This is a genomic window from Sphingopyxis sp. EU05-FHT14B03, assembly GCF_058790875.1.
Window position 1 is genome coordinate 1243799 of record NZ_JBYTDC010000001.1, and the last position, 56473, is coordinate 1300271.

Genomic DNA, 56473 nt, shown 5'->3' on the forward strand with positions numbered 1-56473 from the left:
TGGCTATGGATTCGCGAGCGCGCTCGTTCAGTCGGAGCAGCTCGATCCCTTTCGCGTCCGCCAGGCGTTCGGGCTGCTTCTGCTCCTGAATGGGCTGCTGGCGGCGATCCAGTTCTTCGGCGCCCCGCTCGCCGCGGCCTATTATGGTCAGCCGATCGTCGCCGACCTGTTGCGCGTCCAGGCGCTGATCTTCCTCGCGACCCCGTTCATCGCGCTGCCCGAGGTGATGATGAGCCGCGCGCTCGATTTCCGGAAACAGGCGTTCGTCAATCTCGCCGCCGCGCTGGTCGGCGCCGGCACCGCGCTCGGCTGCGCGCTGTCGGGCTATGGCGTGTGGACCCTGGTCTATGCGCCGATCGCGCTGTTCTGGACCCGCGCGATCGGGCTGACCGCCGCGGCGCGGCTTCTGGTGTGGCCGAGTTTCGACTTTCGCGGCTGCGGGCAGATCATCGCCTTCGGCTCGGCGGTGCTCGCGTCGCACTTCTTCTGGCTGGTCCAGACGCAGGCCGACATCTTCATCGCCGGCCGCCGATTCGATCCGCATGCGCTGGGGCTTTATGCCGAGGCGCTGTTCCTCGCGCAGATCTTCGTCTCGAAGTTCGTGCCGCCGCTCAACGAGGTCGCCTTTCCCGCCTATGCGCGAATCCAGGGCGACAAGAGCGCGGTGCGCTGGAACTTCCTGAAAGCCGTGCGGCTGCTGATGCTCGTGCTCGCCCCCGCCTATGCGGGACTCGCAGTCACCGCCGCGCCGCTGGTCGAAACGGTGTTCGGGCTGAAATGGCTCGGCATGGTGCCCTATGTCCAGATTCTCGCGCTCGCGCTGCTGGTGATGACGGTGCAGATTCTCTTCGCGCCGGTGACCAACGCGCTCGGCCGTCCGGGGATCGCGATGAAGGCGTCGCTGTGCGGCGCGATTCTCTTTCCGGTCGCCTTTCTTGTCGGCGCGCAGTTCGGGCTGATCGGGCTCGCCTGGGCGTGGCTCGTCGCGATGCCGCTGCTGCTGATCGTCACCGCGCGGCTGTCGGCGCCGGTGATCGGGGTGACGCTGGCCGACATCGGCCGCGCGGTGCTGCCGGGTCTCGCGCCCGCGCTGGTGATGGCGGTCGCGGTCGGGCTGATCGAGCGCGCGCTGCCCGCGGGCATGGCCGCACCGCTGCGACTCGCGATTCTCGTCGGGGCGGGCGGGCTGATCTATCCCGCCCTGCTATGGCTGCTGGAGAAAGAGGCGATCGCCGAGATCCGACGCCTCATATTGCGCCGCCCGGCGGTCGCGACTCAGGACGCGATATAGTCCCTCATCGCCGCCGCCTCGGCCTCGATCCGGTCGATGCGATATTTGACGAGGTCGCCGATCGACACGAATCCGACGAGTCGGCCGCCGTCGACCACCGGCAGGTGGCGAATGCGCTTCTGCGTCATCTGCGACAGCGCGCCCATCACCGCGGTGTTCGATTCGCAGGTCACCGGCGATTTGGTCATCACCTCGTCGAGCGTGCGGTCGAGCGCGTCGGTGCCATAAGAGGAAAGCAGGCGAACCAGATCGCGTTCGGAAAAAATGCCGACGATCGCGTCATTTTCCATCACCGGCACCGCGCCGATTCGATTTTGCGCGAGCAGATCGACCACCGCACGCACATTGTCTTCCTTGCGCGCCGAAATCACCGCGCCGGTCCTTCCGTGGAGAATCGCTCCGATCGTCATGCCTTGCCGCTCCCCATGTCGCTCTGTCAGGAAAACGATCTATCATGATTCGCACGCAGGGTGAAACATCCTGCCGCAAGCCATTGCCGCTTGGCCTTGCCGCCGCGCTGGTCCATGGATGCGGCCATGGTCAAACCCTCGCCGCTCGACAATCGCGATACCTCGGCTATCGCCTGGGGGCGCTATCGCCGGCTGATGCTCGGCATGGCGCTGGTCTCGACCCTCGCGGTGATTTGTGCGCTGCTCTACCTGCACGCCACGCTGCCGCACGGGCTGACCATCCACATGATCATCGCCACCACCGCGGGCGTCGGCCTGTCGGTGATGCTCGGCGCGGCGCTGATGGGGCTGGTGTTCCTGTCGAGCGGCAGCGGGCATGACGAGGCGATCGAGGACCCGTTCGAAAATGATCCGGAAATGAAGAATGACAAACCCTGACCGCGACCCGATCCTGCGCGTCGTCCCCGCGCCCGCCGACATCAACAGCAACGGCCATATCTTCGGCGGCTGGGTGCTCAGCCAGATGGACATCGCCGGCGGCATCGTCGCGGCGCGAATCGCCCAGGGACCGACCGCGACCGTCGCGATCGAGGCGATGGAATTCATCGCGCCGATCCTGCTGCGCGACATCATCTCGGTCTACGCGCATCTCGAACGGCGCGGTCGCACGTCGATGGGCATCCGAATCGAAGTGATCGCGTCGCGCGGCCGCGGCGAGGAGCAGGTGAAAGTCACCGAAGGCCTGTTCACTTTTGTGGCGCTCGACGAGAATCACCGGCCGCGCGCGTTGCCGCCAGCCTAAGGCTCCTCGGGCTCTTCCCAATCATCCTGGTTGTCGGCGCCGATTCGCGCCACTTCGCGCACGCGATAGTCGATCGTCCGTTTCCCGTCGGCGGGAACCGTCACCGACCAGATCCGCTTGCCGTCGCGCACCCGTGTCGCACGGCTGATCTTGTCGACGACATAGTCGAGGTCGTTCTCGAAGCTGATCTCAACCGGTTCGTCACTCTCGCCGAAATTCTCGACCGTGATGCGGTACCGCGTCCAGTCGTCGCCCGAATCGATCGTGTCCTGGTCGGTATCGACATCGCTGTCGTCCTGGTCGGGCAGTTGCAGGTCGATCAGTTCGCCGACCGCCTTGTCCTTCACATTCGTCTCGGCGACCAGCATCGGTTCGCCGAGACGGCGCTGGAACAGCGCGACCTGTCCGCCGGGCATCGGTTCGGCGAGCGGCCCGCCCTTCTTGTTGTCGATGCGCAGCACCGGGTCGGTGTAATCGTCGAAATTGTCGCCCCGGACCGCAAAGACATGGAGCATCTGCGCCGCGACCCCGGGCTTTTCGAGGAAGGCGATCTGCTTGCGGCTTTGCGCACCGAGCGTCGTCGGCTGCGGCACGCGATATAATTTATAGTCGCCGATATCCTCGCGCGGCGCGATTCGCGATCCGGTGACGACGATCTCGCCGCAGCCATCGTCCTCGCCGCCGCACCCACCCCCGCCGCCGCCATAGAAAAAGCCGACCGAATATTCGGGCCGGTACGCCGGCAGGTCCTGCGGCCCGAACAGGCGCGGATTATAGGAACCCCCGCCGGTGCTGCCCCGCGGCCAGCAACTGAACCAGACCTCGATATTGTCGGGGTTCCACGGATCCTTCTCCGCTTCCTCCTGCCGCCGTTGCTCCTCTTCCCAGTCCTTCTCGTCGTCGGCGACCGGGGCCTGGCGGAAAAAGGCGATGCGCCCCGCGATCACCGCCATGTCGGCGCCGATGAAGCTCGTCGAATCGCCGCTCGCGACGGTCAGCCAGGCGAAGAGATCGACCGATTCGGCATCGGCACCGATCTCGCCGACATAGTTCGACTGCCAGTCGAAATTATTGGCGAGATAGGTGAGCTCGAGCTTGGTCCGCCCGCCCGGCTGATCGCCGAGCGTCATCGACAGCGTCGGCACCGGGTTCAGCCCCGCCGGCACCGCGTCATAGAGCAAGGTTTCGGAGAGGCCGCTGCATTGCACCGCCTCGAACCCGCCCTTGCGTTCGACGATCAGTTCCTCGGGACCCGAACGGATGCGCACCCGCTCGAAACGCGCCTTGCCGGTCGCACGGTCGGTGGTGCGCAGCAGCACCTGCTGGCCGGTCAGCGCGTCGAGCAGGCCGCGCTGCGACAGCAGGCGCCGGTCGTAATTTTTCTCGCGCGGTTTGCCGCCGCCACGCAACAGCGCCGATTCGGGAAGGATGCTGCTCGACACCCCTTCGAATCGCACCGTCACCGGTCCCGGCGGCAGGTCGACGGTGCGTGTCTCGCGAATCAGCGCGAAGCCGCCGAGCGGTTCTTCCTCGTCGGGCGATGGCAGCCGCGAGTCGGTATCGCGGTTCGGGTCGCGATAGAGGCTGATCGCGACATGGTCGGGCTTCGGCGAGGCGACGACCGGCGGATCGGCGGCACGCGCGGGCGCGGCCGCGAGCACCGCGGCGGCCATCAGCAGCAAGGCGAACGCCCCGCCCCGCATCGCTCAGTTCAGCGAGTCATACTGGACGGTCAGTTCGGTGCGGCCGTTGGCGGGCACCGTCACCAGCCATTTGCGGCTTTCCAGCATCTGGTCCTTTTCGGCGGCGATGCTCTCGAACGGCACCCGGGTGTCGTTGGCATAGCTGTTGAGCCCGTTCTGGGTGAACTCGACCGTCACCGGCTGCGACCGCGCGTTGGTGAAGATATAGCGCATATGGGTGCGCCAATAATTGCGCTTCACGTCGGTCTCGGTGACCGTGACGACACCATTCTTGCGCACACGGGTCGTGCTGCTGCGCGTCCAGTCCTCCTCGGTCAGCTTCTCGCGCTTTTCGAGGATCGGCTGATATTTGACGTCGAAGGCCTTGCCGGTGGCGAGCGACAGCGTCGATCCCGCGGTGGTGTGGCCGATATAGCTCTCGCCGACGAACTGCGCCGCGCCGCGCGCATCCTTGACGTAAAGCCGCACCGACCCGGCCGGCATCGCGTCGCCGACCCCGCCCTTGCCGGTCGAGAAGCGATAGGTCGACAGCGCGCTCTGCGCCTCGTCGATCGTCGTGAAACGATCGGCCGAGGCGGCATAGCCGCGCGTCGCGGGCACCGCCATCGCATCGAGGAAGGCGATCTGTTTCTGCTGCGCGCTCGCGATCGTCGTGCGGTCGGCCATCGGATAGGCGTACATGTCGGCGAGCGCTTCGGCCTTCGCGCTCTCGGTCCCGGCGCTGGTCAGCGCCGCGGGTTCGCCATCATTGCCGCTGCGCGACCCGCGTCGGACCCCGATCTGCTCGCTCGCGACGAGCAGCAATTTGGCGTTGGCGAATCCGGTGCCGCTGTTGTTCTTCAGCGTCACCCAGCCCTGCAGATCCATCGCCTTCGCCGCCTCGTCGTAGAGCGCGACATAATCGGCGCGCCAGCTCAGCCCTTCGGACAGATAGCGCAGGGTCAGCGGGCGGGCGCCCGCGCTCTTGCTGTCGACCGTCACCGACAGCGTCGGGCGCGCACGCAAATTGGTCGGGATGCCGTCGAAGATCACCCGCACCGGCAGATTGTCGTCGCGCAAGATCTCGATGCGTCCGCCGACGTCGAGCACCACCCCGCCGTTGACCGCGAGCACCTTGGCGCGCTCGCGCAGTTCGGCGCCGGTCGCGGGGTTGGTGCGGATCAGCGTGATCTCCTGCCCCACCGCCTTTTGCATCATCGCCGTGGGCGAGAGCAGGTCGAAATCGAAATTCTGCTCGACGATCTCCAGCCCGGTGCCGACGAGGCTCACCGTCTCGGGCCGGATGCGGCTCGACACATCGGGAAATTCGAGCTTCGCTTCGCCCGCGGGCAGATTCGTCTGCCGCGTATCGGTGACCAGCGCGAGTTCGCCGCTATAGATGGTCACCGCGACATCGCCCTGCCCGCCGGTGCTCACCACCTGCTGCGCCGCCGCGGGGCCCGCCATCGCAAGGCCAGCCATCAGCAGACCCCACGTCCTCGACCCACAAGTCCTCGACCCACAAGCCATTGCGACCTCTCCCCCTGTATCTCTGTCGTCAGCGCATCTTCTGCCGGAACGTCTGGACCACGCTGTCGTTCGCGGGCACCCGCACCCGCCACACCCAGCTCGACCCACGCCGTTCCCATGTCGTGGGTTCGGGGTCGATCGCGAAGGGAATCAGGATTTCGAGCTCGGCGTCGAAGGGCCGCGCATTGGTCAGCGTCACCTGCCAGTCCTGATATTCGCCCTTTGGCCCGCGACCGGTGATGACGCTATTATATTGCACCGCCGGGCTGAGCCCGAGTTCATAGTCGACGCGTTCGCCCTTCGCCTTGTCGCCGATCCGCGCCTCGCCGACGAGCAATCGCCGGCCCGCGACCGTCTCGAACACCGAAGCCGCGCCGGCGGGCAAGGCCAGCCCGAGGCCGTCCGACTCGCGATTCTGCACGCGCAGCATCATCGTCAGCGGCTGCACGCGCCCGGCCATCCAGTCATAGAGGATGGTGGTATAGAGCTGCTCGACCGCGACCTTATCCTTGATCAGCAGCGCGACCTGCTTCTGCGACTTCGCCGACACGTCGACGCGGAACGGGATGCGATAGAATTTGAGGTCGCCCAGATCCTCGGCGGGCGGCGGCGGGGGTGGCGGCGGTGCGGGGGGAGGCGGCGGGGGTGGCGCCATGACGGGCATCGCGGTCCGCGCATAGCCGGCGCGATTCGCGGTCACCATCACCTCTTCGGCATAATCGGCCGTCGGCTCGATGATCGGCGGCAGCTCCCAAAAGGGGTGCGTGCTCGTGATATCCATCGGCCAGCATTTGAGCTGCAGCGCCCCCGGCGGGGTGCGCGGCAGCGGCGCGCGATAGCCTTTGTTGAGCCGGCCGGCGATGACGTTCAATTGCGCGTTCGGGAAACTCGTCACCCCGCCGTTGGCGACGGTGATCCAGCCGGTGATCCCCAGCGCCTTGCCGTCGCCGGCGCGGTCGACGACATAGTTCGCCGCCCAGTCGAAGCCTTCGGACAGATAGACGAGCTGCAAAGTCACCGTTCGCGCCCGCGCGCTTTCGACGAGGATCGACAGCGTCGGTTTCGCCGACAGATCCTTGGGCACGCGGCCATAGAGCATGCGCTCGGGCAGCCCCGCACAGCCGAGCGCCTCGAAGCCCGCATCGGTCTGCAGAATCACCCCGCCGGTCGGCCCCGCCTGGATGATCGCCTGCTGCTCGCGGACCTTGCCGGTCTTGCGGTCGGTGCGGCGCAGCGTGACGCTGCGCTTGAGATACGCATCGACCAGCCCGGCGGGCGACAGCAACCGCGCATCGCGATTCTTCTCGCGCACCCCGTCGGGCATGCCCGACACGACGGCGGTTTCGGGCAGCAATCCCTCGGACACCCCCTCGAAGCGCAGCACCGACGACCCGGCGGGCAGCGTCACGATGCGCGTCTCGGTGACCAAAGCGAAACCCTGCGGCCAGTTGGGGTTGATCGGACCGCCGCCGCGTTGGGGGGCGCGATAGACGGTGACCGCGACATCCTTCAGCTGCGACGACACGACGACGGGCGCATCGGGCCGCACCGGCGGCGCGGGCAGGCTCGCCCCCTGCTGCGCCGCCAGCGGCGTCGCGACCAGCGCGGCCAGCAAGGCCGGGATCAGGCGCATCACGCGCACGGCCCGGTCCTCAGTAGCGCGAGTCGAAGGTGGCGGTGACTTCGGTCTTGCCGTTCGCGGGCACCGGCACCGCCCATTCGACGCGGTCGGCCGAGACGCGATTGCTCTTCAGACTTTCGTCGGTGATGCGGACGTCGCCCCACAGCCCCGATTGCGCGAGGTCGACGGTGACCGGTCCCGGCCGCGCATTGGTGACGACATATTTCATCTTGGTCACCCAGCGCGAATCGCTCTTGCGGGTGCGCGACACCACCGTCGACTGGATCTTGACGTCGAACGCGTCGCCGGTGCGCAGGGTCATCGACGATCCCATCGGGGTGTGGCCGATCTGGTTCTCGCCGATGAACTGCGGGTCGCCGCGCGCGTCGCGCATATAGACGCGGATCGTTCCCGCGGGCAGCTGGTCGCCGAGCCCGCCCTTCGCCGAGGTCGAGAATCGCAACACGCTCGCCGCGCTCACCGGCTCGGTGCTGCTGCCCAGCCAGCCGTTGACATATTCATAGGTCGAGCGCGCCGGGGCGCCCTTCACGTCGAGGAAGCTAACCTGCTTCTGCTGCGCATTGGCGATCGTCGTGCGTTCGGCGAGCGGATAGAGATAATAGTCGCCGAGCCGTTCGCGCGTGCTCGTCTCGGTCCCCGCCTCGTCGAGCACGCCGGTGAGCTGTGAAAAACCGCCGCCGCCGCCCGGGCTGCCCGCCACCAGCAGCGTGCGCGCATTGGTAAAGGTCGTGCCGGTCGAATTGGTCAGCGTCACCCACCCCTGCATGTCCATCGCGCCCTTGGCGGCGTCGAACAAGGCGACATAGTCGGCGGTCCAGCCGAGGTTGGGGGTGAGGTAGGACAGCCGCGCGGGCACCGTGCCCGCATTCTCGGCCTGCACCGTCACCGACAGCGTCGGGCGGGCGCGCAAATTGGGGGGCAGCCGGTCGAACACCGCCCGCACCGGCAGGCCGTCGTCGCGCAGCACCTCGATCCGCTCGCCGATCTGCAGCACGATGCCGCCGTTCGCCGCGAGCACCTTGGCGCGTTCGCTGCGTTCGGCGCCGGTGGCGGGATTGGTGCGCACCAGCGTGATCTGCTGGCCGACCGCCTTGTCCATCAACTTGTCGGGGGTGAGCAGGTCGAAGTCGAAATTCTGCTCGACGATCGCCAGCCCGCCGCCCGACAGCGTCACCGTCTCGGGCCGGATGCGCGCCGACACGTCGGGAAATTCGATGCGGTTGCGCCCGGCGGCGACCGCAAGCTGGCGGTCGTCCTGCACCAGCGACTGGCCATTGTTATAGATGGTGACCGCGACATCGCCCTGCGCCGTGGCGCCCGGGTCCTGTTGCGCCGCGGCGGGAAGCGAAAGCCATGGAGCGACGGCGGCTCCCAACAGGCAAGTCTTTGCCAAAGCGCGCATAATCGCTCTCCCCCATATGGTTGTCGGGGCAGAGGCTATGTCAGTTCGTGGCGATTGGCCAGCGCCAAATAGGGGCGCTTGGCACACGCAAAACAGCGTAGCCCCGAGCCTGTCGAAGAGCGCCTCGCGGAGAAGCGCCTTTCGACAGGCTCGGGGCTACGGTTTGGGCGCAATGGCTGCGCTGGTTACTCTGCCGCTTCGACGTCCGAGCTGCGCGCCGCGAGCGTGCGGCGCTTGCGCGGCTTCGGCGCGGCTTCGGCGGCCTCGGCCTCGTCGGCTTCGGGAGCCGGAGCGGGGCGGCCGATCGCGGGCGGCAGCACGGCGCTGTCGATCCCGGCGCCACCCTCGTCCTCGTCGCGCGGGCGGCGCGGGCTGCGGCGCGGGGCGCGCGCGGGCTTGGCTTCCGCCACCACGGCGTCCTCGTCGCGGGCTTCGACTTCGACGCGCTCGCGCTCAGGACGTTCCGGCCGTTCGGAACGCTCGGCGCGCTCGCGCACCGGCTGGCGGTTGCCGCGATTGTCGTCATTCTCGTCACGACGGTTGCCGCGATTCTGGTTGCGGTCGCCACGGTCGTTGCGCTCGCCACGGTCGTTGCGATCATTCCGGTCGCCGCGCTCGCGGTTGTCGCGCTCGCCGCGATTGTCCTCGCGCTCGCCGTCGCTGTCGCCCTGGCCCTCGTCGAGGTCGGTGTCGTCATGCGCGTCGAAATCCTCGACGCCGCGCACTTCGCGATGGCGGTCGTTGCGATCGGGCTGGCCGCCGTTCTTTTCTTCCTGGCGGGCGCGGAAATCGCTGTGCACGCGGAAATAATGATCGGCGAACTGCAGATAATATTCGGTCTGCACCCGGTCGCCCGAAAGCTGGGCGTCGCGGGCGAGATTCTTGAATTTCTCGATCATCTGCGCTGCGTTGCCGCGCGCACGGCTGTCGATGCGATTGGCCTGGTCGGTACCACCACGGCCGCCACCCGATTGCGGGCGATTGTTGTTGTTATTGTTGTTGTTACGGCCGCGACGGCGACCGTTTTGCCGGTTGTTCATGTTCAACTGAGACATCCTGTCGAAAAGCTCTAAGCTATGCCAACCCCTTTTGGCCGACCGCGCATCTTGCGCGTCGTGCCCGCGCTCCCTTGCGCGGCTCTTCCGTGTTACCGCTTGCGCGAGACACCTTGTCCCGCACCAGCATCGTAAATGGGAAGCAGACCCGCCGGACCAGTATCGGTGCGCCGCACCGCCAAAGGGACCCTGATCAGGCCTGTACGCCGCCCCTACCTCGCTTTGGGCACGAAACCAAGCGATTTCTTGGTCGCGCCTCAGCGCGCCAGGGTCAAGATGAGGGCGCGGTCGCGGCCACCGAGGTCCTGGCGGCAAGCGACTGCGAAACCGGCCGCTTCGGCCAGCTTCCCTACGGAGATATGCTGGGTCGCCCCGATTTCAAGGACCGCAAGACCGCCCGGCGCCAGCAGCCGTGGCAGGTCGGGGATGATGCGGCGATAGTCGCCCAGCCCGTCGGCACCCGCGAACAGCGCTTCGGCGGGTTCATGCTCGGCGACATCGGGCATCAGCTTTTCGCCGTCGGCGATATAGGGCGGGTTGCAGAGGATCAGGTCGAACGGGCCATCGACGCCCGCACCCCAGTCGCCCGACCGGAAGGCCGTGCGATCGGCCATGCCCAGCTCCTCGGCATTGTCGCGCGCAAAAGCGAGCGCAAATTCGGACGCATCGACGCCCAGCCCGGTCGCGTGCGGGAACTCGCTCAGCACGGCAAGCAGCAGCGTCCCCGGCCCGGTCCCCAGATCGAGAATCCGCGCGGGTGCGCTCGCCCCGAAATGCGCGACCGCGGCCTCGATCAACGTCTCGCTATCGGGACGCGGGATCAGCACGCCGGGGCCGACCTCGATGCGGATCGTCCAGAAATCGCGATAGCCAAGGATATAGGCGATCGGTTCATGCGCCATCCGCCGCGCGATCAGATGGGCATAAAGTTCGGGGACTTCGTAACGCGCGGGATCGAGCAGCAGCGCGGACCGCTCCACCCCCAGCGCCTGCGCCATCAGCAGTTCGGCATCGAGCCGCGGCGTGTCGCTGATGCCCGTGAGCAGGTTCGTCGCGGTGCGCAGCGACTCCGCGACGCCCGCGAAGGTCGGCGTCTCAGTCACCCAGCCCCGCCAGCCGCTGTGCCTGATCCTCGGCGATCAGCGCGTCGACCAGTTCGTCCATCGCACCTTCCAAAATCTCGGGCAGGCGATGGAGCGTCAGGTTGATGCGGTGATCGGTCACCCGGCCCTGCGGGAAATTATAGGTGCGGATGCGCTCCGACCGGTCGCCCGAGCCGACCATCGACTTGCGCGCCGACGCCTCGGCACTGTGGATCTTCTCGCGCTCGAGATCGTAGAGCCGCGCGCGCAGCACCTGCATCGCCTTGGCGCGGTTCTTGTGCTGGCTGCGCTGGTCCTGCTGGATCACCACGAGCCCCGAGGGAATATGCGTGATGCGGATCGCCGAATCGGTCGTGTTGACATGCTGCCCGCCGGCACCCGACGCACGATAGATATCGACCTTCAGGTCGCTGTCGGCGATCGCGACATCGACCTCTTCGGCCTCGGGCAAAACCGCGACGGTCGCGGCGCTGGTGTGAATGCGCCCGCCGCTTTCGGTCACCGGCACGCGTTGGACGCGGTGGACGCCGCTCTCGAATTTCAGCTTCGCGAACACCCCCTGCCCCGAAACGCTGGCGACGACTTCCTTATAACCGCCGACCTCGGTCTCGTTCGCCGAGATGACCTCGACCTTCCAGCCCTGCCCGTCGGCGTAACGGCTGTACATGCGCAGCAGGTCGCCCGCGAACAAAGCCGCCTCGTCGCCGCCGGTCCCGGCGCGGATTTCAAGCATCGCCGCGCGCTCATCGGCGACGTCCTTGGGCAGCAGCTTGATCGCAAGGTCATGCTCGGCGGCGGGCAAGGCCTCTTCGACCGCCGCGAGTTCCTCGGCCGCCATCGCCTTCATCTCGGGATCGGTCAGCATCTCGCCGAGCGACTCCCGTTCGCCGCGCAGCCGCACCACTTCGCGCGCCGCGCCGGCGACGGGTTCGAGCTCGGCAAACTCCTTCGACGCCGCGACGAAATCGGCGGGCGCCATGTCCCCCGTCGCCATGCGCGCCTGCAAGGCGGCGTGGCGTTCGATGATGGCGTCGATCTGGCGGGCGGAAACGGAGGTCATGAATTCACCCCAACCCCGTCATCCCCGCGAAGGCGGGGATCCAGTGTTCCGACATTGCATGTCCAGCCAGCGTCCAAGCTGGATCCCCGCCTTCGCGGGAATGACGAAACAGGGTCCATCAAACGTTGTCCAGCGCCCGGACCAGCGCCTCGACCGCCTTTGCCCGGTCGCCGTCGCCGCGCACATTGACATGCGGCGCGTCGTCGCGCGTGCCGACCGACACCAATGCGTGCGCCGGAATCTTGGCGGCCTTGTCGAAACGCTTGCGCGGCGACCCGGTCGCGACGATCTCGGCCGAGAAACCGCCATTGCGCAGCGCGGTGAGCGCCTGCATCGCGAGCGCCAGCCGCGCATCATCCTCGACCGCGATCACCGCATCGAGCCGGTTGTCGATGACATCGTCCGCCACCAACATCGCCAGCCGCTCGATCCCCGCGGCCCAACCAACCGCCGGCGTCGGCGGTCCGCCGAGCGCCTCGATCAGCCCGTCGTAGCGCCCGCCGCCGAGCACGGTGCCCTGCGCGCCTAAGCGGTCGGTGACGAATTCGAACGCGGTGTGGCGATAATAGTCGAGGCCGCGCACCAGCCGCGCATTGCGCTCCCACGCGACCCCCGCGGCGTCGAGCCCCGCAGTCACGGCACCGAAGAAATCCTGCGCTTCGCTCGTCAAAAACGCGTCGATATCGGGCGCGCTGTCGGCGATCGGGCGGTCCTTCGGATCCTTGCTGTCGAGGATACGCATCGGATTCTTGTCGAGCCGGGCAAGGCTGTCTTCGGACAGCTCGCCGCGATGCGCCTCGAAATGATCGACCAGCGCTGTCCGCCAGGCATCACGGCTTTCCGCATCGCCCAGCGTGTTAAGCGTCAGCGTCACGCCTTCCGAAATCCCCAATTCCTTGAGCAACTGGTCCGCAAACACCAGCAGCTCGGCGTCGGCGAGCGGGCTGTCGCTGCCGAGCACTTCGGCATCGAGCTGGTGGAACTGGCGATAACGCCCCTTTTGCGGGCGCTCGTAGCGGAACAGCGGCCCGTGCGTCGCGACCTTGAGCGGCGCATACTGCTGCCAGCCGTTGGTGACATAAGCGCGCGCGATGCCGGCGGTGAATTCGGGGCGCAGCGTGATCGACTCGCCGCCGCGATCGTCGAACGAATACATTTCCTTCGACACGACGTCGGTGGTCTCGCCAAGCGAGCGCGCGAACACCGCGGTCGGCTCGATCACCGGCACCTCGATCCGCTTATAGCCATAGAGCCGCCGCACGCGATCGAAGGTGTCGACGACATGCTGAAACCGGTCGGCGAAATCGCCGAGCATGTCCTGCGTGCCGCGCACCGGCTGCGGCGTGGCGATCTTGGCGGATTTGTCCTTGCTCATGGGCGCGGCGTCTAATCTTTTTTGGTCGAAAGGCAAAGGGGACTCCCCTCTCCCCTTGAGGGAGAGGGTTGCAAAGACTTGGCAGCTTGCTGCCTAGTCGAAGCTGGGTGAGGGGTTGCGGTCGCGAGCGACCGCGCGAGCTTCGCTCGCACCCCCTCATCCAACTCCGGCTAGTTCGCTCCGCTCACAAGCCTCCATATCCTTCTCCCTCTAGGGGAGAAGGAATGTGCCGGTCTGGACCTCGCCATCTTTTCGCGGCAAAACGCGGCACCATGAAAAAACACCTGTTCGTCGCAGCCGCCCTGATCGCCCTCACCGCTCCCGCCGCCCATGCCCAGGACGGCAACAGCCGTCCGCAACCGGTGGTGCAGCCGCTTACCATCCCGCTGCCCGCCGACCGCCCCTATCCGGGGACGATGTTGCTCAAGGTCGACGCGACCGACCATGCGCGCGGAATCTTCCATGTCCGCCAGACGATCCCGGTTCCGAAAGCCGGCAAAGTCACCCTGCTCTATCCGCAATGGCTGCCCGGCAAGCATGCGCCGCGCGGCGCGATCGCCGAGGTCGCGGGGTTCAAGCCCACCGCGGGCGGCAAACCGCTCGTCTGGACGCGCCAGCCGACCGACGTCTACGCCTTCGACATCGACGTGCCGCAGGGCGTGAAGAGCATCGACATCGCCTTCGACTTCCTCTCGCCCACCCGCACCAGCGAGGGCCGCGTCGTCGTCACCCCGGCGATGATGAACCTGCAATGGGAACAGGTCAGCCTCTATCCCGCCGGCTATTTCACCCGCCAGATCCCGGTGCAGCTCGAGGTCAGCCTGCCCGAAGGCTGGACCGGCGCCGCCGCGCTCGACGGGTTGCAGGTCTCGAAGAACCGCTACAGCTTCGGCGTCACCAGCTATGAAAATCTGGTCGACAGCCCGATGTTCGCGGGGCGTTATTTTCGCCAATGGGCGCTCGGCAACGGCGTGACGCTCAACGTCGTCGCCGACGAGGAAAAATATCTGGGCGCCAGCCCCGACCATATCGCGCGCCACGCGGCCTTGGTGTCGGAGGCGGTCGCGCTGTTCGGCACCCGCCATTTCGACCGTTATGACTTCCTGCTCGCGCTCAGCGACGAACTCGGCGGCATCGGGCTCGAACATCACCGGTCGAGCGAGAACAGCCGCAACCCCGATTATTTCACCAAATGGGACGAGAATGACAGCGAGCGCGGGCTGCTCCCGCACGAACTGGTCCACAGCTGGAACGGCAAATACCGCCGCCCCGACAAGCTGTGGACCCCCGATTACCGCACGCCGATGCAGGACAATCTGCTCTGGGTCTATGAAGGTCAGACGAGCTATTGGGACCTCGTCCTCGCCGGGCGGTCGGGCATGCAGTCGAAGGAGATGATCCTCGCCGAATGGGCGACCAACGCCGGTTTCTACAGCACCCAGGCGGGCCGCGCCTGGCGCTCGGTCGAAGATACGACGCTCGACCCGATCATCGCGGGGCGCAAGGCGCGCGCCTTCCCCAGCGCGACGCGGACCGAGGATTATTACAACGAAGGCGGGCTGATGTGGCTCGAGGCCGACATGCTGATCCGCACCGCCACGAACAATGCCAAAAGCCTCGACGATTTCGCGCGCGGCTTTTTTGGCGGGCGCGAGGGCGACTGGGGACAGTCGACCTATGATTTCGACGATGTCGTCGCGGCGCTGAACGCGGTCCACCCTTATGACTGGGCGAAATTCCTGCGCGACCGGATGCAGACCCCCGGCCGCCCGGCGCCGACCGCGGGGATCGAAGCGGCGGGCTATCGCCTCGTCTGGCGCGACGCGCCGAACGTCTATGACCGCGACCGCATGGCGCAGGCGAAGAATACCGATCTCACCCACAGCCTCGGCCTGATCATCGACAAGGACGGCGTCGCGGGCAGCATCGCATGGGACGGCCCCGCCTTTCGCGCCGATATCGTCAATGGGACAAAAATCCTCGCGGTCGACGGCGTCACCTACAACCGCGAGCGCATCGAATCGGCGATCCGCGCCGCGACCGACGGCAAGACTCCGGTGAAACTGCTCGTCGAGCGCGGCGGCCGCTATCGCACGGTCGAGATCGATTACCGCGGCGGGCTGCGCTGGCCGCATCTCGAAAAGGTGGGGACGGGGCCGGACTGGTTCGATCAGGTGCTGGCGGCGAAACGGGCGCTTTAAGATCCTCCCTGTGGCGAAGCGATGGGGAGGTGGCAGCCCGCAGGGCTGACGGAGGGGCCGACGCCGTCAGGCGGCGGTGCGGCGCCGCGGCCCCTCCACCCTTCGCTTCGCGAACGGTCCCCCTCCCCATCGCTTCGCGACGGGGAGGATCGGGCGACGCGCCCCCTCTCCCGCCTTCCCTCCCCCGCCCCCAGGGTCTAAGGCGCCCCGCGAATCAAAAACCGAAAAGGACATCTCCCATGCGCATCGACCTGATCCCGGCCGGCGACAGCCCGCCCGACAGCCTGAACGTGCTGATCGAAGTGCCGATCGGCGGCGAGCCGGTGAAATATGAGTTCGACAAGGCATCGGGCGCATTGTTCGTCGACCGCTTCCTGCACACCCCGATGCGCTATCCCGCCAATTACGGCTTCGTCCCCCACACGCTGGGCGAAGACGGCGACCCGCTCGACGCGCTGGTCGTCGCGCGCTCGCCGATCGTCGCGGGCGCGGTGGTCAAGTGCCGCCCGATCGGCGTGCTGTTGATGGAAGACGATGCCGGCGGCGACGAGAAACTGCTCTGCGTGCCCGTCAACAAGACCTTTCCCTATTATGCCGACGTCGCGAGCTACACCGACATGCCGCCGATCGTGCTCCAGCAGATCGAGCATTTCTTCACCCACTATAAGGACCTCGAACCCGGCAAATGGGCCAAGCTCAACGGCTGGGGCGATGTCGACGAGGCCAAGCGCATCATCGTCGAGTGCATCGAACGCGCTAAGACGACGGGGTACTGAAACACCCCGTCATTGCGAGGAGCGAAGCGACGCGGCAATCCAGAGTAGGCGGCAACCGCCCTGGATTGCTTCGCTTCGCTCGCAATGACGCAGTCTATTGCGGCGGAGCTCCGCCCCCATCCGCCAACACCCGCACATCGGTGCGCGGATAGGGAATCCTTATCCCCGCTTCCTTGAAGCGGTCCCAGATCCCCAGAAACACCTCGCCCTGGATATTGCCCAGCCCCGCCTCGGGGTCCGAAATCCAGTAGCGCAGCTCATGCTCGACCGCGCGTTCGCCGAACGCCGTGATCCACACCACCGGTTCGGGGTCGGCCAAAATGCGCGGGTTCGCCTTCGCGGTCTCGACCATGATCGCCTGCGCCGCGCGCAGGTCGCAGTCATAGGCGACCGGCACGCGCATCCGCACCCGCACGTCGCGGCTCGAATAGCTCCAGTTCTCGACCGGCATCGTCATCAAAAGTTCGTTCGGGATCAGATGCTTCTTGCCGTCGCGGGTGACGACGCTGACCGCGCGGACCCCGATCTTGGCGACCCGCCCGACATTCGGCACGCCGTTCAGCGTCGCCGAACTCCCCATGCTCGCGCCGTCGCCGACGACGATCACATCGCCCGGCTTGATCGAGCGGTCCATCAGCAGGATGATTCCCGCGATCAGATTGCCGACCGTCTTTTGCAGCCCGAAGCCGATCGCGAGGCCCGCGGCGCCCGAAAAGACCGCAAGCGCGGTCAGGTCGATGCCGAGCAGGTCGATGCCGAACAGCAGCGCAAAGACGAACAGCGCGATCGCGATCAGCTTCTCGGTCAAGATACGCTGGGTCGCGTCGATATGGGTGTTGCGGCGCAGCACCCATTTGATCGCGCGCATCGCGAGCTTGACCGCGACATAGAGCAAAATCACGACGACGATCGTCGAGAACAGCCCATAGAGCGACAACCGGTACGACCCGACGTCGATGCCGATCACGCGCATCGCGTCGACCGTGCGGCCGATACCGCCCTGCACGTCGGCGGCGATACTCATGCCGCCATCGCCGCGAAACCGCGTTCGAGGTCGGCGATCAGGTCGGCGGGGTCCTCCAGCCCGATCGACAGGCGGAGCAGCGGATCGGGATCGGTCCACACCGTCGCGGTGCGGATGTCGGCCGGGTTGCTCGGCACCACCAGGCTTTCATAGCCGCCCCAGCTGAAACCGATGCCGAAATGCGACAGCGCCTCGATGAAGCGTGTCCGCCCCGCCTCGTCACTGCCTTTCAGCGTGAAGCCGAACAGCCCGCTCGCGCCGGTAAAATCGCGCGACCAGATCGTATGCCCCGGATCGCCCGCCAGCACCGGATGCAGCACCCGCCCGACGTCCGCGCGCGCCGCCAGCCATTCGGCGACCGCCAGCGCGCTCGCCTGATGCCGCGCCATCCGCACGTCGAGCGTGCGCAGCCCGCGCAGCATCAGCGCGCAATCGTCGGGCGAGACCGCCTGGCCAAGCTGGTACGCCGCGCTGCGTAGCCGCGGCCAAACCGCCTTCGTCGCGGTCAGCGATCCCATCATCGCGTCGCTATGCCCGCCGACATATTTGGTCAGGCTCATCATCGTCACGTCGACGCCGTGCGCCAGCGCGGGGAACAGCAGCGGCGTCGCCCAGGTGTTGTCGAGCATCGTCAGCACCCCGCGCGCGCGCGCGACCGCGACGATCGCCGGAATATCCTGCACCTCGAAGGTCAGGCTGCCCGGCGATTCGAGGAAGATCAGCTTCGTCTCGGGCCGGATCACGTCGGCGATCCCCGCCCCCACCAGCGGGTCATAATAGGTCGTATCGACGCCATAGCGTTTGAGTAGCCCGTTGCAGAAAGCGCGCGTCGGTTCATAGGCGCTGTCGACCATCAACAGATGATCGCCCGGCGCGAGCAAGGCCAGCATGCCCGCCGAATTGGCCGCGACCCCCGAGGGATAAAGCAGGGTGCCCTCGGCGCCCGGCTCCATTTCGGTCAGCGCATCGGCGAGCGCCCACACCGTCGGCGTCCCGCGCCGGCCGTAATAGAGCTTGTCATGCGTCGCATGCCCGCGCGCCTTCAGGTCGGCGATGCTGTCGTAAAGGATCGTCGAGGCGCGCCACACCGGCGGATTGACGACGCCGCCGCCCAGCCGCGGGTCGCCGGTCCATTCGGGCCGCCGCCCGCCCTGCACCAGTTTCGTCGCGGGGCGGAGGCTGTCGTCGTCGCTCTTGCTCATGCCTCCCTGTTAGCGGAGCGCCGGACAAAATCCAGCACCCCGCCAAGACGGGTTCAAGCCGCGCCGGTCGCCTTCGGCGTCGCCGGGTCGGCGCCCCATTCGGTCCAGCTGCCGTCGTACACCGCGACATCGTCCTTGCCGAGCAGGTGCGCGCCGAAGGCCACGACGGTCGCGGTCATGCCGCTGCCGCAGGTGGTAACCAGCGGCTTGTCGAGGTCGATCCCGGCGGCATCGAACGCCGCCTTCAGCGCATCGTCGCGCTTCCAGGTGCCGTCGGCGTTGAACAGCTCGCCGAACGGCAGGCTGCGCGAACCCGGGATATGACCCGGCGCGACGCCCGCGCGGGGATCGCGTTCCTCGCCGGTGAAGCGCGCGCCCGAGCGCGCGTCGACGACCTGTTCGGCGCCGCTGTCGACATTCGCCAGAACTTCGTCCTTGGTGCGCACCGCCTTGGCGTCGCGCCACACGGTGAAGTGGCGGTGGCGCAGCGTCTGCTTGCCCATTTCGAGCGGGCGGCCTTCGGCCTTCCACTTGGCAAGGCCGCCGTCGAGCAGCGCGACGTCGTGTGCGCCGAACAATTTGAGCAGCCACCAGCCGCGCGCCGCGCTCTTCAGCGGGCTGTCGTCGTACAGCACGATGCGGCTGCCGTCGCCGAGGCCGAGCGACTGCATGCGGCTCGCGAATTTTTCGGCGGGCGGCGCCATATTGTCGACGTCGCTGTTCGGGTCGGTCAGTTCGGCGAGGTCCATGAACACCGCGCCGGGGATGTGGCCCGCCTCATATTCGGCGCGCGCGTCGCGATCCGCTTCGAGGAATTTCGTCGCATCGACGACCCGCAGGTCCGATGCCCCCAGTTCGCGTTCCAGCCAGTCGGTTGAGACCAAGGCGTCCATGTCATGCTCCTGTTACGACCCGGCGGGGAACCTGTTCCAATCCCTCCGCCAGCCATCCTGCTTTGCTCTTTCCGGGGAAGCACAGCCTATGTCTCCCCCCGCACTTTTTCAAGCACGGTGGCCATCTGCCTCAGCCGATGCTGCGCTGCAACACAAAAGGCGAAACGGCGCCAGAAAGCGCGCCTATTGGCTCCGCCGGATCGCGGTCGAGCGCGAACCGGGCCGGTCTACGGCATAGGAAGCGCGATCGAGTGGCAGCGGCGCGAGCTTGTCGCTGTCGCTGGCCCCCGATTCGCGGCCGAGCACGAAGCTGCCCGCATTCTGGCCAAAGGCGTCGGCGTCGCCGTCCCAATGATAGGTGACGTCGAACGCCATCACCGGCACCAGCATCGGCTTGCCGCCGATCATCAGCGGTTCGACGATATGGCGCGGCAGCATCGCCTCGGTGGTCAGCGCCTCGCCCGCCCCGACCTTCAGGATCATGTCGTCGCGCAGCACGCTGCCGCCCGCCCCGTCGAAGAAGCGCGCGAGCACCGGCTCGGTCATCGCCGACCCCTGGTTGAGCGCGATGCGCACCATCAGCCCGGTCGCGTCGGCCGATCCCTGGTTCATGATATTCAGCGCGAAGGCGACCGCGACATGCTCGGGCGTGAACCGGATCGCCTGCACCTCGAGCGCGATCGCCACCAGCGCGCGACGCTCGGGCGCGGGGCGGGTGACGAGCGGCGACACACGCTGCGCCGCCTCGCCGCCGGAGAGTGTCGGCAGCACCGGCGCCCTGGGCGCGGCAGCGGGGGCGGGGGTCGGAACCGGCGCAGCGCGCGGCGCGGGGGGAGCCAGCGGCGCAGGCGCCGGGCGCGGCGCCTCGGCCGGCGGCGCGCTGCGCTCGACCGGCGCGTCGCTCGCCAGCGCGGGGCGGCGGCGCCAGTACCAGAAACCGGCCGCGCCCGCCGCGACCAATGCGAGCAGCCAGGCCCAGATCGGCGTGCCGCCGCCGTCGGCGGGCGCCGCCGGCGCGGGCGCGATGTCGTCGGCGGGGGCGGCATCGGCGATCGCCGGCGTATCCGAAACGACCGGCGAAAAGCCCGGCGCGGCATCGGTCGCGGCGGGCGGCGAAGACGGAGTCTCGGCGGTCGCATCCCGCGCCGGCGCGGTCGCGGGCGCGGTTTCGGCCGGGGCCGCGCGACGCGTCGGCGCGGGTGCGGCACCGGCTGCCGGCTGCGTCGCCGATTGGGTTGCGGGCTGCGTCGGTGTCACGCGCGGCGGCGTCGGTGTAGGGGCCGGTGCCGGCGTCGGGCGCGGCGCGCCCGGGCCCGAGGGGGCGATGCCATTGTCCGCCGGTCCTTGCACCCCCGGCGCGCGGCCGTCGTCGCCGGGCGGCGGCAGGCGGAAATCGATCGGGCGGCTCGGCGAAGGCGCGGGGGCCGGGGTCTCGCCCTGCTGGGCGATCGCGGGCGCGATAGCGCTCGCCGCCAGCGCGAATGCCAGCACCGCCCGCGCGCTGCCCATGGTCCCGAAATGCCTGTCCGTCATTATACCTGTGCGATCCCGATCGTCTGTTTCGCGCCCGATCCGCTGAATTGGCGCTGAATGACCGCGCCATCGACGGATGACAGCGGCCGCGCGTCCCACTAGAGGGATTTCATGTCCGATTCCACCCCCCCGGCGCTGACGCCCAAGCATCTCGGCCAGTCCAGCGAACTGCCCGCCTCACCCGAGGCCGCGATCCTGGACTATGTCCCCAACCCGCGCGCCGACGAACTTTACCTCGTCCGCTTCGCCGCGCCCGAATTCACCTCGCTGTGCCCGGTGACCGGCCAGCCCGATTTCGCGCATCTGGTGATAGACTATGCCCCCGGCGAAACGATCGTCGAATCAAAGAGCCTCAAGCTCTTTCTTTCCAGCTTTCGCAACCACTCCGGTTTCCACGAGGATTGCACCGTCGGCATCGGCCGCCGCCTGTTCGACGAGATGGCGCCGCGCTGGCTGCGCATCGGTGGATACTGGTATCCGCGCGGCGGCATTCCGATCGATGTCTTCTGGCAATCGGGCGCGCCGCCCGCAGGCCTGTGGCTCCCCGATCAGGGCGTCGCGCCCTATCGCGGGCGGGGCTGAGCGATCATTCTATCGAAATGGTCGGAAATTCATCTTCCCGTCACAGTTTGTTGACATTAGTGTCAACGTTATGACCGCAGCCTCGCTCCCGCACGATCACGCCATCGCCGTCGGCGCCGACCAGATCGATTTCATGGGGCATGTCAACAACGCCCATTATCTCAGCTGGGTGCAGGACGCCGTGCTGGCGCACTGGCGCCATATCGCGCCGCCCGACGCGGTCGCGGCACATCTGTGGGTCGCGCTGAAGCACGAGATCACCTATCGCCGCCCCGCCTTCCTCGACGACCAGGTCATCGCGACCGTGATCCTCGAAAAAGTGCAGGGCGCGCGCGCCTTCTACGACACGATCATCAAGCGCGGCGAGGACGTGCTGGCCGAGGTCAAATCGAGCTGGTGCTGCATCGACGCCGAAACATTGCGCCCCGCGCGCCTCGCGAGCGAGGTCGTCGCGAAATTCTTTCCGGCGGAAAAGGTCTGACGCGCCCGGCTTAGAGGGTGCCGCTTTCGATCATCGCGTCGACCAGCGTTTCTAGGAAGGTGCAGCTCTCGCTGATGTCCTGAACCTGCTTGATCATGTCGGGATCTTCGGGATTCTTGGTGATCCGCGCGAACTTGTCGATCTGGGCATCGAAGTCGGTCTTGATCTGCGCCTCGTCGTCGTCGGCGAGTACGGTCGCGATAGCCAGAAACTTGGTGCCCGATGCGACCATCTTCGGGTCCGCGTCGTCGCCCTTGGTGCCGAGTCCCGCCATGATCCCGAAAAAGGCCATGCACTGGATGCTGTTGTCGTAAAGCTCGCGCTCGTCGGCATCGATCGTCATCGCGGTGGCGGTGGTGGTGGGCGCGGCGGCGGCAAGCAGCAGCGCCGCGGCAAGGATCGGATATTTCATGACTTCCCCCGAATATCGACCCGGAACCGCCTTGGCATGGCGGCGCGGCTTCGCAAAGCTTTAAGTGGCGGCCACCCCGCAGGCCCTGATCGCATCGCGAGCGGCCTCAGCGACCGGATCATGGCCTTCGGCCCAAGCAAGTAGGCTCGCAGCCAGCGTCGGGTCGGCGAGTTCTTCGGCGGCATTCATCACCGCTATATTGCTCTCGTCACGATCGAGTTCGCGGCGAACGAGGGGCAGGGCAACAGCCGGATCGCGCCTCGCCAATCCGCAAAGCGCTTCGCCGCGCACGACCGGGTCCACATCCTCTGCACCCATCCGCAAAGCCGCCCGAATCCTCACATCATCGCGGTCGCTGAGCGCTAACAGCGTGGCCGCCCAGTCCCTGTTCGATACGTCAGCGTCGCCCATCAAGGCGATCAATCGGTCAAGATTGGCCTCGCCCTCGGGGCCGTCGAGCGGAACATCCGCATCGACGAATGACGCCAGGAACGGCGATTTCGGCAAATAGTCGCTCACGCCGCCTCGAACCGGATCGGCAGCCGCTTCAGCCCGCCGACGAACACCGACTGCACCCGTGCCGGATCGCCCGCGAGCTCGAGCTTTTTGATCCGCGGCAACAGTTCCTCCATCATGATCCGCATCTCCATGCGGGCGAGGTGCTGGCCGAGGCACACATGCGCGCCGAAGCCGAAGGCAAGCTGCTGGTTCTTCGGCCGGTCGGGGTCGAAGGCGAACGGGTCGCCGAACACCGCCTCGTCGCGGTTGGCCGAGACATAGTTGAGCATCAGCCAGTCGCCCGCGCGCACCTGCTGCCCGCCGATCTCGACATCTTCCTTGGCGCTGCGCATGAAATGCTGCACCGGGGTCGACCAGCGGATCGCCTCCTCGATCAACCCCGCCTTGTCGCTGTCAGCGGCGCGGAAGCGTTCGAACAGCGCCGGGTTCTTCGCCAGTTCCATGATCGCGCCGGCGGTCGAGGCGCTCGTCGTATCATGGCCCGCGGTCGCGATGATCATATAATAGCCCGCCAGCTCGCGATCGGGGATCTGGCCGCCGTCGATCGTCGCATTGGCGATGACCGTCGCGATGTCCTCGCGCGGATTGGCGCGGCGGTCGGCGGTCAGCGCGCCGAAATATTGCTCGAAATCGGCGATCACATAATGGAGCATCGCGATCGCCTGTTCGGCGCTGGTGATCGCCTCGCGGCTGCGGTTGAGCTCGGGGTCGGTCGATCCGAACAATTGCTGGGTCAGCATCAGCATGCGCGGCTCGTCCTCGGGCGGCACACCCAATATGTCCATGACGACGCGCAGCGGATAATGCGCCGCGACGTCGCGCGCGAAATCGCATTCGGGCCCGGCGGCGAGCATCGTATCGACCGTCTCGCGGGCCAGGCCGCGGATACGCTCTTCGACGATCTTCAGATTCTTGGGCATGAACCAGCTCTGGGTGAGCAGGCGGTATTTCATGTGATCGGGGGCGTCCATCTGGACCAGCGAGCGGATCAGGTGCCCGTCGCCCCCCGGGGTCGCGGCGCGTGCGATCGCCTCGCCGTCGCGGTTGGTCAGCACCGTCGGGCGGATGCCGTTCGCAAAACGCTGCGGGTCCTTGCTGATCGCCATGATGTCGGCGTGGCGGGTGACGAGCCAGAAGGGGTCGACCTCTGCGGTCTCGGCGACCGCGAGCGGCGCATGGGCGCGCGCCCAGCCGAGCTTTTCATGAAGCCCGTCCCATTCCCCATAAGCGACGGGGTCGACGACGGCGGCGGCTACCTCTCCAGGCAATATAGGTTTTGTCATGCAACCAAAGCTGCCCCATCTCGTGTCATCTGTCGAGAGCCATGCTACGCCCGCCGAAAGCGACGCGGGAGTCCGCGAGGCATCGGCGTAGCCGGTGCGGCAAAATCAAGACCGGGGATCGCCATCATGAAAACATCGCACCGTCATCTGCTTGTCGCCGCCGTCTCGTCGCTCGGCCTCGCCGCCTGCGCCGCCCAGCCGGGAATCGCGCCGGTCGCCGCCGCGCCCGCCGCGACACCGCCCGCCTTCACCGGCGCGCCGCTCGCCGCCGACATCCCGAGCCAGCTGCCGCGCAGCGCGCGGCCCCTGCACTACGACATCAGCGTCACCCCCGACGCCAAAGCGCTGACCTTCACCGGCGCGGCGACGATCGACCTCGAACTCTACGAAAGCGCCAATGGTATCGTGATGAACGCGCTCGACCTCGATGTCGTCGATGCCAGCCTGACCCGCGCCGACGGGACCGGCGAGCCGATCCCGCTGATCGCGTCGACCGATACCGAGGCGCAGACGGTAACCTTCATCGCGCCCGTCCCGCTCGACGCCGGCACCTACCGCCTCATCACGCATTACAAGGGCATCATCGGCACCCAGGCGAACGGGCTGTTCGCGCTCGATTATCCCGACAAGGTCAGCGGCGCCGAGGTGCGCGGGCTGTTCACCCAGTTCGAGGCGCCCGACGCGCGGCGCTTCGTCCCCAGCTTCGACGAACCGAGCTATAAGGCGACCTTCACCCTGTCGGCGATCGTTCCGCAGGCCGACCTCGCGGTGAGCAACATGCCCGCGACGAGCGAAACCCCGCTGGCGGGCGGACTCAAGAAGGTGACCTTCGCCACCTCGCCCAAAATGTCCTCCTATCTGCTGTTCTTCGCGACCGGCGATTTCGAGCGGCTCGCGGCAAAGAGCGAAAGCGGCGCCGAAGTCGGCATCGTCTCGCCCAAGGGGTCGGGCGAACAGGCGCGCTTCGCGCTCGACAGCCTCGGCCCGCTGCTCACTTACTACAGCGACTATTTCGGCCAGCCCTATCCTCTCCCCAAGCTCGACAATGTCGCCGGCCCCGGCCAGTCGCAGTTTTTCGGCGCGATGGAAAATTGGGGCGCGATCTTCACCTTCGAACGCATCCTGCTCGACGATCCGACGATCACCAGCGAAGCGACGCGGCAGCAAATCTATTCGACGCAGGCGCATGAGGTCGCGCACCAATGGTTCGGCGACCTCGTCACCATGGCCTGGTGGGACGATTTGTGGCTCAACGAAGGCTTCGCGAGCTGGATGGAGACCAAGGCGAGCGACCATTTCCACCCCGACTGGCAACCGTTGCTCGACCGCGTCGACGGCCGCGAGCGCGCGATGGGGCTCGACGCCTTCGCGACGACGCACCCGGTGGTCCAGAAAATCCGCACCGTCGAGGACACCAACCAGGCGTTCGATGCGATCGCCTACCAAAAGGGCGAAGCCGTCATCACCATGCTCGAATCCTATGCCGGCGAGGATGTGTGGCGCGACGGGCTGCGCACCTATATGGCGCAGCACAAATATGCGAACACGCGCACCGACGATTTGTGGAACGCGGTCGAGGTCGCGGGCGCCAAGGGCCTCACCGCGATCGCGCATGATTTCACCAACCAGCCGGGAATCCCGCTGCTGCGCGTCGGCGGTATGACCTGCGCCGGCGACCGGACGACGGTCCAGCTGACCCAGGGCGAATTTTCGCGCGACCGCAAGGACGGTATCGAGGCCGAGGGCCGCCGCTGGCAGGTGCCGGTGCTCGCCCGCGCGGGGGAAGGCGCGGTCGCGCGGCAGGTGATCGCGGGCGGCGCGGGGACGCTGACGCTGCCCGGCTGCGGCGCGGTGCTGATCAACGCCGGACAGGCGGGCTATTACCGCACCCTCTATTCGCCCGCCGCGCTCGCCGCGCTGCGCGGCCGCTTTGCGTCGCTCGCACCGATCGACCAGCTTGGGCTGCTCGGCGACAATTTCGCGCTCGCGAACGCGGGCTATCAGCCGATGGGCGCCGCGCTCGACCTGCTCGCCGCCACCCCGCAGGGCGCGAGCCAGAAGGTGATCGGCGACGTCGCCGGCCGCTACCAGACGCTCTATACGATGTTCGACGATCAGCCCGCGGTCCAGAAACGCATCGCCGTCCTGGCCGGCGCGGTGCTCGACCCGTCGATGCGGCGGCTCGGCTTCGAACCGCGCGCCGGCGAACCCGCGCTCGACAGCGTGCTGCGCTCGGACCTGCTCGCCGCGCTCGGCGCGATGGGCGATGCCAGGGTGCTCGCCGAGGCCCGGCGCCGCTTCGCGCTGCTCGACGGCAACCCTGCCGCGCTCGACGGCCCGCTCAAGGCGCGCTGGCTCGGCATCGTCGCGACCAACGCGACCGACGCCGACTGGACCCGGTTGCGCGCGCTCGCCAAGGCGTCGAAATCGGCGGTCGAACGCAGCACCTTCTACACCTTGCTCGGCTCGGCCAAGGATGCGGCGCTCGCCCGCCGCGCGCTCGATCTCGCGCTGACCGCCGAACCCGGCGAGACCGTCAGCGCGTCGATCATCGGCGCGGTCGCCGCCAACCATCCCGAATCGGCGGTCGATTTCGTCCAGGCGAATCAGGCGGCGGTCGACCGGCTGATCGACGCGTCGGCGCGCGCGCGTTTCCTCGCTGGACTCGCCGCGGCGTCACACGACCCCGCGATGATCGCCAGGCTTCAGGGAATCGCGGCGGACCTGCCCGCCGACGTCCGCAAACCCTATGACAAGGTGATCGCGACGCTGACCGAACGCAGCGTCAGCCGCCCGCGCATCAAGGGCGAAATCGCCAGCTGGCTCAAGGGCAAATAGGGATAAGTTCCACCCGTCATTCCCGCCTTTACGGGAGCGACGGGTGCTTACTCGGCCAGCTGCGGCGCGCCCGCGGGCATCGCGCTCTTCCACTCGGCGCGCGCCTTGCGGATCATCGCTTTGAGCGCGTCGGCGCTCCGCGTCCATGCCGCGGCACAATCGGCGCTCCATGCACCGCCCGCCGCGGCCCCCAGCTCGGTCACCGTCATGTCGATGAACGCGTCATATTCGGCGATCGGCAAGGCACCATAGCTGCGGTGGGTGAACACCAGCTCGGCGACGAGCGGCCACACCCACGCTTCGCCCGACGCGACCCCGAACATCATCTGCAGCGTCTCGTCGGTCATCCGCCGCGACGCCGCGTCGACCGAGATGAAATCGGCGCGCCGCTCGGGAAAAGCGGCAAAGAAGCGGTCGAACAGCGCGATGCGGATATCGATGCCGGCGTCGGCGACGGCGATCAGGCTCGCCTCCATCGCCGCGGCATCGGTCCGGCTCATTTGAACAGGCTGCCCAAAATGCCGCGCATCAACTGGCCGCCGAATTTGCCCGCGACCTGCCGTCCGATATTGGTCGCCGCCGACCGCGCCGCCGATTCGACCATCTTCTCGGCGAAGCTCGGCTTCGCGGCCTCGCGCGCCGCGACCTTCTCCTGCTGCAGCCGCACCTTCTCCTCGGCGACCTTGCGCTTCGCCTCTTCCTTGGCGGCGATCGCAGCCTGTTTGTCGGCCTCGTCCTGCGCCTTGGCTTCGATCGCGGCGGCCTGCGCCTGGTCGGCCTTGGCGGCGAGCAGTTCCTCGGCGCTCTCGCGGTTGACCGCCGTGTCGTATTTGCCCTCGACCGGCGAGATCGACTTGATGATCGCGCGCTCCTTGGCGTCGAGCGGGCCGGCACGCGAGCAGGGCGGCTTGATCAGCGTGCGCTCGACCGGCGACGGCGCGCCGTCGGCCATCAACAGCGAGACGAGCGCCTCGCCGACCTTCAGTTCGGTGATCTCGCGCGCGACGTCGACCTTGGGATTGGGGCGGAAGGTGTCGGCGGCGGCCTTCACCGCCTTCTGGTCGCGCGGAGTGAAGGCGCGCAGCGCGTGCTGGACGCGATTGCCGAGCTGGCCCGCGACATCCTCGGGAACGTCGATCGGGTTCTGGGTGACGAAATAGACGCCGACGCCCTTGGAACGGATCAGCCGGACCACCTGTTCGATCTTTTCGGCGAGCGCCGGCGGCGCATCGTCGAACAGCAGATGCGCCTCGTCGAAGAAGAAGACGAGCTTCGGCTTGTCGGGGTCGCCGATCTCGGGCAGCGTCTCGAACATCTCGCTGAGTAGCCAGAGCAGGAAGGTCGCATAGAGCTTGGGGCTCGCCATCAACTTGTCGGCGGCGAGGATGTTGACGTAGCCGCGTCCGTTTTCGTCGGTGCGGATCATGTCCTGGATGTCGAGCGCGGGCTCGCCGAAGAAGTTCGCGCCGCCCTGGCTTTCGAGCGTCAGCAACTGCCGCTGGATCGTGCCCACGGTGGCCTTCGACACATTGCCATATTTGACGGTCAGCTCGTCGGCATTCTGCGCGCACCAGGCCAGCATCGCCTGCAAGTCGCCCAAATCGAGCAGCAGCAGATTCTGTTCGTCGGCGACCCGGAAGGCGATCGCGAGTACCCCCTCCTGCACCTCGTTCAGCCCCATCAACCGCGCGAGCAACAGCGGTCCCATTTCAGAAATCGTCGTGCGCACCGGGTGCCCCTGTTCGCCGAACAGGTCCCAGAAGATCACCGGATTGTCGCGATACGCCCATTCGCTGTCGCCGATCTCGGCGGCGCGCGCGGCGAAAATCTCGTGCATCTTCGACGTCGGGCTGCCCGCCATCGCCAGGCCGGCGAGGTCGCCCTTCACATCGGCGACGAACACCGGAACGCCGACCGCCGAAAACCCCTCGGCCAGCCCCTGCAGCGTCACCGTCTTGCCGGTGCCGGTCGCCCCGGCGATCAGCCCGTGCCGGTTGGCGCGCTTGAGCACCAGCGACTGGCGCGGCCCGTCGGGGGCGCCGCCGCCGCCGAGGCCGATATAGATTTCACTCGCCGTGCTGCCGTCGCTCACTCGCTGTCCTCCGCTATCCGAACCTGCCTGCTGGTCTAGAACGCGGGGCGTGGACAGGCAATCGGCAACCGCGCTGCTGTCATCGGCCGGAGAGGACGATCGGCAGCTGTGGCCCTGCCCGTCTCGCGACGTTTCAGGCGGCGGGGCGGTCGAGCAGCATGGCGACCGACCAGCCCGAATTGTTCAGCTCGGTCCGTTCGCCGCCACGGTCCTGCCGGAAACAATGGACGAGCCGTCGTCCCTTGAGTTCGTCATCGCCCTCCTCCCACGGCTGCGCCTTCCTTTCGGCGAAGAGCGCCAACAGACGACGTCGTTGTCCGTCCGTCAGGGACGCGGCAACCTCTTGGGCGTTTATCATGGTCATGGGCCTCGTGCTGGCGAAGCGAGCGGGTCGACGGTTTGGGAAGAGATCGGCCCGTTCGCCGCCGGACATATGTCCGACGGGCGGTTTGTTTGCGCCTGCCGTCAAGCTACCATGACCGGAGACAACAAGCCACCTCCTTGTTTTTACGATATTATTCGTCAGTTGAGCGGGAGGCGCACGGGAACGGTGTCACACCGACCATCTCGCAGCGCCCGTGCGGACCGGAATATCTGGTGGCGCACGCGTGCTTCGATGGCCGGAAATCGTGGAAGCGGCCCGAAGCATCCCTTTCGCGTGGAAAGCTGTCACCCGCTTCCCACCCCGGAACCGCCATCACGCCCGCCAACGCTCGTCCAGCCGGCGTCACGCTACCGCGATCGCCTCGATCTCGATGCGAAAGCCGAAGTGCAGCGGCCCGGTCGGTACCACGCTGCGCGCCGGCCGGTTCGTGCCGAAGACGCGTGCGTAAATTGCATCGACCTCGCCCCAGTCGTCGATATCGCTGAGATAGAGGGTGGTCTTGACCACCTGCGCCAGCCCGGCGCCCGCATCCGCGAGCACGGTTTCCAGGTTGTGCAAGGCCTGCTCGACCTGCGCCGCGAACGGCGCGGACGCCAGCGCGGTGTCGCGTCCGGGCAACAGCGGCAGCTGCCCCGACACGAAGATGAAACCACCCGCGATGACGAAGGGCGAATAATGCGGTCCGCCCGCCGTTCGCCCCGCATCCTGATTCGCCTTGCTTGCCGTCATTCGATCCTCTCCCACGCTGGTGGGAGAGGACTATCACGTCCGGCGGCGGCGGCCCATCATCCCATCACAAAGGCGTTGAGCTTGTTGCCGTCGAGATCGCGAAAATAGCCCGCGTAGAAACCCTCGCCGCGCGGTCCCGGGGGGCCTTCGCAGGTGCCGCCGTTGGCGATCGCGATGTCATAGAGCCGATGCACCTGCTCCTGGTCTTTCGCCTCGAGCGCGACCATCACACCGTTGCCGACGCTCGCGGCATTGCCGTCGAACGGCTTGGTCAGTCCGATCCCCGCACCGCCGCCGGGCTTGCCCCACGCGATGAAGGTCTCGAACTCCATCATCCGCGGCGTCTCCAGTTCCGCCGCGATCGCGTCATAAAACACCGCCGCCTTCGCAAGGTCGTGGGTGCCGAGCGTCACATATCCGATCATCATTCTTCTCCCGACTCGTTGAAGGAACATAATAGGAACATTATCCGGCGCGCGCAAAGAAAAACGAGCGCCGGACCGATGAGGTCGCAACGCCCGCTTTCAAGCCTCTTCCCCTTCGGCGAAGGGGAGAAGATTATTTTTTCAGCCGCAGCGCGACATCCCCCGAAGGACCGCCGCGGCGGAGGATTTCCACCAGCACCGCATCGCGGCCCGCCGCCTTGGTGTCGGCTACGACCTTGGCCAGCGCATCGCTGGTCAGCACCGCGGTGCGCGCGGTGCCCGCGCTCAGGATCACGTCGCCGCGGCGAAGCCCCTTGCGCCCGGCATCGCTGTTCGCCGAGACCGACCCGATCACCAGCCCCTTGGTGCCGGCGTCGACGCCCACCGCGCGCGCGATGTCGGCGGTCAGCGGCAGCACCGCAAGGCCCAGTTCGGTCTGGAGCGCGGTGTCGGCGGCACCCGTCGGATCGTCCGGCGTCGCCTGTTCGTCCTCGGGATCGAAGGTGCTCGGGGCCTGATCCGCCGCGGCCGGCCGCGTGCCGACCACCGCGTTCAGCGTCATCGTCTTGCCGTCGCGGATCACCTCGAGCGGGATGCGCGTGCCGGGTTTGACCCGCGCGACGATGTACGACAGCGTCTGCTGCGGCGAGACCTCTTTGCCATTGACCTTGGTCACCACGTCGCCGCGCTTCAGCCCGGCCTTTTCGCCCGCCTCGCCCGGTTCGATGCGCCCGATGCGCTCGCCGCGGTCCTTGGGCAGGCCCAGCGCCGCCGCCATATCCTCGTCGACCGGGGTGATCCCGATGCCGAGGTAGCCGCGTTCGACCGCCTGGCCGGCCTTCAGCGCGTCGATCACCGGAATCGCGGCGTCGGCGGGGATCGCGAAATTGACGCCGATATTGGCGCCGACCGGCGAGATCAGCATGTTGTTGATGCCGACGACATTGCCCTGCAGATCGAACAAGGGCCCGCCCGAATTGCCGCGGTTGATCGCGGTATCGGTCTGGATATAGCGGTCATAGGCGCCGCCCTGCCCCAGGTTGCGCTGCACCGCCGAGATGATGCCCGCGGTCACCGTCGAGCCGAGCCCGAGCGGGTTGCCGATGGCGACCACCCAGTCGCCGACGCGCGCGTCGCTGCCGGTGGCGAATTTGACGAAGGGCAGGCCCGTCGCGTCGATCTTGAGCAAGGCGAGGTCCGACGCGACGTCGCGGCCGACGATCTTCGCCTTATATTCCTTGCTGTTGGTCAGCGTGACCGTAACCTCGTTCACCGCCTCGCCGCGCGGACCGCCCGAGATGACGTGGTTGTTGGTGACGATATAGCCGTCGGTCGAGATCAGGAAGCCCGATCCGCCGCCCTGCTGTTCCTGGGTGATCGGCTCGCGGGTGCCCGCGAACGGATTGAGCCGGACGCCGAGGGTGACCTCCTGCTTGGTCGCGATATTGACCACCGCGGGCTGCAATTGCTCGACCAGGTCGGCGAAGCTTTCGGGGGCGCCCGACCGCGGCACGACCTTGGCGATTTCGCTCGATTCATTCTGCGCGACCTGCGCGCCGACGGGGGACTGGGTGACCAGCGCCAGCGCCGTGCCACCCGCCAGCAAAGCCGAAGTGATGCCGTAAACATAACGCACGATCGAAATTCCTTCTCTTACGAAAACTCTCTTACCCCGGCGACGGTGGTCTGCTGCCCCTTGGCTGAACGGTGATTGAACATGAACGGCGCTTTACCGTCCCGTTCATCCGCCGTCCGGCTCAGGGTTCAGTTACCCCGAAACCGGCGCAGATATTCATTGTCGGGCGACAGGATGATCGACGTCCCGCCCTGGTTGTTTTCGCCCAGGAAGGTCGAACGATAGCTCTGCATCGCGCGGTAGAAATCATAGAATTCGGGATCCTTGCCAAAGCTTTCGGCATAGATGCGCGCCGCTTCGCCATCGGCGCTGCCGCGGATGATCTGCGCTTCCTTCTGCCCTTCGGCGCGGATCGAGATCGCCTCCTGCTGGCGCGCGGTGCGCATGCGGTTGTACGCCGCCTCGAGCGTCGCGCCCTCGGGCAGGTCGGCGCGCTTGATCCGCACGTCGATGATCTCGGCGCCATATTTCTGCGCCTCGCGGTTCAGCGCGACCTGGATATTGTCCATCACCGCGCCGCGTTCGGGCGACAGCAAGGTCGCAAAGGTCCGCTTGCCAAGTTCGTTGCGCAGCGAAGAGCCGAGGATCGTTGCAAGCTGTGCCTGCAATTTATCCTCGGTGCGGATCGCGGTGTACATACGCACCGGGTTGGTGATGCGGAAGCGCGCGAAGGCGTCGACCTGCAGCCTTTGCTGGTCGGTCGAGAGCACCTGCTGGCGCTCCATGTTCACGCCGAGGATGCGCTTGTCGATATACTGGATGCCGTCGGTGAACGGCACGCGCAGGACGAGACCGGCGCCCGAGCGTCCGAAATCCTCGTTCGGCTTGTACCGGTTCACCGTGCGCTCGATCTCGCCGAAGCGCAGGATCAGCGCCTGCTTGTCTTCGGGCACGATCGCCAGCGACTGCGACAGGATGAGGAGCAGGACGATGATGGCGATCAGCGGCCGCATCGGGCGTTGGAACAGGCTGTCGAACATCACTGGGCTCCCTTCGTCGCGGGCGTGGGCGCGGCAGGGGCCGTCCGTTTCTGTACCTCGTTGAGCGGCAGATAGGGGGTCACCCCGCGCGGCTCGACGATCGTCTTGTCGACGTTCGACAGAACAGCCTCCATCGTTTCATAATAGAGGCGCTGGCGCGTGACCTGCGGCGACAGCTTGTACTGTTCATAGATCTTGTCGAAGGCCGAGGTGTCGCCGCGGGCGCGTTCGAGCACCTGCTGCTGATAGGCGCGCGCGAGGTTGATCGCCGATTCGCGTTCCTGCCGCGCTGCGGTGACCTCCTTGAACGCCTCATCGACCTGGCTCGGCGGGTCGACCTGGCGGATCGCGATGCCCTGAATCAGCACGCCCGACCGATACTGGTTGAGCAAATCCTGCATCCGCTGCTGCACCTGCGACTCGATCTCGACGCGCCCCGGGCCGATCGCCTGGACGAGGTCGAAATTGGCGACCGTCGCGCGCATCGCGCTTTCGGCAACTTCGCGGATCGTGCCGTCGGGATCGGCGAGCTGGAAAAAATACAGCTCGGGGTCGCGCACCGACCAGCGGACCTCATAGGCGAGGTCGACGATGCTCTGGTCGCGGGTCAGCACGAAATTCTCGTCGGTCGCGTTGGGCGAACCGATCGCCATGGTGCGAATGGCGCGGACGTCCTCCAGCTTGATGCGTTCGATCGGCGCCGGCCAGGTGAGTTTGACGCCCGGACCGACGGTCCGCGAATAGCTGCCGAGCCGGGTGACGACGCCCTCTTTTTCGGGCGGCACGATGTGGAACGACGAAAAGATCGCCCAGATCGCGACGACGCCAAGCACGCCCCATTTCCACAGCTTCGCCGAATCGCCGAAGTTGATGTTGCCGCCGCCGCCATTGCCGTCACCGCCACCGCCACCGCCAAAGCTGCCGCGCCCCTTGCGCAGCAGCTCGTCGAGCGCCGAGGGGCCGCGCGGCTTGCGCGCGCGGTTGATATCGACCGGGTCGGGGCTGACCCACGGGTTGCGCGGCCCCGGCTTCTTGTCGCCGCCACCGCCGCTTCCCTTGCCGTCGTCGCCGCCCTTGGGCCCCCACGGGCTGTTCGCCATCGCGGCGATCTGGTGGAAAAATTGCCGCAGACCCCCGGGGGCGCGGCGTCCCATACCGTCACTATTGTCGTTGCTCATGGGGCTTTTATAGGGGGCGCGGGCGCGATTAACAGGGGGTGCGCGCGAAAATGGCTGGCAATCATGTCCGCCATGCCTATCTGCCACCGACATGACCGACACCGCTCCGCTCGCCAGCATCGCCACCGACCTGACCGGGGGGCGCACCTCGGGACTCAAATTCCTCGACGAGGAGGGCACGCTCGCGATCGTCCTCGACGTCACCGGCCTCGACGTGGACGAACGCAAACCGCTCGAGGACAAGCTGCGCGCCGGCCTGCTCGCGCGCCCCGGCGTCACCAGCGTCCGCGTCGCGATGACCGCCGAGCGCAAGGGACTGACCATCATCGCGGTCGGCAGCGGCAAGGGCGGGGTCGGCAAATCGACCCTCGCCGCCAATCTCGCGGTCGCGCTCCGCCGATTGGGCGTCAAGGTCGGCCTCGTCGATGCCGACATCTATGGCCCGTCGCAGCCGCGCCTGATGGACAGCGAGGGCGTCAAGCCCGAAGCGCGCGGACCCAAGCTGATCCCCGTTCCCAACGCCTATGGCGTGCCGATGCTGTCGACCGGACAGATCGCCGCGCCGGGGCAGGCGATCGCCTGGCGCGGTCCGATGGCGGGCAAGGCGCTCGAACAGCTCGTCGACGCGAGCTGGGGAGACATCGACACGCTGATCGTCGACCTGCCGCCGGGCACCGGCGACGTCCAGCTGACGATGATCCAGAAACACAAGCCCGCGGGCGCGGTGATCATCTCGACCCCGCAGGACCTCGCGCTGATGGACGCGACGCGCGCGATCGCCTTCTTCGAACAGGCCGACGTGCCGCTGATCGGGCTGGTCGAGAATATGGCGGGTTACGCCTGCCCGCATTGCGGCGAAGTCAGCGACCCGTTCGGCAGCGGCGGCGCCGAGGCGGCGGCAAAGACGATGGGGCTCGACTTCCTCGGCCGCGTACCGCTGTCGATGGGCATCCGCCTCGCCAGCGACGGCGGGGTGCCGCCGGCGGCCGGAACCGACAAGCTCGGCGAGCCGTTCCACGCGATAGCGGCGAAGGTCGCCGAATGGCTCGACCAGCGAAAGGGCAAATGATGGCGATCAACGACGAAGGCGAAATCCGCGAACTTCTGGGCCAGCCGCGCCGCATCGCGGTCGTCGGCGCCTCGCCCAACCCGGCACGCGATTCGAACCACGTTCTCGCCTTCCTCGTCGCGCAGGGCCATGACGTGATCGCGGTGAATCCCGGCCATGCGGGCAAGACGATCCACGGCGCCCCCGTCGTCGCCACCCTCGCCGACGTCGAACCCCCGGCCGAACTGGTCGACATCTTCCGCAACAGCGCCGACGCTGGCGCCGCGGTCGACGAGGCGATCGTCCATGGCGCGAAAGCGGTGTGGATGCAGCTCGGCGTGATCGACGAAGCCGCGGCGCGGCGCGCCGACACCGCCGGGCTGATGGTCGTGATGGACCGCTGCCCCAAGATCGAGATCCCGCGCCTCGGGCTGCTGAAATGAGGGTCGCCGCGCTGCTGCTCGCCGCATCCGCCCTCGCCGGCTGCGCCGCCACCCCCGCTTCGACCGATCCGCAGGAGCAGTTTTTCGCCGCGCTCACCGCGCGCTGCGGCCAGGCCTATGCCGGCAAGATCGAGACGAACGAGGCCGCCGACGCCGATATGCAGGGCAAGGCGATGGTCATGCACATCCGCCGCTGCACCCCCGACCGCATCGAAATCCCCTTCCATATCGCCGGCCTGGGTCCGGACGGCGGCTGGGACCGCTCGCGCACCTGGATCGTCAGCCGCACCGGAAACGGCCTGCGCCTGAAACACGACCATCGCCACGCCGACGGTTCGAAGGACGAAGTCACGCTATACGGCGGCGACACCGCCACCCCCGGCACCGCGAGCCGGCAGGAGTTTCCGGTCGACGCCGAATCGATCGCGATGTTCGAAGCGACAGGCCGCAGCGTCTCGACGACCAACATCTGGGCGATGGAGACCACCCCGCTCGGCTTCGCCTATGAACTGAAGCGCGCGAACCGCCACTTCCGCGTCGGCTTTTCATGGGACCGCCCGGTGAGTCCGCCGCCGCCGGCGCCGTGGGGCTGGTGAGCTGAAGCATTCCTCCTTGTCGCGAAGCGATGGGGAGGGGGACCACCGAAGGTGGTGGAGGGGCCGCGGCGCCGCACCGCCGCCTGACGGCGTCGGCCCCTCCGTCAGCGCGCCGCGCTGCCACCTCCCCATGCCCACCGGGCACAGGGAGGATAGACGGAAACCAAAAGCCTTTGCCTCCCAGACTCGCGCCGCTTATCAGCATCCCCGATGGCGGGCATTCGCGACAGTATCGACACAAAGAAACGGCGCCTGCCGCACGTCAGCCGCCGGTCGCTGCTCGTCGGCGCGACCGCTGCGGGCGGCCTCGCGCTCGCATGGAGCGTCTGGCCGCGCGATTACGCCCCCAACCTGACCGCCGCCGAGGGCGAGCATATCTTCAACGCCTTTCTCAAGATCGGCGACGACGGGCATGTCAGCGTCATCGTCCCGCAATGCGAGATGGGACAGGGCGTCACCACCCTGCTGCCGCAGATCATCGCCGACGAACTCGGCGCCGACTGGCGCACGATCGCAGTCGAAACCGCGCCGATCAGCCCGCTCTATACCAATACGCTGCTGGTCGACGAGGACAGCGCGACCTTCACCCCGCGCGCGCTCGTACCCGACATGGTCGCCGACGTGCGCAGCTGGGCGCGGCGCGAATGGGCGGTGCGCCACGCGGTGATGCTCACCGCCAACAGCTCGTCGGTACGAATGTTCGAAGGGCCGTGCCGCGACGCTGCGGCGCAGGCGCGCGCGCTGCTGATGATGGCGGCGGCGCGGCGCTGGGATGCGAACTGGGAGGAATGCGACACCGCGAACGGCTTCGTCACGCTGGGCACGAAGAAATTGCGTTTCGCCGAGGTCGCCGCCGCCGCGGCGCTGCTCGAACCGCCCGCCACCCCCGTCTATCGCTCGGCCAGCGCCGATCCGCTCTATGGCAAGGAGGTCATCCGCCTCGACCTGCCCGCCAAGGTCGACGGCTCGGCCAATTATGCCGGCGATATCCGCCTGCCCGACATGGTCTTCGCGTCGATCCGCCAAGGGCCGCTCGGCGCGACGCGGCTCAAGAGCATCGACCGCAAGGCGGGGCTCGCCTCGCCCGGCATGCTCTATGTCGTCGAGCATGAACGCTGGCTCGCTGCGGTCGCACGCAACTGGTGGGCGGCGAACCGCGCGCTCGACGCCTTCGCCCCGGTCTTCGAAACCGCCGGCACGCCGATCTCGTCTACACGCATCGACAAGGCGCTCGCCGCCGCGATCAAGGCCGACCGCCACCGCATCGTCGACAAGGGCGACGTGTCGGCGGCGATGGAGGGCCGCACCAGCATCGGCGCGACCTATATGGTCGCCCCCGCGCTCCACGCCCCGATCGAGACGCGTACCGCAACCGCGGCGCCCGACCGGGACCGGCTGCGCGTCTGGGTCGCGACACAGGCTCCCGCCCAGTGCCGCGCCGCGATCGCCGCTGCCACCGGCCTTGCCGAAAGCGACGTTACCCTTTTCCCGATGATGGCGGGCGGCTCGTTCGACGCCTGCCTCGATCACAGTGTCGCGGTACAGGCGGCGATCATCGCGCGGCAGGTCAAGCGCCCGGTCCAGCTCGCCTGGTCGCGCGCCGAGGAGATCATGCGCGACATTCCCCGCCCCCCGGCGCGCGCGCGCATGGTCGCGACGCTGAACGCCGCGGGCGGCATCGACGCGCTCGTCGCGCGCATCGCGGTCCCCTCGACCACCCACGAGTTTCGCGACCGGCTGTTTTCGAACACATCGCCCGACGTCGCGCAGCGTGCCGCCGCCGGCGCCTCGGATGCCGTTGCGGTCGAGGGTGCGGCCAGCGGCTATGCCATCCCGCACCTCGCGGTCGACCATTGCCCCGCCGACATCGGCCTGCCGACCGGGCGCTGGCGCGGCAATGCCGACAGCTACACCGCCTTCTTCACCGAATGTTTCATCGACGAAATGGCGGCAAAGGCCGAACTCGACGCGCTGTCGTACCGGATGGCGATGCTCGGCGAGCAGCCGTTGCTCGCGCGCTGCCTGCTCACCGCGACGAGCATCGGCGGCTGGGAGGGCATGCTTTCGGGCACCGCGCAGGGCCTCGCCTGCCATAGCATGCGCGGCAGCCATATCGCGCTGATGGCGACCGCGCGGCCGAGCGAAAAGGGGCTGCAGGTCGAACAGCTCGTCGCGGTCGTCGACGCCGGCCGCCTCGTCAATCCGGCGATCGCGCGGCAACAGATCGAGGGCGGGCTGATCTTCGGCCTCGCCGCCGCGGTCGGCGCGACCACCGATTATGAGGGCGGGGTCGCGACCGCGCGCAAGCTCGGCCAGCTCGGCCTGCCGCGCCTGTCGCAGTCGCCCGAGATCATCGTCGAATTCGTCGAGAGCGACCGCGACCCCGGCGGGCTCGGCGAGATCGGCGTCCCCGTCGTCGCCCCCGCGATCGCCAACGCGCTCTACGCCGCGACCGGGCGCCGCGTCCGGCGGATACCGCTGTCCGCGCTGCCGCTATGACCGCGCCGACCGATCATCCGCCGGTCGTGCCGCCGCGCCTCGGCGTGCTGCTGGTCAACCTCGGCACCCCCGACGCCCCCGACGCGCCGTCGGTGCGCCGCTATCTCGCCGAATTCCTCTCCGACCGCCGCGTCGTCGAGATTCCGCAGCTCCTCTGGCAGCCGATCCTGCGCGGCCTCATCCTCACCACCCGGCCCAAAAAATCGGCGCATGCCTATCAACAGGTGTGGACCGACGAAGGCTCGCCGCTCGCCGCGATCACCCGGCGGCAGACACGCGCGCTGCAAGCCGCGCTCGGTGCGGACGTGCTGGTCGAACATGCGATGCGCTACGGCAACCCCGCGATTGCCGCGACGCTCGATGCGATGCTCGCCGCGGGGTGCCGCCGCATCCTGATCGCGCCGCTCTATCCGCAATATTGCGCCGCGACGACCGCGACCGTCGTCGATGCGGTGAACAGCCATCTCGCGACCCTGCGCTGGCAGCCGGCGTTGCGCGTCCTGCCGCCCTATCCCGACGATCCGCTCTATATCGGCGCGCTCAAAACCACGCTCGAGGCCGGCCTCGCCGCGCTCGATTTCGCCCCCGACGTCCTGCTCGCCAGCTTCCACGGCATGCCCGAACGCACGCTGCACCTCGGCGACCCCTATCATTGCCAGTGCCGCAAGACCGCTCGCCTGTTGTCCGAAGCGCTCGGCCGCCCGGTCGAGACCGCCTTCCAGTCACGCTTCGGCCGCGCCAAATGGCTCGAACCCGCGACCGACACCGTGCTCACCCGCCTCGGCCGCGAAGGCAAAAGCGTCGCGATCTTCGCCCCCGGCTTTGCCGCCGACTGCCTCGAAACGCTCGAAGAGCTGGCGATCCGCGGCAAGGAACAGTTCGAAAGCGCAGGCGGCACCCGTTTCGCGTACATCCCCTGCCTCAATGACGGCGCCGCGGGCCTCGCGATGCTCGAAAGCCTCGTCCGCCGCGAACTCGCCGGATGGCTTTGATTTTCTATCGCTTACCTCCTGTTTAGGTCCTTCGTTTAGACCGAAGCTCGGCGCGGCAGAGTCAGAGGCCGCCGCGCGCAATGGAGTGCGCAATGAGTCAGGTCCAATCGGCCCTATTGATGCTGGTGGCGGCAACGCTCCTCTTCGCTGCGATCGTCTACTTCGTCTGGCGCCGCAGCCGGCCCGTCCCCGAACCGCGCGCGCCGAAAACGCCCCGCGAACCCCGCGCGCCGCGCGAACCGGGCGAAAGCCGCCTGCCGCGCCTGCCGCGCCGCGACCGCGAAGTCGAAGCCCCGATCGAAATGTCCGCCGCCCGCCTCGCCCGGATCAGCGCCCGGCCGCCGTTCGAACGGCTGACCGAAGCCGAGGCCGAGGCCGAATATAGAACCGCCCCCGCCGCCGAGGCTCCCGCGCTCGTCGCCGACCGCCCTGACCCCGAAGCGCCCGAACCCGCACCGCCCAGCGAAGCCGACCGCGCCATGGTCGGCCAGATGCTTGAATCGATGGTCGCGCAGGTCGAGCATGAAGCCGATCTGGTCGAACGCGGCGGCAGCGAACCGGTCGCGGTCCGCATCGTACCGCAGATCCCGCCGCGCATGGACGAAATCGCGACGAGCTGGCTCGGCGGCCGCCCGCGGCTCGAACCCGGCATGGCCTGGCCCGAAATCCGCGAGGTCCGCGGCGAGTTCATCGCGCAGATCGCCTGCGCCGACCTGCCCGCCGACATCTGGGACGGCCTCGGCCCGCGCCGCGGCAGCCTCGCGTTCTTCATCCACCCGCGCGACGGCGACGTCGCGGTGGTCCATGTCCATGCCGCAGGCGACCCGGTCGACCCGCCGCACCCCTTCGATCCCGGCGGCAGCTTCTTCGCGCCGAACGGCGGGCTGCGCTTCGGCGACCTGATGCCCTTCACCCGCCACGCCTTTCCCGAATGGCCGGTCGACCTCGTCGCCGTCCGCCCCGGCGACGACGATCCGCGCGCGGACGAAGACGAAGAGGGCGGCGACGAGGAGAGCGTCGGCACGCGCCTCTATCGCAGCGGCTACGACCTTGCCGACCCCGCCTTCCATCCCTTCGACTGGGACAGCATGACCGCGATGGTCGAAATCCTCGCGATGCGCATCGAACGCTTCTGGAAAGACGTCGACGGCCCCTCGCCGATCGACACCCAGCTCGCCAGCGTCGAGCGCCGCCTCGCCAAGCATGACGCGGGCGACAAGGACCCGCTCGGCCGCGAAGGCCTCGTCAATATGCAGGCTTCGCTGCAGGACCTGCACGATGCCGCCGCGGCGGCGCGCGCGGCGAACTATGTCGCGCGCATCCGAGCCGAAGAGATCATCGGCATCGTCCGCGACAGCGCCCCGAAGATGGACTTTTCGGCGAACGACGCCGCCGCCGTCATGGACGCGCTGCACGCGATCCGCTGGACCAAGGTGAACCGCAAGCCCGACCCCGACGGTCGTCCGGGCGCCGAGCGGATCGAAAGCCTGGAGATCCCGCTCACCACCCATCATCCCGACGCACCGCTGTGGGTCCACGACTATCTGACCATCTGGTTCGACCATGCCAAACACGCCTATGCCGCAAACCCCGACACGCTGTCCGATGCCGCGCGCACGGTCTTCGAACCCTGGGCGCGGGATCTCGCGGCGCGCGAGATGCCCAGCATCGGCCACATCCCCTTCCGCTATGTCCACGACTATGACGACGAAACCCACGCGACGCTGCTCGAACTGCCATCGAGCGGGTTGATGAGCTGGATATTCGGCGACGTCGACCATCTGGTGCTGACGCTGCGCAAGGCCGATCTCGCCGCCGGGCGCTGGGACCGGCCGCTGGTTCAGGTCAGCAACTGAAAATGCTGTCCGCTTGACGTAACGGTCAACTTGCGAGCCTCTTCGACGCGCCCTAGTCAGGGTGAAACACACTCTGTGGGAGAGACTTATGTCACGCGTAGCGATCGTCACCGGGGGCAGCCGCGGTATCGGTGAGGCGATCAGCCTCAAGCTCAAAGAACAGGGCGTCACCGTCGTCGCCAACTATGGGGGCGATGACGCAAAAGCGCGCGAGTTCAGCGGCCGCACCGGCATCGCGGCGCGCAAATGGGACGTCGGCGATCATCAGGCGTGCCTCGACAATTGCGCGGCGATCACCGCCGAATTCGGCCCCGTCGACATCGTCGTCAACAATGCCGGCATCACCCGCGACGGCACCCTCGCGCGGATGAGCTACGACGACTGGCACGATGTCATGCGCGTCAATCTCGGCGGCTGTTTCAACATGGCAAAGGCGACCTTTGGCGGCATGGTCGAACGCGGCTGGGGCCGCATCGTTAACATCGGCTCGATCAACGGCCAGGCGGGCCAGTACGGGCAGGTCAATTATGCCGCCGCGAAATCGGGCATCCACGGTTTCACCAAGGCGCTCGCGCAGGAAGGCGCGAAGAAGGGCGTCACCGTCAACGCGATCGCGCCGGGCTATATCGACACCGACATGGTCGCCGCGGTCCCCGCCCCGGTGCTCGAAAAGATCGTCGCCAAGATCCCCGTCGGCCGCCTCGGCCAGGCCGACGAAATCGCGCGCGGCGTCGCCTTCCTGTGCAGCGAGGATGCGGGCTTCGTCACCGGGTCGACAATGTCGATCAACGGCGGGCAGCATATGTATTGACGGTGCCAGGCGCGTAACAAGGCGGTCGCGCAGCGAACGTCGCGTTAGGCGCCGGTGCCGCGCAGCGGCAGCCACCGGCACGGCCAGCGGGGCGGACGGCCCCGTCAGGCCGGCCGAACCCGTCTGACGTCATGGCGGCGGCTTTGCCGTCGCCGCTCGCCCTTCATCAAATGGAAAAAGCCGTTTGTGTCGAGCGAAGTCGAGGCACGCGAAGGTTGGCGCGGACGTGTCTCGACTTCGCTCGACACAAACGGGAAGAGAGGGCGGTTCCGAAGACCGCCCCCATCCCCGTCCCCTACTCCACCGTCACCCCGACCACCCGCCAGGCCCCGCCCTCGCGCACCAGCGACAGCGTCTCGATCGCCCCCGCCTTGTTCGCATAATCGGTGCGGAACTTGACCATCTGATAGCCATAGGGCGGCGCGGGCACCTCCTGCTCGCTGAGCAGCACCCGCGACCGGACCGCACCGAGCGGCCCCTGCACCTGCTGCGCCACCCGGGCCCAAGTCTCGGCGGTGTTGAGCGCCTTGAACGCCTGCCCGGTCGCCTCCCAGCTGCCATTCCAGTCGCCCTTCTCGACCAGCGCGAGCCAGTCGCGCGCCGCGCCGACCGCGGCGCTTTCGGCGGGGGCGGTGGACGGCGCCGCGGCGGGCGCACCGGCGGTGCCGGTCATCGACGAAATGGCGAACAGGGCAAGACCAAGCGACATGAGAAGACCTCCGATGATCCAGCCGAGCGGCCGCACCATGCGGGGCGCCTCGGCTGATGTCGCAACCTCCTCGACCCCGGCGGCGCCCGCACCCCCGAAAGCCTTGTCCCCAAGCGTTTTGGGATCTTCATGCTCGATGTCGCGCAGTTGCCGCGCCGCCTCGCGGCTGCTCGAAACCGCCATCTTGCGCCGCGCGTCGCGCAGCCGTTCGTTGATCGTGTGGACCGAAAGCCCGAGGTGGCTTGCCATCGATTTCGCGTCATAGCCGCTGACCAGCAGGCGCAGCGTCTCCTTTTCCTTTTCGGTGAGGGTCTGAATAGCTGCGGTCATCGGTTGGCCTGCACCCTTTCATCGTCGCCCCCGCGAAGGCGGGGGCCGGTGGCTGCATAGTGCAACACCGATAGCGGCCCCCGCCTTCGCGGGGGCGACGAGTTTGCTATCGGATGTTAGGCCCCGCCCGAATCGCGGTCACCCCCAAATAAATCGTACCCCCCGCCGCGAGCAGGCGATAAGCCATGGCCATGGCGGCGCCCTACCACCCCCCGGTCAAACGCTCGGTGACGATCGCCGGCCACCCGACCTCGATCAGCCTCGAACCCGTCTTCTGGGACGCGCTCGAAGCCGAAGCCGCGCGCCAGGCGCTCCCGATCAACGCGCTGGTCGCGCGGATCGACGTCGAGCGGATGGAGGCGGAGGACCCGCCGAACCTGACGTCGGCGATAAGGCAATGGTTGTGGCGGGAGTGTAATTAATCCTCCCTGTGGCGAAGCCATGGGGAGGGGGACCGCTCGCGAAGCGAGTGGTGGAGGGGCCGGCAACGTCGGCGCCAAAGCCCCTCCGTCAACGGCTCCGCCGCTGCCACCTCCCCATCGCTACGCGACAGGGAGGATCAGGCGGTGATCGCCCCCGCCACTGCTTTCCCGAACGCCGCGCCCTTGTCCTCCGCGAAGTGCAGGAACAGCGACGGCTCGATCAGTTCCAGTTCCATGATGTGCAGCACCCCCGCCGCGTCGCCGACCATATCGACGCGCGCATAGACTGGCGGTGCGGGGGCCGCAGCGAGCGCCGCGGCGGCTAGCGCCTGTGCTTCGTCGTTCGCCTCCCACGCCGTCTCGCGCCCGCCGAACTGTTCCTGCACGCGAAAGTCGCCCGCCGCCGGACGCTTGACGATCGCATGGCTGAACGCACCGTCGAAGAAAAACAGCGAAAACTCGCCGTCGCTCAGTATTCCCGGCATCATCGGCTGCACCAGCCGCCTTTGCCCCAGCGCATCGGCGGGCACGCCCGCGCCGCCCGCGACCCGGTGCGTGCCGTCGGCGCCGCCCGAGACCGCGGGTTTCACCACCACCTCACCGGCACCAAGCCGCGCCCGCGCCTCGGCCAGCCCGGCCTCATCGAGCGCCGCGACCTCGACGGTCGGCACCACCGCGACGCCCTTCGCGGCGAGTTCGGACAGATACGCCTTGTCGCTGTTCCAGCGCAGCACCGCGACCGGATTGAACACCGGCAGGCCCTCGGCCTCCAGCCGGTCGAGCAGCTTGTACCAGCCCGCCACATCGCGCTGATAGCCCCAGGCGAAGAGCGGCAGGATCAGGTCGAAGCCCGACAAATCGCCCGGATCGCCCCACACCCGCTGCTCGACCGCGAGTCCCGCGCCCGCCAGCGCCGCCGCCTTGCGCGCGAAGGCGGGCTGCCATTTCTCATAATAGTCGGGCGCGGGCACGAGGATCGCGACGCGGGGCTGGTAAGGCATGAACTACTTTACCTTGTCAAAACCCGTCATTGCGAGGAGCGAAGCGACGCGGCAATCCAGTAGGCGAAACCGCGCTGGATTGCTTCGCTCCGCTCGCAATGACGAGGTGATGGCACGCGACCTTTACCGCCCCAGCAGCCCGCGCGCCTGCCCGGCGATATGCGACAGCATCGCGCCATTGGGGTTCGGGATCGTCCGCGCGCGGTCGACCGTGGCACGGAACTGCGCGACGCGCGGCGCCTGCTCGGTCAGCCAGCCGGTGACCGCGGCATCGAGGTCACCCGCAGGCAGCCCCGCGAGGAAGGCCAGCCGCATCTGCTGGAAATCGCGCGCGAGGCTGTTGACCAGCAAGCGCTCCCACGGATCGGCGGGGCTCATATGCGCCGCCAGCGTCTGCGCCCAGTCGAGCCCCAGCGCCTCGCCCAAATGGGTGAAGGCATGCGTCACCGCGACCTCGTCGTCGCCGCGCCGCGCGGCGAGGTCGACGATGCCGATCGCGCCGTCGGTCTTGAACAGTCGCACCACCGACAAGGCCAGCGCCTCGGGCGCCCCAGCATCGAGCAATTGCTGGCTCAGCATGTCCCACTGGCGCCGGACCGACGGGCTGAGCAGCCCGTCGACGCGCGCCATCAGGCGGTCGACCCCGGGTTCGAGCCGCGCGACCGTCGGCCCCGGCTGCGCGTTGTTCGCCGACACGCGGAGCAGATCGGCCATTTGCGACGCCATCGCCGAGGCGGCCTGGGTGAACAGCGACAGGCGGATCGCCTCGTCGATCTTCGCGCTGTCGAGCGAAGCCCACAGGTCGTGCATGTCGAGCAGGCGCTCGACCGCGACGAAGGCGGCGGCGACGTCGCCGAGCGAGCAGCCTTCCTCCTCGACCAGTTCGAACGGATGGACGACGCCCATGCGGTTGATGATGCGGTTCGCCAGCTTGGTCGCGATGATCTCGCGGCGCAGCTGGTGATCGGCGATCGCACCGGCGAAATCGCGCTGCATTTCCTCGGGGAAGGCCGCCGCAAGGTCGCTGCCGAGCGCCGGATCGTCGGGCAGGTCGCTGTTCTCGATCGCGTCCTGCAGCGCCAACTTCGACGTCGACAGCAGCACCGCGAGTTCGGGCCGCGTCAGCCCGCGCCCTTCGGCGGCGCGGCGCAGCAGCTCGTCGTTCGCCGCCAGCCCCTCGACCTTGCGGTCGAGCCGGCCCGATGCCTCGAACGTCTCCATGATCCGCACCAGCGACGGCACCGCCGCCGACCCGCCCTTTTCGGCGATCGACAGCGCCAGCGCCTGCAAGCGATTGTCCTCGAGCACCAGCGCCGAGACATTGTCGGTCATCCGCACCAGCAACGCGTCGCGGTCGTCCTGCGCCAATCGTCCTTCGGCCATCTCGCGGTTCAGCGCGATCTTGATATTGACCTCGTTATCCGAGCAGTCGACGCCCGCGCTGTTGTCGATGAAGTCGGTGTTGATCCGCCCGCCATGCGCAGAGAAAGCGATGCGCGCCGCCTGCGTGACGCCCAGGTTCGCGCCCTCGCCCACCGCGCGAACGCGCAGATCCTCGGCATCGACGCGCAGCGCGTCGTTGGCGGGGTCGCCGACCTCGGCATTATTCTGCGCCGCCGCCTTCACATAGGTGCCGATGCCGCCGAACCACAGCAGATCGGCCGGCGCCTTGAGGATCGCCGAGATCAAAGCGCCCGGTTCGATCGGACCCGGCTCGATGCCAAGCGCATAACCAACTTCCGGCGAGACATCGATGATCTTCTGGCTGCGCGGGTAGACTCCGCCGCCATGGCTGATCAGCTTCTTGTCATAATCTTCCCAGCTCGACCGCGGCAGCGCGAACATCCGCTCGCGCTCCTTCCAGCTTTTCGCCGGATCGGGGGTCGGGTCGAGGAAGATATGGCGATGGTCGAACGCCGCGACGAGCTGGATCGCCTTCGACAGCAGCATGCCGTTGCCGAACACGTCGCCCGACATGTCGCCGCAGCCGACGACTCTGATGCTGTCGGTCTGCACGTCGACGCCCATTTCGGCGAAGTGGCGCTGGACCGAAACCCACGCGCCCTTGGCGGTGATCCCCATCGCCTTGTGGTCATAGCCCTTCGACCCGCCGCTCGCGAAGGCATCGCCAAGCCAGAAGTCGCGCTCCATCGCCAGCCCGTTGGCGACGTCGGAGAAGGTCGCGGTGCCCTTGTCGGCGGCGACGACGAAATAGGGGTCCTCGCCGTCATGGATGACGACACCGTCCGGGTGGATCACCTTGCCCGCCACCAGATTGTCGGTGATCGACAGCAGCGAGCGGATGAAGATGCGATAGCATTCGGTCCCCTCGGCGAACCAGGCATCGCGGTCGAGCGCCGCGTCGGGCAGCGCCTTGGGATAGAAGCCGCCCTTCGCGCCGGTCGGCACGATCACGGCGTTCTTGACGCGCTGCGCCTTCATCAGCCCGAGGATTTCGGTGCGGAAGTCGTCGCGGCGGTCGGACCAGCGCAGCCCGCCGCGCGCCACCGGGCCGGCGCGCAGATGGGTGCCCTCGACGCGCGGGCTATACACCCACACCTCGCGCCAGGGCAGCGGCTTGGGCAGCCCGGGAACCAGGCTCGAATCGATCTTGAACGCCAGCGCCTCGGCCGCCGCGGGCGCAAAGGCGTTGGTGCGCAGCGTCGCGCCGATCACCGCATGGAACAGGCGCAGGATGCGGTCGTCGTCGATCGACTTGATCGCGGCGAAGCCGGCCTGGATTTCCTTGTCGAGATAGTCGGCGCGCGCATCGTCGCGCTTCGCCGGATCGTGGAGCGCGCAGAAGCGCTCGACCAGCGCCCCGGTCAGGTCGGGGGCGTGGCGCAGCGCCGCGACCACCGTGTCCATGCCGTAACTCGACCCGCCCTGGCGCATGTAGCGGAACCAGGCACGCAGCCATATGATCGCCTGCGGATCGGTCTGCGTCACCAGCACCAGCTCGTTGAACGCGTCATTTTCCGCATTACCGTCCAGCACCGCCGCGATCGCCTTTTCGATCACCTCGGTATGCGCAATCAGCGCCAGCTCGTCGACCGACGCCGGCAGCTTCAGCGTGAAATCATGGATCACGACGGGGATCTCGTCGTCGCGCTCGGTGCCGGGAATGCGGCTCGCGCCCAGCGTCGTCGGAATCTCCTCGAGCACCTCGAAGCCGAAATGTTCGAGCGCCGGCACGACGTCGGACAGCGCCAGCGGACCGACCGCGCTATAGACTTTCAGCCGCAGCTTGTCGTCACCGTCGAGGCTCTTGCGCGCCAGCCGCACGCTGCGCGGATTCTCGGCGTCGAGGTCGCGCAGCCGCAGGATGTCGCGCGACGCTTCCTCGGGATCATAGAGGTTGCGGTAATTGGGCGGGAAGAGCGGCGCGAAGCGCGACGCCAGCGCCGCGGCGCGGCCGGGATCGCCGCGCTTGGCGAGCGCCGCCTCGACCTCGGGTTGCCAGCCGCGCACCATCTGTTCGAGCTGGGCGTTGAGCGCCTCGGCATCGGGCACCACCCCGCCGCTGCGCAGGTCGAGCGTGTAGCGCAGCAGCGCCGCGCCGCCATCCTCGAGCACCATCGTCCAGCCGATGACGCCGGCCTTGGCCTCGCGCACCAGCAGCGATTCGACCGCCAGCCGGCGCCCGGTCGACACTTCGTCGCGCGGCAGCCAGACAAAGACGAACAGATGCCGCCCCAGCGCGCTGCGCACCATCACCAGCTTCGGCCGCGGCCGGTCGGTGATCGACATCGAGGTCAGGACCAGGTCTTCGAGCGACTGGGCGTCGAACGCGATCAGCAGGTCGTGCGGCAGCGCGGTCAGCGCATGCGCCAGCGCCTTGCCGGCGTGGCCGGTCGGGTCGAAACCGAATTTCGCCATCAGCGCGTCGAGCTGCGCGCGCAGCACCGGCACCTTGTCGGGCCGCGCCGACAGCGCCGCGCTCGTCCACAGCCCGGCGTGGATCGACAATTTTTCGACCGTCTTGCCCTTCATCTCGGGCACGATCACCAGGTCGAGCAGCACGCGGCGGTGGACCGCCGACAGGCGGTTCGACTTGATCAGCAGCGGCGACGCGCCGCCGGCATCGAACCAGGCGAAGGCGGCTTCGAGCGCGGTCGGCGACAGCAGCTGGCTGGTGCCGCTCGCACTGACCCCCAGCGGCTGTTCGACCGCGCCGTCGCGGGTGCGCCATTCATGGCCGAGCTGGGTCATCGCCCCGCCCTCGAACCAGCGCAGCAGTTCGGCGGCCTCGCCGTCGGCGCGCATCGCGGCGTCGGCGAGCATCGCGGCGCGCATCGCCTTCCAGTCGGCGACCGCGGCGCGGACATCGGCCAGCGCGGCTTCGAGGCCGTCGAGCAGGCGGCGGCGGGCGCGGGCGTCGCCGCGCTCCAGTTCCATATAGATCACCGATTCGCGGTTCGCGCAGCCCGGGGTCGCGCTATCGGCACCGGTCAGCCCGCCCTTGGCGTCGCGTGTCGCGGCGACCACCGGATGCAGGATGCGGTGGATCACCAGCCCTTGCGCGCCGACGATCTGCGACACCGAATCGACCAGGAAGGGCATGTCGTCATTGACCACCGCGAGCCGCATCCGCCGGTCGGTGCCGTCGGCGACCATCGGTTCGAGCAGCAGCGACGGGACACCCGGCGCGCGGTCGAGCGAGGCGCGCGCGGCAAATTCGCCCGCCGCCTTCAGCGCCGCGGAGTCGAGGTCGTCGCCCTCGCCGGGCAGCGCGCTGCCGTGCAGCGCGGCCTGATAGGCCTTGGCGATCTTCGCAGGAACAGGAGCGGCCGCCGCGGCCTCATGCTCGGCTTCGGCGGTTTCGGCAATATTCTGGGGCATAGGTTACAGCATCCCGACTGAGGCGGGCCTGTGCCGGGGGGTGGCTGGCCCGTTCGCTGCGTCCCCATATGCGCCCGAGTGACGCGCGGCTCAACCCCCCGCGACGGCTCCGCGCAAATATATTTCAATTTTCGGATTGTCTGTTGCGCGGACCAAAAGATCCTCCCTGTGCCCGAAGGGCATGGGGGACCGTTCGCGAAGCGAATGGTGGAGGGGCCAGCGACCTCGGCGTCATCGCCCCTCCGTCAACCCTGCGGGCTGCCACCTCCCCATGCCCTTCGGACACAGGGAGGAATTGGAGTCACGGCGTGATCACCACCGCCTTGCGCGCCAGCTTCGCCAGCACCGCCTCGTCGTCGGCCGCCTTGGCGACGATCCCTATGTGCCCTCCCGGCATCGCGCGCGCGATCAGCACGACGAATTCGGCGTCGCCGGCATCATGTTCCAGGATCACCGCCGGATGCGCGCTGCGCAGCGTGTCGAGCGCGACGTCGGGCTTCGCTTCGGCAACCCCCGCCGGCTTGCGCTTCGCGCGCTCGTCCCTGACCAGCCCTTTCAGGCCGCCCGGATAATGGTCGAGATAGACCGCGAGTTCGCCCCGGCCAACGCCCTCTTCACGGGCATGGCCCAGCACGCAGGCATATTCGGCGATGCGTGTCTTGTCGTAGGTCGCCCCGAACACCAGCTTGACCAGCGGCGTCATCGGCGCGCGATCCTGCGCCTTCAGCCCGGCATCGTCGAGCAGTTCGGCAAACTCCTGCGGCTCGGCCTCGGCGGCGAGCGCAAAATCCCACGCCTGTCCGACCGCCTGATACAGCGCGCTGCGGCTGCGGCTGTCGGCGGCGAGCGCCTTTTCGGCGGTGGCGCGCGCCAGCGCCAGCCAGTCGGCGAGCCCCGCGTCGTCATCCAGTGCATCCGCGACCACGGCAGGCTCCTCGACCGCCGGCAACGGCAGCGCCGCCTCGGCCTCGCGGAGCGCGCCGAATCCCGGCGCGGGCTCATCGTCGATATGTTCGCTGTCGGGGCCGTCGGCCCACACCGGCACCGGGGCGGTCAGCGGCGGCGCGCTGCGCAGCGCCTGTTCGACCGACAGCTGCAATTCCTCTTCCTGGTCGGCGGGGGCCGCCTCTTTCCAGTTGATCACGCCCATGATGAAATCGATCGTGTCGTCGTCGGACGAAAAGGGCAGCAAGATGCCGCGGTACATGATCGTTGTGCCGCGATCGTTGACGAACTCGGCCTCGAAGCCGATCGGCGCGCGGTTGGCGATGATCTGCAGATAATGGTCGGTCAGCCGCGACAGCAAAGAGCGGCCGGGGACCTCCTTGATATATTGCACATCCTCGTCGATCTGCGACTCGGCGCGCAGCTTGTCGCCAAGGAACGACAGCCCCGGATTGTCGACCCCGGCGGTAAAATCGAGCAGCACCGCATAGGGACCGAAATCGTCGATATTGTCGAGATCGAGGTCCTCGACCGACGGATAAGCGCGGTCGGCGAGCAGCGACGCCCAATAATTATAGGCGCGCACCTGCATCCGCCGTTCGTCGACCCCGACGGAGGGTGGCGAATCGATCGCCCCGTCATCCTGGCCGTGGCTGCCCGAAAGCAGTCCGCGCATGCTGTCCATCATTCATCCCCACTGCCAAATATAGGTAAAGGTGATGCACCAGGACTGGTAAAGGCGGCGTAAACGATGGCGGCGGGGCGCGTTGAACACGACGCGTACGGGAACGGATCAATCCAACGTCACCCCGGGCTTGACCCGGGGCCTGCCTTGCCTTTCGATGCGACGATGGAACGCTATCCCTGCGTCTATATCCTCGCGCGGTCGTCGCACGGCACCCTCTACACCGGCGTCACCTCCAATCTCGTCCAGCGCATCCATCAGCATCGCACCGAGACCTTTGATGGCTACACGAAGGAATATGGGATCAAGCGGCTCGTCTGGTTCGAACGCCATGAGACCATGGACAGTGCGATCCTGCGCGAGAAGCGGATCAAGCGGTGGGTGCGGCCGTGGAAATATGATCTGATCAACGCGATGAACCCGAGCTGGCGCGACCTCGCCGAGGATTTCGGGTTCGAGCCCTTACCGCTGGCGCCAAGGAAAGCGGGTCCCGGGTCAAGCCCGGGATGACGAATGGCGGCCAACGACCGATTGCCTTCAGTCTAAACTCGCGAAGTGTCGGCGAATGATATCGCTGGGATCGCGATCTAGCGAACCCCCTTGTAAAACCACACCGTTGTCGAGAACAACTACCGGGCCATGGCCGACAAGAAAGCCTGACAAGTCAGACATGTCTTGTGACTTCACCCATTCCCTGCCTTGATAACGAAAAGCCCATCCACCCGGGATTTGTTCTATCGCATCCTCAAATACAGCCAGAGGTAAACCGACGCGCTTTTCCATATCAATTAGAAAGGCGTCGAATATCTTCCTTGCAGCCCACCCGTCCATAATAAATGTTCTCCAAGCGCCTCGGCCAATTGGATTGTTGTTATCCGCTTCCTACCCTATTCGGCCATTCGCTACCAAGGCGGATAAGATAGCCGCCAATGGGCGAGGACAGACATCCCTCCCCGTCACCCCGGGCTTGACCCGGGGCCTGCCTTGTCTTTGAACCGGCAGCGAAAGAAGGAAGGCGGGTCCCGGGTCGAGCCCGGGATGACGAATGACGGCTAACGACCGGTTGCGGACATTTTGCGTTTGGTTCAAAATCGCATGCGGAGAATGCGATGCCCAATGTGGAAGTTTACGAGAAGGACGAATTGACCCCTCTCTTTGAAGGCGATTTCATGTTCCTGCCTCGCCTTGGCGAAACCATTTCAAAGGATATGGGCGGATATTTCAACTACTACGATGTGGTTGAGGTTTGGCATCGCGAAGAAGGTGAGACCGGTACTTTTCGTGCCTGCGTCCGCGTAAAAATTGATGACTGAGGAATGACAGTTCCTCACCCCTACCCCGCCAGTTCGCTCAGCCACTGCGCCACCATCCGCCGCCCCGCCGCCACCGCCCCCGGCCCGCAGCGCGCATGCTCCGTCCGCATCGACTCCGCCGAACTGCCGACCTCGGCCAGCGCCTCGGGCCATTGCTCGACCCAATGTTCGAAGCGCGGGTCGAGCCCCATTTCGGCGTGGAACTGCAGCGCCAATATGTTCGGTCCGCGCCGGAACGCCTGGTGCGGATAGGCCGCGCTCGACGCCAGCAATTCGACATCCTCGGGCAGGTCGAAGGTGTCGCCGTGCCAGTGCAACACCGGCACCTCGGCGAGCTGGCCGAGCGGGGATGCCGCGTCGAGAATGGTCAGCGCATCGAAGCCCACCTCCTTCGCCGGCCCCGGATAGACCGGCGCACCCATCGCCGCCGCGATCATCTGCGCCCCGAAACAGACCCCCAGCGTCGGCCGCCCCGCCTCCAGCCGCCGCGCGAGCCGCCGCAGCTGGCACGCGATCCATGGATGCTCGGCCTGCTCATAGACCCCCATCGGCCCGCCCATCATGATCAGCAGGTCGGGTTCGTTCAGGTCGAGCTGCCCGAAACCCGGATCGCTAACGTCGATCCGGTCGAGCGCATAGCCCGCCGCCTCGATCGGGTCGCGAAACCCCGCGATTCCCTCATGCGGGACATGGCGGATGATGAGGCCGGTCTTGGTCATGGGCTTGAACTGACTCGACAAATCTGGCGACGAACGGAGCGTTTGCCGCGCCGTTTCGAACGACTCGCATCTAGCCAGAATCGCCGGCCGCTGTCACTCTACCAAAGCAGTAGAGATACTGTCGCGGCCCGTAGCTGAGCTTTGGCTCCCTCGGCTACGGGCCGCCGCTTGGTCGGCCTGTCGGCCATCAACAACGTCATTGCGAGCGCAGCGAAGCAATGCCGAACCGGTCAGGCGGCAGTCGCGACGACCTGCTTCACCCGCACCGCCTTATACCCCAGCGCCAGTACCGCGATCAGCAGCACCGCCTGCGCGATCAGGAACGGCGGTTCGTTGCCGTTCGGCGCCAGCGCGTTGAGTGCGGGCACTTTCAGGAAGCTCTGCACGACCAGCACGAACAGGTTGAGCCACAGCGCGATCGTCGCGGTCACCGCATAGATGGTCCGCGCGGCCCCCGCGAGCTTGCGGCCGTACCAGGCCCGGAAGCTTGCGACGAGGATCAGCGTCGAGAGGATGCCGACCCCGAGCGCGGGGGTGAAGCTCGCGATCGGGAACAGGAAGCCCGTCAGGCTGGTGAGCAACGTCGTCCACAGGAAGACGCCGGTGGTGCGGGGCAGGATGCGTCCGCGCGCGAAGGCGGGGAGCGCGACCAGCCCGGTGAGGATGCCGACGACGCTGATCGCGACATGGACCAGCGTGAACTGCGATAGGGTGAGACCGAGGATCATGGCACATCTCCTTCGAACAGGCGGGGCGCGGGTCCAATCCCGCGCCCCGCTGCGTATCAGCTGTTGATGAAATCGAGCAGGTCGGCGTTGAACCGGTCCTGGTGGGTGAGCGTCAGGCCATGGTCGGCGCCTTCATAGACCTTGAGCACCGCCTGTTTGACGATCTGGACGGTCGACAGCGCCGCGGCGCCGATCGGCACGATCTGGTCGTCGTCGCCGTGGAGGACGAGGGTCGGCTTGTCGAAGCGCTTCAGATCCTCGTGGAAGTCGCTCTCCGAAAAGGCGCGGATGCTGTCGAGCAGGCCCTTCAGGCCGCCGTTCAGGCCCTGTCGCACGAAATCGTCGCGCACCGCTTCGCTGACCACGGCGCCTTCGCGGTTATAACCGTAGAAGGGCAAAGTCAGGTCCTTGAAGAATTGCGGACGGTTGTCGAACGTGCCCTTGCGGATGCCGTCGAACACCTCGAGCGGCAGCCCGCCCGGATTGGCTTCGGTCTTGAGCATCAGCGGCGGGACCGCGCCGATCAACGCGACCTTGGCGACCCGATCCGTGCCATGGCGGCCGATATAGCGGGTGACTTCGCCGCCGCCGGTCGAGTGGCCGACGAGGATCACGTCGTTGAGGTCCAGCTGTTCGATCAGCTCGCCGAGGTCGTCGGCATATTGGTCCATGGTGTTATTCTCCCAGACCTGGTCCGAGCGGCCATGGCTGCGGCGGTCGTGGGCGATTGTGCGAAAGCCCTGGCCCGCAAAAAACACCATCTGCGCGTCCCAGGCGTCGGCGCTCAGCGGCCAGCCGTGCGAGAAGACGATCGGCTGCCCGTCGCGCGGACCCCAGTCCTTGTAGAAGATGTGCGTGCCGTCCTGTGTGGTGATCGTGGTCATGTCGTGGTTCCTTTCACTTGGGTGGGGCGGAACCCTCCGTCCCTGTGCCACCCATCTACGCGCCTTCCCCCTTGCGCGGGATTGGCGGAAACGACATTATGCGGGCCGAATACGACAAACCGGAGTCACGTCATGCGGCACCTTCGCCAACATCCGCAGAATCTCCCCCCAAAATTGCCGGAAGTCGGCCTGATGCTCTACCCCGACTGCCAGATGGGCATGGTCAGCGGCATCACCGACCTCTTCCACGTCGCCGGCCGCTTCGCCGCCGAGCATGACCGCGCGCCCATCCGCGTCAGCCACTGGCGCCTCCGGGACGGCGGAGGCTTCGCCCGCTGCTTCGACAGCCACCCAGACGAACCCGCGCGCAACGCACCGACGATATTGATCGCGCCGGGCAGCCTTCACAAATTGCTCGAAGCCGAAGAGGCGGTTCCCTACGCCCGCTGGCTGCTCGATCGCCACGCGCAGGGCACGACGCTCGCTTCGACCTGCGGCGGCGCCTTCGCGCTCGCCGCGACCGGGCTGCTCGCCGGGCGGCCTGCCACGACACACTGGTTCTTCGCCGACGAATTCCGCGCCCGCTTCCCCGACGTGCGTCTGGAATCGGATCACATGGTGATCGACGACGGCGACATCATCACCGCGGGCGGGCTGATGGCGTGGACCGACCTCGGGCTGCGCGTCGTCGAGCGCCTGCTCGGCCCGACGGTGATGATGGAGACCGCGCGCTTCTTCCTGATCGACCCCGGCGGCCGCGAGCAGAAGAATTACGCGAGCTTCGCCCCGCGCCTCACCCACGGCGACGAAGCGATATTGAAAGCGCAGCACTGGCTCCAGGCGAAGGAGGGCCGCATGGCGGGGGTCGCCGAACTCGCCGCCGAGGCGGGGCTGGAGGAACGCACCTTCCAGCGCCGATTCAAGGCCGCGACGGGCATGACCCCGATCGAATATTCGCAGCATCTGCGCGTCGGCAAGGCGCGCGAACTGCTCGAATTCACGCGCCGCACCGTCGACCAGATCGCCTGGGCGGTGGGTTACGAGGACGCCGCGGCGTTCCGCAAACTCTTCCACCGCATCACCGGCCTGTCGCCGAACGACTACCGCCAGCGATTCTCGACCGAATCGC

At 67.4% G+C, this 56473-nt stretch carries 51 protein-coding genes and 1 pseudogene (2 of these 52 cut by a window edge); 20 read left to right on the forward strand and 32 right to left on the reverse strand.

Going from position 1 to position 56473, the window contains the following annotated elements:
• Positions 1 to 1291, forward strand: partial view of a lipopolysaccharide biosynthesis protein gene (locus AC3WS4_RS06110; RefSeq protein ID WP_492736620.1) — the 3' portion only. Its footprint begins 155 nt before the window's first position; only the last 1291 of its 1446 coding nucleotides appear in the window; the start codon falls outside the window, past its left edge; the stop codon is at positions 1289 to 1291.
• Here the strand turns inward: AC3WS4_RS06110 and AC3WS4_RS06115 are convergent.
• Entirely contained in the window at positions 1276 to 1701 is a 426-nt protein-coding gene (locus AC3WS4_RS06115; RefSeq protein ID WP_492735716.1) for a CBS domain-containing protein, read from the reverse strand. The two genes, AC3WS4_RS06110 and AC3WS4_RS06115, sit on opposite strands and share 16 nt — an antisense overlap.
• Positions 1702 to 1827: 126 nt before the next feature.
• On the opposite strand from AC3WS4_RS06115, the gene AC3WS4_RS06120 reads away from it, so the two are divergent.
• Both AC3WS4_RS06120 and AC3WS4_RS06125 read left to right on the forward strand, forming a co-directional pair.
• Positions 1828 to 2139, forward strand: coding sequence for a hypothetical protein (locus AC3WS4_RS06120; RefSeq protein ID WP_056344445.1), 312 nt, complete (start codon positions 1828 to 1830; stop codon positions 2137 to 2139).
• Positions 2126 to 2503, forward strand: coding sequence for an acyl-CoA thioesterase (locus tag AC3WS4_RS06125; protein WP_056344449.1), 378 nt, complete (start codon positions 2126 to 2128; stop codon positions 2501 to 2503). Before AC3WS4_RS06120 ends, AC3WS4_RS06125 begins: the two co-directional genes overlap by 14 nt.
• Here the strand turns inward: AC3WS4_RS06125 and AC3WS4_RS06130 are convergent.
• From AC3WS4_RS06130 to hisS, 8 genes are all read right to left on the reverse strand, one after another.
• The gene (locus AC3WS4_RS06130) at positions 2500 to 4206 is read right to left on the reverse strand and encodes a DUF4139 domain-containing protein (RefSeq protein ID WP_492742670.1); all 1707 of its coding nucleotides are present in this window, start codon (positions 4204 to 4206) and stop codon (positions 2500 to 2502) included. The two genes, AC3WS4_RS06125 and AC3WS4_RS06130, sit on opposite strands and share 4 nt — an antisense overlap.
• A 3-nt stretch (positions 4207 to 4209) precedes the next feature.
• Positions 4210 to 5667: a DUF4139 domain-containing protein gene (locus tag AC3WS4_RS06135; protein WP_492735711.1), complete on the reverse strand. Its 1458-nt coding sequence runs from the start codon at positions 5665 to 5667 to the stop codon at positions 4210 to 4212.
• Between the two features lie 76 nt (positions 5668 to 5743).
• Positions 5744 to 7348: a DUF4139 domain-containing protein gene (locus AC3WS4_RS06140; RefSeq protein WP_492736618.1), complete on the reverse strand. Its 1605-nt coding sequence runs from the start codon at positions 7346 to 7348 to the stop codon at positions 5744 to 5746.
• Between the two features lie 19 nt (positions 7349 to 7367).
• The gene (locus tag AC3WS4_RS06145; RefSeq protein ID WP_187142400.1) at positions 7368 to 8759 is read right to left on the reverse strand and encodes a DUF4139 domain-containing protein; all 1392 of its coding nucleotides are present in this window, start codon (positions 8757 to 8759) and stop codon (positions 7368 to 7370) included.
• A 185-nt stretch (positions 8760 to 8944) separates the two neighbouring features.
• Positions 8945 to 9799: a DUF4167 domain-containing protein gene (locus AC3WS4_RS06150; protein WP_492736616.1), complete on the reverse strand. Its 855-nt coding sequence runs from the start codon at positions 9797 to 9799 to the stop codon at positions 8945 to 8947.
• A 272-nt stretch (positions 9800 to 10071) separates the two neighbouring features.
• The gene (gene prmC / locus AC3WS4_RS06155) at positions 10072 to 10917 is read right to left on the reverse strand and encodes a peptide chain release factor N(5)-glutamine methyltransferase (RefSeq protein ID WP_492735709.1); all 846 of its coding nucleotides are present in this window, start codon (positions 10915 to 10917) and stop codon (positions 10072 to 10074) included.
• The gene (gene prfA / locus AC3WS4_RS06160) at positions 10910 to 11977 is read right to left on the reverse strand and encodes a peptide chain release factor 1 (RefSeq protein WP_187142402.1); all 1068 of its coding nucleotides are present in this window, start codon (positions 11975 to 11977) and stop codon (positions 10910 to 10912) included. The genes prmC and prfA overlap by 8 nt, the downstream gene beginning before the upstream one ends.
• A 118-nt stretch (positions 11978 to 12095) precedes the next feature.
• Positions 12096 to 13352: a histidine--tRNA ligase gene (hisS, locus tag AC3WS4_RS06165; protein WP_187142403.1), complete on the reverse strand. Its 1257-nt coding sequence runs from the start codon at positions 13350 to 13352 to the stop codon at positions 12096 to 12098.
• Between the two features lie 272 nt (positions 13353 to 13624).
• Here hisS and AC3WS4_RS06170 point away from each other — a divergent pair, with 272 nt between their 5' ends.
• Positions 13625 to 15553 (forward strand): M61 family metallopeptidase, encoded by a 1929-nt coding sequence (locus AC3WS4_RS06170; protein WP_492735706.1) that lies wholly within the window; start codon positions 13625 to 13627, stop codon positions 15551 to 15553.
• Between the two features lie 239 nt (positions 15554 to 15792).
• Complete coding sequence (ppa, locus tag AC3WS4_RS06175; RefSeq protein WP_056344474.1) at positions 15793 to 16329, forward strand: inorganic diphosphatase; 537 nt, start codon at positions 15793 to 15795, stop codon at positions 16327 to 16329.
• A 94-nt stretch (positions 16330 to 16423) separates the two neighbouring features.
• Here the strand turns inward: ppa and AC3WS4_RS06180 are convergent, their stop codons facing one another.
• From AC3WS4_RS06180 to AC3WS4_RS06195, 4 genes are all read right to left on the reverse strand, one after another.
• Positions 16424 to 17353, reverse strand: a complete 930-nt coding sequence (locus AC3WS4_RS06180) for a mechanosensitive ion channel family protein (protein WP_492735703.1) — start codon at positions 17351 to 17353, stop codon at positions 16424 to 16426.
• Positions 17350 to 18555 carry a cystathionine beta-lyase gene (metC, locus tag AC3WS4_RS06185; protein ID WP_492735701.1) on the reverse strand — a complete coding sequence of 402 codons (1206 nt, stop codon included), beginning with the start codon at positions 18553 to 18555 and terminating at the stop codon, positions 17350 to 17352. The genes AC3WS4_RS06180 and metC overlap by 4 nt, the downstream gene beginning before the upstream one ends.
• Positions 18556 to 18608: 53 nt before the next feature.
• Positions 18609 to 19448 carry a 3-mercaptopyruvate sulfurtransferase gene (gene sseA, locus AC3WS4_RS06190; RefSeq protein WP_492735699.1) on the reverse strand — a complete coding sequence of 280 codons (840 nt, stop codon included), beginning with the start codon at positions 19446 to 19448 and terminating at the stop codon, positions 18609 to 18611.
• A gap of 183 nt (positions 19449 to 19631) precedes the next feature.
• Complete coding sequence (locus AC3WS4_RS06195) at positions 19632 to 20957, reverse strand: hypothetical protein (protein ID WP_492742672.1); 1326 nt, start codon at positions 20955 to 20957, stop codon at positions 19632 to 19634.
• 135 nt (positions 20958 to 21092) lie between these two features.
• Between AC3WS4_RS06195 and queF the strand changes: the two genes are divergently transcribed.
• Complete coding sequence (gene queF, locus AC3WS4_RS06200) at positions 21093 to 21563, forward strand: preQ(1) synthase (protein ID WP_492735695.1); 471 nt, start codon at positions 21093 to 21095, stop codon at positions 21561 to 21563.
• A gap of 70 nt (positions 21564 to 21633) precedes the next feature.
• Positions 21634 to 22044, forward strand: a complete 411-nt coding sequence (locus AC3WS4_RS06205; protein WP_492735693.1) for an acyl-CoA thioesterase — start codon at positions 21634 to 21636, stop codon at positions 22042 to 22044.
• Positions 22045 to 22054: 10 nt separating this feature from the next.
• On the opposite strand, the gene AC3WS4_RS06210 is transcribed toward AC3WS4_RS06205, so the two are convergent.
• The 3 genes from AC3WS4_RS06210 to AC3WS4_RS06220 are packed head-to-tail and all read right to left on the reverse strand — an operon-like array spanning position 22055 to position 24258.
• A complete protein-coding gene (locus tag AC3WS4_RS06210) occupies positions 22055 to 22456 on the reverse strand; it encodes a hypothetical protein (protein WP_492735691.1) in 402 nt (133 codons plus the stop codon).
• Between the two features lie 60 nt (positions 22457 to 22516).
• Entirely contained in the window at positions 22517 to 22975 is a 459-nt protein-coding gene (locus AC3WS4_RS06215; protein WP_492735689.1) for a lyase, read from the reverse strand.
• The gene (locus AC3WS4_RS06220; protein WP_492735687.1) at positions 22972 to 24258 is read right to left on the reverse strand and encodes a cytochrome P450; all 1287 of its coding nucleotides are present in this window, start codon (positions 24256 to 24258) and stop codon (positions 22972 to 22974) included. The genes AC3WS4_RS06215 and AC3WS4_RS06220 overlap by 4 nt, the downstream gene beginning before the upstream one ends.
• 126 nt (positions 24259 to 24384) lie before the next feature.
• Between AC3WS4_RS06220 and AC3WS4_RS06225 the strand changes: the two genes are divergently transcribed.
• Positions 24385 to 27096, forward strand: a complete 2712-nt coding sequence (locus AC3WS4_RS06225) for a M1 family metallopeptidase (RefSeq protein ID WP_492735685.1) — start codon at positions 24385 to 24387, stop codon at positions 27094 to 27096.
• Positions 27097 to 27143: 47 nt separating this feature from the next.
• On the opposite strand, the gene AC3WS4_RS06230 is transcribed toward AC3WS4_RS06225, so the two are convergent.
• The 8 genes from AC3WS4_RS06230 to hflK form a co-directional block, all read right to left on the reverse strand.
• Positions 27144 to 27596 (reverse strand): hypothetical protein, encoded by a 453-nt coding sequence (locus AC3WS4_RS06230; RefSeq protein ID WP_492735683.1) that lies wholly within the window; start codon positions 27594 to 27596, stop codon positions 27144 to 27146.
• A complete protein-coding gene (locus AC3WS4_RS06235) occupies positions 27593 to 29188 on the reverse strand; it encodes a helicase HerA-like domain-containing protein (protein ID WP_056344502.1) in 1596 nt (531 codons plus the stop codon). The genes AC3WS4_RS06230 and AC3WS4_RS06235 overlap by 4 nt, the downstream gene beginning before the upstream one ends.
• Positions 29189 to 29321: 133 nt before the next feature.
• Positions 29322 to 29489, reverse strand: a complete 168-nt coding sequence (locus AC3WS4_RS06240; protein ID WP_187142053.1) for a hypothetical protein — start codon at positions 29487 to 29489, stop codon at positions 29322 to 29324.
• A gap of 426 nt (positions 29490 to 29915) precedes the next feature.
• On the reverse strand, positions 29916 to 30302 hold the full coding sequence (locus AC3WS4_RS06245) for a RidA family protein (protein WP_492735680.1): 387 nt from the start codon (positions 30300 to 30302) through the stop codon (positions 29916 to 29918).
• A gap of 56 nt (positions 30303 to 30358) precedes the next feature.
• The gene (locus AC3WS4_RS06250; protein ID WP_056347050.1) at positions 30359 to 30727 is read right to left on the reverse strand and encodes a VOC family protein; all 369 of its coding nucleotides are present in this window, start codon (positions 30725 to 30727) and stop codon (positions 30359 to 30361) included.
• Between the two features lie 133 nt (positions 30728 to 30860).
• Positions 30861 to 32363, reverse strand: coding sequence for a trypsin-like peptidase domain-containing protein (locus AC3WS4_RS06255; RefSeq protein ID WP_056344509.1), 1503 nt, complete (start codon positions 32361 to 32363; stop codon positions 30861 to 30863).
• Positions 32364 to 32491: 128 nt separating this feature from the next.
• Positions 32492 to 33343 (reverse strand): protease modulator HflC, encoded by an 852-nt coding sequence (hflC, locus tag AC3WS4_RS06260; protein ID WP_056344513.1) that lies wholly within the window; start codon positions 33341 to 33343, stop codon positions 32492 to 32494.
• A complete protein-coding gene (hflK, locus tag AC3WS4_RS06265) occupies positions 33343 to 34521 on the reverse strand; it encodes a protease modulator HflK (RefSeq protein WP_492735677.1) in 1179 nt (392 codons plus the stop codon). The genes hflC and hflK overlap by 1 nt, the downstream gene beginning before the upstream one ends.
• A 91-nt stretch (positions 34522 to 34612) precedes the next feature.
• On the opposite strand from hflK, the gene AC3WS4_RS06270 reads away from it, so the two are divergent.
• From AC3WS4_RS06270 to phbB, 8 genes and pseudogenes are all read left to right on the forward strand, one after another.
• Positions 34613 to 35590 carry an Mrp/NBP35 family ATP-binding protein gene (locus AC3WS4_RS06270; RefSeq protein WP_187142056.1) on the forward strand — a complete coding sequence of 326 codons (978 nt, stop codon included), beginning with the start codon at positions 34613 to 34615 and terminating at the stop codon, positions 35588 to 35590.
• Positions 35590 to 36012, forward strand: a complete 423-nt coding sequence (locus AC3WS4_RS06275) for a CoA-binding protein (protein ID WP_492736614.1) — start codon at positions 35590 to 35592, stop codon at positions 36010 to 36012. The genes AC3WS4_RS06270 and AC3WS4_RS06275 overlap by 1 nt, the downstream gene beginning before the upstream one ends.
• Positions 36009 to 36608, forward strand: a complete 600-nt coding sequence (locus AC3WS4_RS06280) for a hypothetical protein (RefSeq protein ID WP_492735675.1) — start codon at positions 36009 to 36011, stop codon at positions 36606 to 36608. The genes AC3WS4_RS06275 and AC3WS4_RS06280 overlap by 4 nt, the downstream gene beginning before the upstream one ends.
• A gap of 210 nt (positions 36609 to 36818) precedes the next feature.
• Positions 36819 to 37121, forward strand: a pseudogene (locus tag AC3WS4_RS06285) (molybdopterin cofactor-binding domain-containing protein); the annotation flags it as partial.
• A 318-nt stretch (positions 37122 to 37439) separates the two neighbouring features.
• A complete protein-coding gene (locus AC3WS4_RS06290) occupies positions 37440 to 39107 on the forward strand; it encodes a xanthine dehydrogenase family protein molybdopterin-binding subunit (RefSeq protein ID WP_492742727.1) in 1668 nt (555 codons plus the stop codon).
• Positions 39104 to 40099, forward strand: a complete 996-nt coding sequence (gene hemH, locus AC3WS4_RS06295) for a ferrochelatase (protein ID WP_492735673.1) — start codon at positions 39104 to 39106, stop codon at positions 40097 to 40099. Before AC3WS4_RS06290 ends, hemH begins: the two co-directional genes overlap by 4 nt.
• 92 nt (positions 40100 to 40191) lie before the next feature.
• Positions 40192 to 41955: a DUF1963 domain-containing protein gene (locus AC3WS4_RS06300; RefSeq protein WP_492735671.1), complete on the forward strand. Its 1764-nt coding sequence runs from the start codon at positions 40192 to 40194 to the stop codon at positions 41953 to 41955.
• A gap of 88 nt (positions 41956 to 42043) precedes the next feature.
• Positions 42044 to 42766 carry an acetoacetyl-CoA reductase gene (phbB, locus tag AC3WS4_RS06305; protein ID WP_492735669.1) on the forward strand — a complete coding sequence of 241 codons (723 nt, stop codon included), beginning with the start codon at positions 42044 to 42046 and terminating at the stop codon, positions 42764 to 42766.
• A gap of 295 nt (positions 42767 to 43061) precedes the next feature.
• Here the strand turns inward: phbB and AC3WS4_RS06310 are convergent, their stop codons facing one another.
• Positions 43062 to 43805, reverse strand: a complete 744-nt coding sequence (locus AC3WS4_RS06310; protein ID WP_492735667.1) for a helix-turn-helix domain-containing protein — start codon at positions 43803 to 43805, stop codon at positions 43062 to 43064.
• 191 nt (positions 43806 to 43996) lie between these two features.
• Between AC3WS4_RS06310 and AC3WS4_RS06315 the strand changes: the two genes are divergently transcribed.
• Positions 43997 to 44227 carry a ribbon-helix-helix domain-containing protein gene (locus AC3WS4_RS06315; RefSeq protein ID WP_492736610.1) on the forward strand — a complete coding sequence of 77 codons (231 nt, stop codon included), beginning with the start codon at positions 43997 to 43999 and terminating at the stop codon, positions 44225 to 44227.
• A gap of 137 nt (positions 44228 to 44364) precedes the next feature.
• Here AC3WS4_RS06315 and AC3WS4_RS06320 read toward each other — a convergent pair whose 3' ends face one another.
• The 3 genes from AC3WS4_RS06320 to AC3WS4_RS06330 form a co-directional block, all read right to left on the reverse strand.
• Entirely contained in the window at positions 44365 to 45228 is an 864-nt protein-coding gene (locus tag AC3WS4_RS06320) for an ATP-grasp domain-containing protein (RefSeq protein WP_492735665.1), read from the reverse strand.
• 123 nt (positions 45229 to 45351) lie between these two features.
• Positions 45352 to 50070 (reverse strand): NAD-glutamate dehydrogenase, encoded by a 4719-nt coding sequence (locus AC3WS4_RS06325; protein ID WP_492735663.1) that lies wholly within the window; start codon positions 50068 to 50070, stop codon positions 45352 to 45354.
• A gap of 301 nt (positions 50071 to 50371) precedes the next feature.
• A complete protein-coding gene (locus AC3WS4_RS06330; protein ID WP_492736608.1) occupies positions 50372 to 51700 on the reverse strand; it encodes a PAS domain-containing protein in 1329 nt (442 codons plus the stop codon).
• Between the two features lie 165 nt (positions 51701 to 51865).
• On the opposite strand from AC3WS4_RS06330, the gene AC3WS4_RS06335 reads away from it, so the two are divergent.
• Complete coding sequence (locus AC3WS4_RS06335) at positions 51866 to 52210, forward strand: GIY-YIG nuclease family protein (RefSeq protein WP_492735661.1); 345 nt, start codon at positions 51866 to 51868, stop codon at positions 52208 to 52210.
• Positions 52211 to 52237: 27 nt separating this feature from the next.
• On the opposite strand, the gene AC3WS4_RS06340 is transcribed toward AC3WS4_RS06335, so the two are convergent.
• Positions 52238 to 52483 carry a hypothetical protein gene (locus AC3WS4_RS06340; RefSeq protein ID WP_492742675.1) on the reverse strand — a complete coding sequence of 82 codons (246 nt, stop codon included), beginning with the start codon at positions 52481 to 52483 and terminating at the stop codon, positions 52238 to 52240.
• A 326-nt stretch (positions 52484 to 52809) separates the two neighbouring features.
• Between AC3WS4_RS06340 and AC3WS4_RS06345 the strand changes: the two genes are divergently transcribed.
• Complete coding sequence (locus AC3WS4_RS06345) at positions 52810 to 53013, forward strand: hypothetical protein (protein WP_187142068.1); 204 nt, start codon at positions 52810 to 52812, stop codon at positions 53011 to 53013.
• Between the two features lie 20 nt (positions 53014 to 53033).
• Here the strand turns inward: AC3WS4_RS06345 and AC3WS4_RS06350 are convergent, their stop codons facing one another.
• The 3 genes from AC3WS4_RS06350 to AC3WS4_RS06360 all read right to left on the reverse strand — a co-directional run bounded on the left by AC3WS4_RS06350 (position 53034) and on the right by AC3WS4_RS06360 (position 55344).
• Positions 53034 to 53732: a glutamine amidotransferase gene (locus AC3WS4_RS06350; RefSeq protein ID WP_492735656.1), complete on the reverse strand. Its 699-nt coding sequence runs from the start codon at positions 53730 to 53732 to the stop codon at positions 53034 to 53036.
• Between the two features lie 230 nt (positions 53733 to 53962).
• Positions 53963 to 54460 (reverse strand): hypothetical protein, encoded by a 498-nt coding sequence (locus tag AC3WS4_RS06355; RefSeq protein WP_492735654.1) that lies wholly within the window; start codon positions 54458 to 54460, stop codon positions 53963 to 53965.
• Between the two features lie 56 nt (positions 54461 to 54516).
• On the reverse strand, positions 54517 to 55344 hold the full coding sequence (locus tag AC3WS4_RS06360; protein WP_492735652.1) for an alpha/beta fold hydrolase: 828 nt from the start codon (positions 55342 to 55344) through the stop codon (positions 54517 to 54519).
• Between the two features lie 174 nt (positions 55345 to 55518).
• Here AC3WS4_RS06360 and AC3WS4_RS06365 point away from each other — a divergent pair, with 174 nt between their 5' ends.
• Positions 55519 to 56473 carry the 5' portion of a GlxA family transcriptional regulator gene (locus AC3WS4_RS06365; RefSeq protein WP_492742677.1) on the forward strand. 17 nt of this gene lie beyond the right edge of the window, so only the first 955 of its 972 coding nucleotides appear in the window; the start codon lies at positions 55519 to 55521; its stop codon lies beyond the right edge, outside the window.

Excerpts from the sequence above, each read along its gene's own strand:
- hisS (WP_187142403.1), bottom strand. The coding sequence starts at position 13,352 with ATGAGCAAGGACAAATCCGCCAAGATCGCCACGCCGCAGCCGGTGCGC.
- AC3WS4_RS06345 (WP_187142068.1), top strand. The coding sequence starts at position 52,810 with ATGCCCAATGTGGAAGTTTACGAGAAGGACGAATTGACCCCTCTCTTT.
- phbB (WP_492735669.1), top strand. The coding sequence starts at position 42,044 with ATGTCACGCGTAGCGATCGTCACCGGGGGCAGCCGCGGTATCGGTGAG.
- AC3WS4_RS06280 (WP_492735675.1), top strand. The coding sequence starts at position 36,009 with ATGAGGGTCGCCGCGCTGCTGCTCGCCGCATCCGCCCTCGCCGGCTGC.
- AC3WS4_RS06300 (WP_492735671.1), top strand. The coding sequence starts at position 40,192 with ATGAGTCAGGTCCAATCGGCCCTATTGATGCTGGTGGCGGCAACGCTC.
- AC3WS4_RS06130 (WP_492742670.1), bottom strand. The coding sequence starts at position 4,206 with ATGCGGGGCGGGGCGTTCGCCTTGCTGCTGATGGCCGCCGCGGTGCTC.
- AC3WS4_RS06360 (WP_492735652.1), bottom strand. The coding sequence starts at position 55,344 with ATGACCACGATCACCACACAGGACGGCACGCACATCTTCTACAAGGAC.
- AC3WS4_RS06145 (WP_187142400.1), bottom strand. The coding sequence starts at position 8,759 with ATGCGCGCTTTGGCAAAGACTTGCCTGTTGGGAGCCGCCGTCGCTCCA.
- AC3WS4_RS06245 (WP_492735680.1), bottom strand. The coding sequence starts at position 30,302 with ATGACGGCAAGCAAGGCGAATCAGGATGCGGGGCGAACGGCGGGCGGA.
- AC3WS4_RS06325 (WP_492735663.1), bottom strand. The coding sequence starts at position 50,070 with ATGCCCCAGAATATTGCCGAAACCGCCGAAGCCGAGCATGAGGCCGCG.
- AC3WS4_RS06220 (WP_492735687.1), bottom strand. The coding sequence starts at position 24,258 with ATGACAAAACCTATATTGCCTGGAGAGGTAGCCGCCGCCGTCGTCGAC.
- hflC (WP_056344513.1), bottom strand. The coding sequence starts at position 33,343 with ATGTTCGACAGCCTGTTCCAACGCCCGATGCGGCCGCTGATCGCCATC.
- AC3WS4_RS06150 (WP_492736616.1), bottom strand. The coding sequence starts at position 9,799 with ATGAACAACCGGCAAAACGGTCGCCGTCGCGGCCGTAACAACAACAAT.
- AC3WS4_RS06115 (WP_492735716.1), bottom strand. The coding sequence starts at position 1,701 with ATGACGATCGGAGCGATTCTCCACGGAAGGACCGGCGCGGTGATTTCG.
- AC3WS4_RS06275 (WP_492736614.1), top strand. The coding sequence starts at position 35,590 with ATGGCGATCAACGACGAAGGCGAAATCCGCGAACTTCTGGGCCAGCCG.
- AC3WS4_RS06180 (WP_492735703.1), bottom strand. The coding sequence starts at position 17,353 with ATGAGTATCGCCGCCGACGTGCAGGGCGGTATCGGCCGCACGGTCGAC.
- AC3WS4_RS06340 (WP_492742675.1), bottom strand. The coding sequence starts at position 52,483 with ATGGAAAAGCGCGTCGGTTTACCTCTGGCTGTATTTGAGGATGCGATA.
- metC (WP_492735701.1), bottom strand. The coding sequence starts at position 18,555 with ATGAGCAAGAGCGACGACGACAGCCTCCGCCCCGCGACGAAACTGGTG.
- AC3WS4_RS06210 (WP_492735691.1), bottom strand. The coding sequence starts at position 22,456 with ATGAAATATCCGATCCTTGCCGCGGCGCTGCTGCTTGCCGCCGCCGCG.
- AC3WS4_RS06335 (WP_492735661.1), top strand. The coding sequence starts at position 51,866 with ATGGAACGCTATCCCTGCGTCTATATCCTCGCGCGGTCGTCGCACGGC.
- AC3WS4_RS06120 (WP_056344445.1), top strand. The coding sequence starts at position 1,828 with ATGGTCAAACCCTCGCCGCTCGACAATCGCGATACCTCGGCTATCGCC.
- hemH (WP_492735673.1), top strand. The coding sequence starts at position 39,104 with ATGACCGCGCCGACCGATCATCCGCCGGTCGTGCCGCCGCGCCTCGGC.
- AC3WS4_RS06310 (WP_492735667.1), bottom strand. The coding sequence starts at position 43,805 with ATGACCGCAGCTATTCAGACCCTCACCGAAAAGGAAAAGGAGACGCTG.
- AC3WS4_RS06205 (WP_492735693.1), top strand. The coding sequence starts at position 21,634 with ATGACCGCAGCCTCGCTCCCGCACGATCACGCCATCGCCGTCGGCGCC.
- AC3WS4_RS06140 (WP_492736618.1), bottom strand. The coding sequence starts at position 7,348 with ATGCGCCTGATCCCGGCCTTGCTGGCCGCGCTGGTCGCGACGCCGCTG.
- AC3WS4_RS06135 (WP_492735711.1), bottom strand. The coding sequence starts at position 5,667 with ATGGCTGGCCTTGCGATGGCGGGCCCCGCGGCGGCGCAGCAGGTGGTG.
- AC3WS4_RS06330 (WP_492736608.1), bottom strand. The coding sequence starts at position 51,700 with ATGGACAGCATGCGCGGACTGCTTTCGGGCAGCCACGGCCAGGATGAC.
- AC3WS4_RS06315 (WP_492736610.1), top strand. The coding sequence starts at position 43,997 with ATGGCGGCGCCCTACCACCCCCCGGTCAAACGCTCGGTGACGATCGCC.
- prfA (WP_187142402.1), bottom strand. The coding sequence starts at position 11,977 with ATGACCTCCGTTTCCGCCCGCCAGATCGACGCCATCATCGAACGCCAC.
- ppa (WP_056344474.1), top strand. The coding sequence starts at position 15,793 with ATGCGCATCGACCTGATCCCGGCCGGCGACAGCCCGCCCGACAGCCTG.
- AC3WS4_RS06320 (WP_492735665.1), bottom strand. The coding sequence starts at position 45,228 with ATGCCTTACCAGCCCCGCGTCGCGATCCTCGTGCCCGCGCCCGACTAT.
- AC3WS4_RS06225 (WP_492735685.1), top strand. The coding sequence starts at position 24,385 with ATGAAAACATCGCACCGTCATCTGCTTGTCGCCGCCGTCTCGTCGCTC.
- sseA (WP_492735699.1), bottom strand. The coding sequence starts at position 19,448 with ATGGACGCCTTGGTCTCAACCGACTGGCTGGAACGCGAACTGGGGGCA.
- AC3WS4_RS06250 (WP_056347050.1), bottom strand. The coding sequence starts at position 30,727 with ATGATCGGATATGTGACGCTCGGCACCCACGACCTTGCGAAGGCGGCG.
- AC3WS4_RS06350 (WP_492735656.1), bottom strand. The coding sequence starts at position 53,732 with ATGACCAAGACCGGCCTCATCATCCGCCATGTCCCGCATGAGGGAATC.
- AC3WS4_RS06170 (WP_492735706.1), top strand. The coding sequence starts at position 13,625 with ATGAAAAAACACCTGTTCGTCGCAGCCGCCCTGATCGCCCTCACCGCT.
- hflK (WP_492735677.1), bottom strand. The coding sequence starts at position 34,521 with ATGAGCAACGACAATAGTGACGGTATGGGACGCCGCGCCCCCGGGGGT.
- AC3WS4_RS06125 (WP_056344449.1), top strand. The coding sequence starts at position 2,126 with ATGACAAACCCTGACCGCGACCCGATCCTGCGCGTCGTCCCCGCGCCC.
- queF (WP_492735695.1), top strand. The coding sequence starts at position 21,093 with ATGTCCGATTCCACCCCCCCGGCGCTGACGCCCAAGCATCTCGGCCAG.
- AC3WS4_RS06270 (WP_187142056.1), top strand. The coding sequence starts at position 34,613 with ATGACCGACACCGCTCCGCTCGCCAGCATCGCCACCGACCTGACCGGG.
- AC3WS4_RS06355 (WP_492735654.1), bottom strand. The coding sequence starts at position 54,460 with ATGATCCTCGGTCTCACCCTATCGCAGTTCACGCTGGTCCATGTCGCG.
- AC3WS4_RS06230 (WP_492735683.1), bottom strand. The coding sequence starts at position 27,596 with ATGAGCCGGACCGATGCCGCGGCGATGGAGGCGAGCCTGATCGCCGTC.
- AC3WS4_RS06195 (WP_492742672.1), bottom strand. The coding sequence starts at position 20,957 with ATGGGCAGCGCGCGGGCGGTGCTGGCATTCGCGCTGGCGGCGAGCGCT.